The sequence below is a fragment of the Streptomyces shaanxiensis genome, from assembly GCF_039537145.1.
In the GTDB taxonomy this organism is placed as follows: Bacteria; Actinomycetota; Actinomycetes; order Streptomycetales; family Streptomycetaceae; genus Streptomyces; species Streptomyces shaanxiensis.
Genome location: NZ_BAAAZY010000007.1, coordinates 1 through 57,671, shown reverse-complemented (window position 1 = coordinate 57,671; position 57,671 = coordinate 1). Strand labels below are relative to the sequence as shown.

Annotated in this window: 45 protein-coding genes, 1 other RNA gene and 2 pseudogenes (1 of these 48 running past the window's edge); 24 read left to right on the top strand and 24 right to left on the bottom strand. The window is 70.4% G+C overall.

Annotated elements, in window-relative coordinates:
- Window positions 1-701, bottom strand: the 5' portion of a protein-coding gene (locus ABD932_RS09390) for a MerR family transcriptional regulator (RefSeq protein WP_345010595.1). It extends 58 nt beyond the left edge of the window; the window shows 701 of its 759 coding nt (coding positions 1-701); its start codon is at window positions 699-701; the stop codon falls past the left edge of the window.
- 174 nt (window positions 702-875) lie between these two features.
- Here ABD932_RS09390 and ABD932_RS09385 point away from each other — a divergent pair, with 174 nt between their 5' ends.
- From ABD932_RS09385 to ABD932_RS09355, 7 genes and pseudogenes are all read left to right on the top strand, one after another.
- Window positions 876-1,700 carry a helix-turn-helix domain-containing protein gene (locus ABD932_RS09385; protein ID WP_345010593.1) on the top strand — a complete coding sequence of 275 codons (825 nt, stop codon included), beginning with the start codon at window positions 876-878 and terminating at the stop codon, window positions 1,698-1,700.
- A 19-nt stretch (window positions 1,701-1,719) separates the two neighbouring features.
- Window positions 1,720-2,499 (top strand): annotated as a pseudogene (locus tag ABD932_RS43945) (DMT family transporter); the annotation flags it as partial.
- A 103-nt stretch (window positions 2,500-2,602) separates the two neighbouring features.
- An RNA gene (rnpB, locus tag ABD932_RS09375) (RNase P RNA component class A) lies at window positions 2,603-3,009 on the top strand.
- A 79-nt stretch (window positions 3,010-3,088) separates the two neighbouring features.
- A pseudogene (locus ABD932_RS09370) lies at window positions 3,089-3,259 on the top strand (transposase); the annotation flags it as partial.
- Between the two features lie 635 nt (window positions 3,260-3,894).
- Window positions 3,895-4,329, top strand: coding sequence for an effector-associated constant component EACC1 (locus ABD932_RS09365; RefSeq protein WP_345010589.1), 435 nt, complete (start codon window positions 3,895-3,897; stop codon window positions 4,327-4,329).
- Window positions 4,330-4,331: 2 nt separating this feature from the next.
- Entirely contained in the window at window positions 4,332-7,055 is a 2,724-nt protein-coding gene (locus tag ABD932_RS09360) for a caspase, EACC1-associated type (RefSeq protein WP_345010587.1), read from the top strand.
- Window positions 7,056-7,113: 58 nt separating this feature from the next.
- The gene (locus tag ABD932_RS09355) at window positions 7,114-7,704 is read left to right on the top strand and encodes an RNaseH domain-containing protein (protein ID WP_345011468.1); all 591 of its coding nucleotides are present in this window, start codon (window positions 7,114-7,116) and stop codon (window positions 7,702-7,704) included.
- A gap of 369 nt (window positions 7,705-8,073) precedes the next feature.
- Here ABD932_RS09355 and ABD932_RS09350 read toward each other — a convergent pair whose 3' ends face one another.
- Together ABD932_RS09350 and ABD932_RS09345 are read right to left on the bottom strand one after the other, a co-directional pair.
- Entirely contained in the window at window positions 8,074-9,246 is a 1,173-nt protein-coding gene (locus tag ABD932_RS09350; protein WP_345011466.1) for a serine hydrolase domain-containing protein, read from the bottom strand.
- Window positions 9,247-9,320: 74 nt separating this feature from the next.
- The gene (locus ABD932_RS09345) at window positions 9,321-10,664 is read right to left on the bottom strand and encodes an NsdA family TPR-like regulatory protein (protein ID WP_345010585.1); all 1,344 of its coding nucleotides are present in this window, start codon (window positions 10,662-10,664) and stop codon (window positions 9,321-9,323) included.
- A gap of 253 nt (window positions 10,665-10,917) precedes the next feature.
- Here ABD932_RS09345 and ABD932_RS09340 point away from each other — a divergent pair, with 253 nt between their 5' ends.
- From ABD932_RS09340 to ABD932_RS09325, 4 genes are all read left to right on the top strand, one after another.
- The gene (locus ABD932_RS09340; protein ID WP_345010583.1) at window positions 10,918-11,409 is read left to right on the top strand and encodes an ATP-binding protein; all 492 of its coding nucleotides are present in this window, start codon (window positions 10,918-10,920) and stop codon (window positions 11,407-11,409) included.
- 466 nt (window positions 11,410-11,875) lie between these two features.
- Window positions 11,876-12,043 carry a hypothetical protein gene (locus ABD932_RS09335; RefSeq protein WP_167307964.1) on the top strand — a complete coding sequence of 56 codons (168 nt, stop codon included), beginning with the start codon at window positions 11,876-11,878 and terminating at the stop codon, window positions 12,041-12,043.
- A gap of 87 nt (window positions 12,044-12,130) precedes the next feature.
- Window positions 12,131-13,327, top strand: coding sequence for a JmjC domain-containing protein (locus ABD932_RS09330; protein ID WP_345010580.1), 1,197 nt, complete (start codon window positions 12,131-12,133; stop codon window positions 13,325-13,327).
- Complete coding sequence (locus ABD932_RS09325; RefSeq protein ID WP_345010578.1) at window positions 13,261-14,118, top strand: aldo/keto reductase; 858 nt, start codon at window positions 13,261-13,263, stop codon at window positions 14,116-14,118. Before ABD932_RS09330 ends, ABD932_RS09325 begins: the two co-directional genes overlap by 67 nt.
- On the opposite strand, the gene ABD932_RS09320 is transcribed toward ABD932_RS09325, so the two are convergent.
- A complete protein-coding gene (locus ABD932_RS09320) occupies window positions 14,106-14,963 on the bottom strand; it encodes a hypothetical protein (RefSeq protein ID WP_345010576.1) in 858 nt (285 codons plus the stop codon). The genes ABD932_RS09325 and ABD932_RS09320 overlap by 13 nt on opposite strands.
- Window positions 14,964-15,600: 637 nt before the next feature.
- Window positions 15,601-16,497: a replication-relaxation family protein gene (locus ABD932_RS09310; RefSeq protein ID WP_345010574.1), complete on the bottom strand. Its 897-nt coding sequence runs from the start codon at window positions 16,495-16,497 to the stop codon at window positions 15,601-15,603.
- A gap of 572 nt (window positions 16,498-17,069) precedes the next feature.
- On the opposite strand from ABD932_RS09310, the gene ABD932_RS09305 reads away from it, so the two are divergent.
- From ABD932_RS09305 to ABD932_RS09290, 4 genes are read left to right on the top strand one after another with little or no spacing between them, the layout of a single operon-like run.
- Window positions 17,070-18,677: a TIGR02677 family protein gene (locus ABD932_RS09305; protein ID WP_345010572.1), complete on the top strand. Its 1,608-nt coding sequence runs from the start codon at window positions 17,070-17,072 to the stop codon at window positions 18,675-18,677.
- Complete coding sequence (locus ABD932_RS09300; protein WP_345010570.1) at window positions 18,677-20,020, top strand: TIGR02678 family protein; 1,344 nt, start codon at window positions 18,677-18,679, stop codon at window positions 20,018-20,020. The genes ABD932_RS09305 and ABD932_RS09300 overlap by 1 nt, the downstream gene beginning before the upstream one ends.
- Window positions 20,017-24,192: a TIGR02680 family protein gene (locus ABD932_RS09295; RefSeq protein WP_345010569.1), complete on the top strand. Its 4,176-nt coding sequence runs from the start codon at window positions 20,017-20,019 to the stop codon at window positions 24,190-24,192. The genes ABD932_RS09300 and ABD932_RS09295 overlap by 4 nt, the downstream gene beginning before the upstream one ends.
- Window positions 24,189-25,487 (top strand): TIGR02679 family protein, encoded by a 1,299-nt coding sequence (locus tag ABD932_RS09290; protein ID WP_345010568.1) that lies wholly within the window; start codon window positions 24,189-24,191, stop codon window positions 25,485-25,487. Before ABD932_RS09295 ends, ABD932_RS09290 begins: the two co-directional genes overlap by 4 nt.
- Window positions 25,488-25,865: 378 nt before the next feature.
- Here the strand turns inward: ABD932_RS09290 and ABD932_RS09285 are convergent, their stop codons facing one another.
- The 15 genes from ABD932_RS09285 to ABD932_RS09215 all read right to left on the bottom strand — a co-directional run bounded on the left by ABD932_RS09285 (window position 25,866) and on the right by ABD932_RS09215 (window position 42,629).
- Entirely contained in the window at window positions 25,866-27,758 is a 1,893-nt protein-coding gene (locus ABD932_RS09285; protein ID WP_345010567.1) for a DNA/RNA helicase domain-containing protein, read from the bottom strand.
- A gap of 258 nt (window positions 27,759-28,016) precedes the next feature.
- Window positions 28,017-28,769 carry a hypothetical protein gene (locus ABD932_RS09280; protein WP_345010565.1) on the bottom strand — a complete coding sequence of 251 codons (753 nt, stop codon included), beginning with the start codon at window positions 28,767-28,769 and terminating at the stop codon, window positions 28,017-28,019.
- Between the two features lie 46 nt (window positions 28,770-28,815).
- A complete protein-coding gene (locus ABD932_RS09275; protein WP_345010564.1) occupies window positions 28,816-29,280 on the bottom strand; it encodes a hypothetical protein in 465 nt (154 codons plus the stop codon).
- A 41-nt stretch (window positions 29,281-29,321) separates the two neighbouring features.
- A complete protein-coding gene (locus tag ABD932_RS09270; protein WP_345010562.1) occupies window positions 29,322-30,602 on the bottom strand; it encodes an MCE family protein in 1,281 nt (426 codons plus the stop codon).
- On the bottom strand, window positions 30,599-31,915 hold the full coding sequence (locus ABD932_RS09265; protein ID WP_345010560.1) for an MCE family protein: 1,317 nt from the start codon (window positions 31,913-31,915) through the stop codon (window positions 30,599-30,601). The genes ABD932_RS09270 and ABD932_RS09265 overlap by 4 nt, the downstream gene beginning before the upstream one ends.
- Entirely contained in the window at window positions 31,912-33,021 is a 1,110-nt protein-coding gene (locus ABD932_RS09260; protein ID WP_345011464.1) for an MCE family protein, read from the bottom strand. The genes ABD932_RS09265 and ABD932_RS09260 overlap by 4 nt, the downstream gene beginning before the upstream one ends.
- 26 nt (window positions 33,022-33,047) lie before the next feature.
- Window positions 33,048-34,244, bottom strand: a complete 1,197-nt coding sequence (locus ABD932_RS09255) for an MCE family protein (protein ID WP_345010558.1) — start codon at window positions 34,242-34,244, stop codon at window positions 33,048-33,050.
- Window positions 34,241-35,278 (bottom strand): MCE family protein, encoded by a 1,038-nt coding sequence (locus ABD932_RS09250; protein ID WP_345010556.1) that lies wholly within the window; start codon window positions 35,276-35,278, stop codon window positions 34,241-34,243. Before ABD932_RS09250 ends, ABD932_RS09255 begins: the two co-directional genes overlap by 4 nt.
- 26 nt (window positions 35,279-35,304) lie before the next feature.
- On the bottom strand, window positions 35,305-36,555 hold the full coding sequence (locus ABD932_RS09245) for an MCE family protein (RefSeq protein WP_345010554.1): 1,251 nt from the start codon (window positions 36,553-36,555) through the stop codon (window positions 35,305-35,307).
- A 20-nt stretch (window positions 36,556-36,575) separates the two neighbouring features.
- The gene (locus ABD932_RS09240; RefSeq protein WP_048584423.1) at window positions 36,576-37,391 is read right to left on the bottom strand and encodes an MlaE family ABC transporter permease; all 816 of its coding nucleotides are present in this window, start codon (window positions 37,389-37,391) and stop codon (window positions 36,576-36,578) included.
- Window positions 37,392-37,394: 3 nt separating this feature from the next.
- On the bottom strand, window positions 37,395-38,165 hold the full coding sequence (locus ABD932_RS09235; protein WP_345010547.1) for an MlaE family ABC transporter permease: 771 nt from the start codon (window positions 38,163-38,165) through the stop codon (window positions 37,395-37,397).
- On the bottom strand, window positions 38,162-39,109 hold the full coding sequence (locus tag ABD932_RS09230) for an ABC transporter ATP-binding protein (RefSeq protein ID WP_345010545.1): 948 nt from the start codon (window positions 39,107-39,109) through the stop codon (window positions 38,162-38,164). Before ABD932_RS09230 ends, ABD932_RS09235 begins: the two co-directional genes overlap by 4 nt.
- 161 nt (window positions 39,110-39,270) lie before the next feature.
- Window positions 39,271-40,365 (bottom strand): sigma-70 family RNA polymerase sigma factor, encoded by a 1,095-nt coding sequence (locus ABD932_RS09225; protein ID WP_425587430.1) that lies wholly within the window; start codon window positions 40,363-40,365, stop codon window positions 39,271-39,273.
- Window positions 40,366-40,419: 54 nt separating this feature from the next.
- Window positions 40,420-41,439: a lytic transglycosylase domain-containing protein gene (locus ABD932_RS09220; protein WP_345011462.1), complete on the bottom strand. Its 1,020-nt coding sequence runs from the start codon at window positions 41,437-41,439 to the stop codon at window positions 40,420-40,422.
- Between the two features lie 140 nt (window positions 41,440-41,579).
- Window positions 41,580-42,629, bottom strand: coding sequence for a hypothetical protein (locus tag ABD932_RS09215; protein ID WP_345010541.1), 1,050 nt, complete (start codon window positions 42,627-42,629; stop codon window positions 41,580-41,582).
- A gap of 200 nt (window positions 42,630-42,829) precedes the next feature.
- Between ABD932_RS09215 and ABD932_RS09210 the strand changes: the two genes are divergently transcribed.
- The 4 genes from ABD932_RS09210 to ABD932_RS09195 all read left to right on the top strand — a co-directional run bounded on the left by ABD932_RS09210 (window position 42,830) and on the right by ABD932_RS09195 (window position 48,685).
- The gene (locus ABD932_RS09210; protein WP_345010540.1) at window positions 42,830-44,329 is read left to right on the top strand and encodes an esterase/lipase family protein; all 1,500 of its coding nucleotides are present in this window, start codon (window positions 42,830-42,832) and stop codon (window positions 44,327-44,329) included.
- A gap of 62 nt (window positions 44,330-44,391) precedes the next feature.
- A complete protein-coding gene (locus ABD932_RS09205; RefSeq protein ID WP_345010538.1) occupies window positions 44,392-45,096 on the top strand; it encodes a response regulator transcription factor in 705 nt (234 codons plus the stop codon).
- 140 nt (window positions 45,097-45,236) lie between these two features.
- Window positions 45,237-47,039: a flavin-containing monooxygenase gene (locus ABD932_RS09200; protein WP_345010536.1), complete on the top strand. Its 1,803-nt coding sequence runs from the start codon at window positions 45,237-45,239 to the stop codon at window positions 47,037-47,039.
- Between the two features lie 5 nt (window positions 47,040-47,044).
- Window positions 47,045-48,685: an SMP-30/gluconolactonase/LRE family protein gene (locus ABD932_RS09195; RefSeq protein ID WP_345010534.1), complete on the top strand. Its 1,641-nt coding sequence runs from the start codon at window positions 47,045-47,047 to the stop codon at window positions 48,683-48,685.
- A 128-nt stretch (window positions 48,686-48,813) separates the two neighbouring features.
- Here the strand turns inward: ABD932_RS09195 and ABD932_RS09190 are convergent, their stop codons facing one another.
- Window positions 48,814-49,164 carry a MazG-like family protein gene (locus ABD932_RS09190; protein ID WP_345010532.1) on the bottom strand — a complete coding sequence of 117 codons (351 nt, stop codon included), beginning with the start codon at window positions 49,162-49,164 and terminating at the stop codon, window positions 48,814-48,816.
- Window positions 49,165-49,210: 46 nt separating this feature from the next.
- The gene (locus ABD932_RS09185) at window positions 49,211-49,777 is read right to left on the bottom strand and encodes a DoxX family protein (RefSeq protein WP_345010530.1); all 567 of its coding nucleotides are present in this window, start codon (window positions 49,775-49,777) and stop codon (window positions 49,211-49,213) included.
- Between the two features lie 150 nt (window positions 49,778-49,927).
- On the opposite strand from ABD932_RS09185, the gene ABD932_RS09180 reads away from it, so the two are divergent.
- Both ABD932_RS09180 and ABD932_RS09175 read left to right on the top strand, forming a co-directional pair.
- On the top strand, window positions 49,928-50,254 hold the full coding sequence (locus tag ABD932_RS09180) for a nuclear transport factor 2 family protein (protein WP_345010528.1): 327 nt from the start codon (window positions 49,928-49,930) through the stop codon (window positions 50,252-50,254).
- A gap of 77 nt (window positions 50,255-50,331) precedes the next feature.
- Window positions 50,332-51,318 carry an aldo/keto reductase gene (locus ABD932_RS09175; protein ID WP_345010526.1) on the top strand — a complete coding sequence of 329 codons (987 nt, stop codon included), beginning with the start codon at window positions 50,332-50,334 and terminating at the stop codon, window positions 51,316-51,318.
- A 281-nt stretch (window positions 51,319-51,599) separates the two neighbouring features.
- On the opposite strand, the gene ABD932_RS09170 is transcribed toward ABD932_RS09175, so the two are convergent.
- The gene (locus tag ABD932_RS09170; RefSeq protein WP_345010524.1) at window positions 51,600-52,364 is read right to left on the bottom strand and encodes an SDR family oxidoreductase; all 765 of its coding nucleotides are present in this window, start codon (window positions 52,362-52,364) and stop codon (window positions 51,600-51,602) included.
- Between the two features lie 134 nt (window positions 52,365-52,498).
- On the opposite strand from ABD932_RS09170, the gene ABD932_RS09165 reads away from it, so the two are divergent.
- Window positions 52,499-54,139 (top strand): alkaline phosphatase D family protein, encoded by a 1,641-nt coding sequence (locus tag ABD932_RS09165; RefSeq protein ID WP_345010523.1) that lies wholly within the window; start codon window positions 52,499-52,501, stop codon window positions 54,137-54,139.
- Here ABD932_RS09165 and ABD932_RS09160 read toward each other — a convergent pair.
- Window positions 54,126-55,160 carry a Gfo/Idh/MocA family protein gene (locus tag ABD932_RS09160; RefSeq protein ID WP_345010521.1) on the bottom strand — a complete coding sequence of 345 codons (1,035 nt, stop codon included), beginning with the start codon at window positions 55,158-55,160 and terminating at the stop codon, window positions 54,126-54,128. The two genes, ABD932_RS09165 and ABD932_RS09160, sit on opposite strands and share 14 nt — an antisense overlap.
- An 88-nt stretch (window positions 55,161-55,248) precedes the next feature.
- Between ABD932_RS09160 and ABD932_RS09155 the strand changes: the two genes are divergently transcribed.
- The gene (locus ABD932_RS09155; protein WP_345010520.1) at window positions 55,249-56,571 is read left to right on the top strand and encodes a multidrug effflux MFS transporter; all 1,323 of its coding nucleotides are present in this window, start codon (window positions 55,249-55,251) and stop codon (window positions 56,569-56,571) included.
- A gap of 11 nt (window positions 56,572-56,582) precedes the next feature.
- The coding region (locus ABD932_RS09150) for a serine hydrolase domain-containing protein (protein WP_425587443.1) at window positions 56,583-57,671 on the top strand (1,089 nt) is incomplete at its 3' end.

The following is a 57,671-nucleotide window of genomic DNA, read 5'->3' as shown; positions in this document are numbered from 1 at the left end:
GCCGGGGCGAAGTCGGCGTAGAAGGCGCGCAGGAAACTGTTGTCGGGGTCGACCTCCAACGTCTCCGGGAGCAGATCGCGGGGCAGACAGTCGGCGAGGGCACGGGCCGCCTCGTCCACGCGCGGGTCGGCGGGGTCGGCGTCGGCGAGCTCGTCGAGCAGGGCGTAGGCGGCCACGGCCCGCTCCTTGCCGCCCGGCCGGTCGAGCGCACTCCCCAGCGCGCCCATGAGCTGCTCCCGCCCCTCGGGATCGGCCGTGGTCTCGATCAGCGCGAGCATCTCGCGGTCCTTGGCGGCCATGGGGGAGTCGGACACGTGGGCCATGTCCCGGAAAAGAGCGGCTAGTTGGGGCGAGACCGGCCCCTCGGCGGGCAGCCCGCCCTCCGCCTCCAGCAGCGCCCGCAACCGCGTCCGCCGCTCCCGGATGGCGTGCTCCTGCCGGGCGAGATCCTCATCCAGCTCCGTGAGCACCTCGACAAGATCCTTCCCGGCATCCTCGGCGAGCACGTCCCGCACCTCCGCGAGCCCGAGCCCCAGCTCCGTGAGCCGCCGGATCCGCGCCAGCACGACGGCATGCCGCAGCGTGTACTCCCGGTACCCGTTCGGCCGCCGCTCCGGCTCGGGCAGCAGCCCCTGATGGTGGTAGTGCCGCACCGTGCGCGTGGTGACGCTGACGGTGGCGGCGAGTTCTCCGATCCGCATGGGATCAGTAGAAACGTTGACGTTGCGGCAGGGTCAAGCGGATGCCTCCGGCGGCATGGAATCCGGGCTCGCAGTGGTTGACCCTTTGATGAGTGAGGGTTGGGAAGTCATGAGCCAGGGGCTGTGAAGTCGTAGGCCATCGGGTTGCGAACCCACGGGCCAGGGGGGTGCGAAGTGGGCGAACAGGCGCGGTGGACCAGAGCGCGGCTGGGCCGAGGTGGGCCCCCGCTCGACCTTCTGACGGCCCGCTTCGACCGGCACGTGTACGCCCCCCACGCCCATGACGAGTTCACGATCGGCGTGTGCGTCGGCGGCAGCGAGATCATCGACTACCGGGGCGGTCGCATACGCCCCGGCCTGGGCTCCATCGTCGTACTGGCACCGGGAGAAATGCACACGGGCGGGCCGGCCGAGTCCGGCGGCTACGCCTACCGAGCCCTGTACGCCGAGACCTCGCTGTTGACGGACGGCGCCCTGGGCACCGCCGCCCCACACTTCCGCGATCCCCTCCTCGACGACCCCGACCTGTCCACCGCGCTGCGCATCACACACGCCGAACTCGCCGCCTGCCCCGACCCGCTGGAGGCGGAGTCCCGTATCCCCTGGCTCCTGACCGCCCTGGCCCGCCGCCACTCCACGGCCCGCGCGGCGGACGACTCCGTGCCAGGCGCCGACCACATAGCGAGGACGGTCCGCGACCGCCTGGCCGACGAGCTCACGTCCCCACCCTCACTCGCGGCCCTGGCCACCGACCTCGGCCTGTCCCGCTACCAGCTCCTGCGTGCCTTCCGTACGACGATGGGGATACCGCCGTACGCCTGGCTGGCCCAGTACCGGGTGGCCCGGGCACGCGGCCTCCTGGAGTCCGGCTTCCGGCCGGCCGAAGTCGCGGGAATCGTCGGCTTCGCAGACCAGGCGCACCTCACCCGCTGGTTCCGCCGTGTCCTCGGGGTGACCCCGGCGGCGTACCGCAACAGCGTTCAAGACGCGGGAACGTGAGGGGGCCGAAACTCGCCGCATGACTGCACGCGGCTGGTTTCTGTTCGCCCTGATGGGCGTGGTCTGGGGCGTCCCGTATCTGATGATCAAGGTGGCGGTGGGGGAGGTCTCCCCGTCGGTGGTGGTGTTCACGCGCTGCGCACTGGCCGCAGCCCTCCTGCTCCCCTTCGCGGTACGCCAGGGAGGCCTGACCCGGACGGTCCGGACGCACTGGCGCCCGATGCTGGCCTTCGCGTGCATAGAGATCATCGGCCCCTGGTGGACCCTGACCGACGCCGAGCGCCACCTCTCCAGCTCCACGGCCGGCCTGCTGATCGCGGGCGTGCCGATCGTCGGCGTCGCGCTGGCCCGCTTCTTCGGCACCACGGAACACCTGGGCGTCCGCCGCCTGACCGGCCTCACCCTGGGCCTGGCCGGCGTGGCGACCCTCACGGTCCCGCACCTGACCGGCGGCGACGCCCGCTCACTGGCGGAGGTGCTGCTGACGGTGCTGGGCTACGCGACGGCCCCGCTGATCGCGGCGCGCTGGCTGAGGGACGTGCCGTCCCTCCACCTGACGGCGGCCTGCCTGACTCTGGCGGCGCTGGTGTACGCCCCCGCGGCGGCGCTGACCTGGCCGTCTTCGATGCCCTCGACCGAGGCCCTGACGGCCCTGACCGCCCTCGGCGTGATCTGCACGGCGGTCGCCTTCGTGGCGTTCCTGGAACTGATCAAGGAGGTCGGCCCGACGCGGGCGACGGTCTTCACGTACGTCAACCCGGCGGTCGCGGTGGCGGCCGGGGCCCTGTTCCTGGACGAGCCCCTGACGGCAGGGGTGCTGGCCGCGTTCGCCCTGATCCTCGCCGGATCCGTCCTGGCGACGGCAGCCCCCCGCAGGCCGGTAACATGGTCCACACGGCAGACGAGCCGGGCGGACGGCCGCGTGGAGTCCCTTCAGGGGCTTCCCGAGGAACGTCCGGGCTCCACAGGGCAGGGTGATGGCTAACGGCCACCCGGGGTAACCCGCGGGACAGTGCCACAGAAAGCAAACCGCCCGGCGCTTCGGCGCCGGGTAAGGGTGAAACGGTGGTGTAAGAGACCACCAGTGCCCAGGGCGACCTGGGTAGCTAGGTAAACCCCACCCGGAGCAAGGTCAAGAGGAGCCGCCGTAAAAAGCGCGCTCTGCGCGGACGTTCGAGGGCTGCCCGCCCGAGTCCGCGGGTAGACCGCAGGAGGCCGGTGGTAACGCCGGTCCTAGATGGATGGCCGTCGCCCCGGGGGCCGCGAGGACCCTGGGGAACAGAACCCGGCGTATAGCCCGACTCGTCTGCCGCTCTTTATTTCCGCAGTTCAGAGGCCATGTCTTCTCGCTGAACAAACTGTCCGGTAATCCGGGGCGAATTAGGCTCCGGCCTGGGCACTTCCGCTACGTCGTCGAGCGCACGATCTCCTGGCTCCACGGCTTCCAACGCTTGCGCATCCGCTGGGAACGCCGCGACGACATCCACAAAGCATTCCTCCAACTCGCCGCCTGCCTGATCACCCACCGCCACGTCCAACGGCTTTGTTGGGTCCTTTAGTCACGCACACGAGTCAGGGGCCTGATCCGTTGGGCGGATCGGCCCCCTGACCTGGTACTCCACTGTCGGGGTGGCGGGATTTGAACCCACGACCTCTTCGTCCCGAATTAGGCCCTGGAAGATCGCCGACCTGGGAGCCGTGCCAAAGATGCAGGTCAGGCCGTCGGCCAGGGTCGGTCTCCGGTGGCGCTCCCGAGCCACCATCTCAAGATGGTCTCCAGGATTTCTCCAGGGCTGTTGAGGCGCGCGTTGCCGTGGGCTTCCTTGCATGTCCACCGGAGGGAGCGCTCGAGTACGGCGAAGTGACGGACCGAGTCGCCAGTCGCCTAAGGCGTCCGTCCGCGTACATCGGCTTGCCCCACGGTGACCCCCGCCCAGCGCCACAGGCATAGGGCTGGCGGACAAGGACCAGATCACTAACGCAGCTCACTACCGGCGCACGGCTGACGCCCACTGAATCCGGAGTTGCTAGTAGTAGAGCCACAGGGGGGTTGCGCCATTGCCCATGGCGATCACAGTCGACTCTGGCGTTCCACGAATGCGGTAGCCAGCATGCGGCCAACTCGCTGCCAGGGCCGATTGGCGGCATACTGGAATAAGGAATTTTGTGGGGGTTTGCCTTGGGGGATGGGCACATGTATGACGACGACGCTTCACAGAGAAGTCACCCAGCAGATCAGCGGGTGGACGATTTGATGGAAGTGCTGCTGGTCGTCGCGCCAGATCCTGATGTGGAGCCGGAGACGGGGGAACGGGTGTCCCGTCGGCTGAGATCGGAGATTGCCGATCTGGATGTCGAGTGGGTGCGTCCTGGCCCAAGCGTCCCCGCTCCAGACGGTGCGAAGGCCGCAGATCCTGTCACGCTCGGAGCCATCATGGTGGCGATGAGTGCGTCCGGCGGCGTGTTCGCGACGCTTATCGAGACCGTACGCGATTGGCTCGGCAGGTCCTCCGCACGGCATCGTGTGTCACTGACTATCAACGGTGACACGATCGAACTGGAGAGGGCTTCGAACGCCGAGCGGCGCGACTTGATCGATGCGTATATCCGTCGCCACGCAGGCGGCTAGCCATGGGCCGCCGGCTGGCGCTACTTGTCGCCACGTACGAGTACCAGGACAGCGCTCTGCGGCAGTTGACCACCCCGGTGCACGACGCGGAGGCATTCGCCGCCGTACTGCGCAACCCGGACGTCGCCGGGTTCGAGGTCACCACCTTGGTGAACCAACCTCATTACATCGTCGGCGAGGCCGTCAACGACCTCTACCATGACCGACGCCGCGACGACCTCACACTTCTGTACTTCACAGGCCACGGGATCAAGGACGATGACGGTCGGCTTTACCTGGCGATGGCCAACAGCCGCCACGATTGTCCGCTATTCACGGCGCTGTCCGCCGAGCAGATTGATCAGGCCATGGTGGGATCCGTGTCCCGGCAAAAGGTGCTGATTCTCGACTGCTGCTACAGCGGGGCGTTCCCGGAGGGCAGGATCGCCAAGGCCGACACTGCGGTGCACACGCTGGAACGCTTCCACGCTCGCGGCCGAACTGTGCTGACTGCATCGGACGCGACCCAGTTCTCGTTCGAGGGGAACCAGGTGCACGGGCAGGCGGTGCAGTCGGTGTTCACTCGCCACCTTGTGGAGGGGCTGCGCGAGGGCAGCGCGGACCTCGATGGCGACGGCGACATCACCCTGGACGAACTCTATGGCTATGTTCACGACCGAGTCGTCGAGGAGATGCCGCAGCAGCGGCCCAAGAAACAGGACAGTGTCGAGGGCCGCATCGTCATAGCCCGCAACATCAACTGGGCCCTGCCTGTCCACCTGCGCAATGCCCTCACCAGCCCGATAGCTGAGGACCGGCTTGCCGCACTCGATGGGCTCGCCCGCTTGCTCCGCGTCGGCAACGATGTGGTGCGCAGCATCGTCCTCGATGAGCTCCGCCACCTCACCGACGATGACAGCAAACGCGTGTCAACCGCCGCCACCGCGAGCCTGCGGTCTCTCGCCCCTCAAACATCGACGTCAGAAGCGCCGTCCGAAGTACCGTCCGCCCTTCCTTCTGTGCAGCCGCAGGCCGCAGCAGGTCCGGACATCGGCCCTGAGGATGCACCTGGTCGTCGCGGTGAAGTTCATCGCGAGGCGGGCCGCTTCGAGCAAGCCATCACGGACTTCAACGCCGCACTCGACCTCAACCCCGAGGACCTGTGGGCCCTCGCCCAACGTGGTGAAGCCCACCTCGATATGGGCCGCTTCGACGAAGCCGTCGCTGACTTCAATGCCCTACTTGACCTCAACCCCGAGTTGCCGTGGGCTCTCGCCTCTCGCGGTGAAGCCCACCGTCTGGCGGGGCGCTTCGACGAGGCCATCACGGACTTCAACGCCGCACTCGACCTCAACCCCGAATTCGCGTGGGCCCTCGCCTCTCGCGGTCAGATCCACCGTCTGGCGGGGCGCTTCGACGAAGCCATCACTGACCTCACCGCCGCACTCGGCCTAGACCCGACCCTGCCCTGGGCTCACGCCGAGCGAGGCTTCGCCTACCGCCAGGTCGACCGCTTCGACGAAGCCATCACCGACCTCACCGCCGCACTCGACCTCGGCCCCACCCGCGCCGGGGTGCTCGCTGAACGCGGTGAGGCCCACCGTGAGGCCGGCCGCTTCGAGCAAGCCATCACGGACTTCAACGCCGCACTCGACCTCAACCCCGAAGACCCGTTCGCCCTCGCCTCTCGCGGTGAGGCCCACCGTGAGGCGGGGCGCTTCGACGAAGCCGTCGCTGACTTCAACGCCGCACTCAACCTCAACCCCGAAGACCCGTTCGCCCTCGCCTCTCGCGGTCAGACCCACCGTCAGGCGGGCCGCTTCGACGAAGCCGTCGCTGACTTCAACGCCGCACTCAACCTCAACCCCGAGTACCCGTTTGCCCTCGCCTCTCGCGGTCAGATCCACCGTCTGGCAGGCCACTTCGACCAAGCCATCACTGACCTCACCGCCGCACTCGACCGAGACCCCGAATACCCGTTTGCCCTCGCTCAACGCGGAGAAGCGCATCGCGAGGCGGGCCGCTTCGACGAAGCCATCAGTGACTTCACCGCCCTACTCGCCCTCAACCCCGAATTCCTGTGGGCCCTCGTTCAACGCGGTGTAGTCCATCGCGAAGCGGGGCGCTTCGACGAAGCCATCAGTGACTTCACCGCCGCACTCGACCGAGACCCCGAATACCCGCAGGCTCTCGCCTCTCGCGGTGAAGCCCACCGTCTGGCGGGGCGCTTCGACGAAGCCATCAGTGACTTCACCGCCGCACTCGACCGACACCCCGAATACGCTTGGGCCCTCGCCTCTCGTGGTCAGACCCACCGTCAGGCGGGCCGCTTCGACGAAGCCATCACTGACCTCACCGCCGCCCTCGACCTAGACCCGACCCTGGCCTGGGCTCACGCCGAGCGAGGCTTCGCCCACCGCCTACAGGGCCGCTCCGACGAAGCCATCACCGACCTCACCGCCGCACTCGACCTCGACCCCAGCCTTGCCGGGGTGCTCGCTGAACGCGGTGAGGCCCACCGTGAGGCCGGCCGCTTCGACCAAGCCATCACCGACTTCAGCGCCGCACTCGACCTCAAACCCGAATACCCGTTCGCCCTCGCCTCTCGCGGTGCAGCCCATCGTGAGGCGGGCCACTTCGACCAAGCCATCACTGACCTCACCGCTGCACTCGACCTAGACCCGACCCTGGCCTGGGCCCACGCCGAGCGAGGCGCAGCCCACCGCCAGGCCAGCCGCCTCGACTAACCAGGGGGCTCACGGAGCCTCATCTGCGGCAACGACCACCATCGACGCGTTGCCGTGGATGCGGGGCGAACGGGCTGATCGACAGCCACTAAATACGGAGGACGAGGAGGTACCGCAGCCCGTCAGCGTCACCCACATGGGCAAGAAGGAGGGTGCCGAGCCGGTCGAGAAGGACACCTCGACGCTGCTCTTCGAAATCGCAACGGACTTCGGTGCGCCGGTATGGCTGCTGTGCAACGTGCCCCGTGCCTACGACGGCAGTGGTGCTGGCCGACTGGGCTCCAAGCGCACTCGGTGGGAGGCGGAGAGGTCGGTGCAGTCAGAAGACCGGTCGGAGCGCCGCAAGGGCGAGACGCCGCAGAACGTCCACGCCATGACCGCCACGGAGATCCTCCCCATCGGGGGACCGTCCGACGTGGCGCGTGAAGTGCTGGCGGCCATGACCGCCCGGCTGTGCCACCAGACCCTCTTCTGGTCCGACCGGGCCCGCTACCCGGTGCCGCTCCACGCCGCACGCCAAATGGACCTCGACCACCCGCAGTACCGACGTGCGGTAGTCGACGCGGAGCCGGGGAGTGGGGACGAAGTGGAAGCGGGAGAAGCATTAGAGTCGGAGGCGAAAGCGCCGTGTACGCGCATGGCCGGCTGACGGCCAACTCCCCCAGTTGCCAAGCGAAGTAAATGGCCGGGGCAGGGCGACTCCCGTCGCACAGGCGCGTTGGGGGCAGGCGTATGCGAAGTGACCGGCCTCGGGAGAGGGCGAGGCCGGATCACGTTCTCGGGCACCTTGACATCGGACGCCACTTCGTCACGTACGTAGAGCAGGGCTGCACCACCCTGCTCACTGTCATCCAGAAATCAGTGACCTACTAGATCATCACCGCGCGCGCTGAACAGACAGCGCAGGTCGTACGCTCACGGAGCACGGGATTCCGGACTCGTCATGTCTGGCGGCCGGGTCCCGGGGCCTGCCCGCCAAAGGCGCATGGATGGTTGCTGGTTGCCCAGATCACAACACCTACGCCAGTGACCTTCGCACTGCGCCAACCAGCGAAGCGGCACGCATGTCGTCGGGCCCACTGATGATGTTGTTCATCACGTAGCCGAAGGCAATTCCGTGCTGAGGGTCGACGAAGCCGAGTGAGCCGCCTCGTCCCGTGTGGCCGAAGGAGCTTGGGCCAGCCATGGGGTTGGTCTCGGTGGGCAGCATGTATCCAGAACTGAATCGACTCGGGATCAGCATCACTTGGTCCTTCCCGCTGGCTTGCTCCTTGGCCGCCGACTCCAGGGATTCTGGAGTAAGCAGGCGTGTACCGTCCACCTCGCCGATCAGCGCGGCGTACATGCGTGCCAGTGCATGTGCGGTGCCGATCCCGTTGGAGGCCGGGAGTTCTGCGGCCTGTACCTCGGGCGAGTCGAAATCGATCTCGGCGGGATCGGTGACCATGTACGCCCTGTTGCTGAATGACTCCGGATCCCTCCACGCGGCAACCTGCTCGCGGAGTTCCTCTGGAACCGACTCGACGGGCACGGTGGTGAGGTCGACGTCCGGCCGCTGGTACACCATGCGGCTGACCCGGTCGCGTTCACGCGCCGGCAGCCCGATGAAGAAGTCCAGCCCGAGGGGGGCGGCGATCTCGTCGGCGAAGAAGCGGCCCGGCGTCTGGCCGGACACCCGGCGAATCACCTCGCCGACGAGCCAGCCCCAGGTCCGACCGTGGTAGCCGTGCGCCGTGCCCGGAGTCCACTGGGGACGCTGAGCGGCCAGCGCTGCCGCCATCGGGTGCCAGGCCAACGCCTCGTCCAGTGGGACGGGTTGGTCCAGTGTGATCAAGCCGGCCTGGTGGGACAGCAGCCAGCGCACCGGGATGTCCGCCTTGCCGTTCGCGGCGAACTCCGGCCAGTACTTCGCCACCGGCGCGTCCAAGTCCAGCGCACCGCGCTCGGCCAGCATGTGTGCCGCGGTCGCGGTCGCCCCCTTGGTAGCCGAGTAGACGAGTTGCAGGGTGTCCCGTGTCCATGGACGACCGGTCTCTGGATCGGCGACGCCTCCCCACAGGTCCACCACCGGTCGGCCGTACTGGTACACGCATACCGCCGCGCCGATGTCCCCGTGCTGGGCGAAGTTCGCCGCGAACGCCTCACGCACTGGTTCGAACCCAGCCGCGACCTCACCGTCGATCGTCGTCATGCCGTCCATCCTGGCATTGCGACCGCCTGCTCTGCGGGGGCGGGCCCGCCCCTCGTAAGTCCGAGACGGTGCTGTCAGGCTGAGACGGGCAGCGCCTGGAGGCGCTCACGGAATTCACGGACAGCGGGGACGGACTTGCGGGGTTCGAGTCGTGCGGAGAACTCTTTCAAGCGGTCCACTGCCCGCACGGAGCTGACACTGCTCTCCAGCAGGTCGGCGCCGTAGTTCGCGGCGTCCAGCGCCCCGTCGAGGTCGCCGCCGGCGAGCCGGGCCTCGGCCAGGCGGCTGGAGCGTACGGCCTTGTCCCGAGGAGCCGCGCTCTTCACCGAGGTCTCCAGGGAGCCCGTCGCGCGCTCCACTTGTCCGGATCGCAGCAGGACCTTGCCCTCGGTCGACTTCAGCTGGGCCTCGCCGAACCAGTTGAGCCAGTCCGGGTTTTCCTCCGTCGTGTGGCGCTCCCAGTGGGACAAAGCGCGGTTGAGCGCTGTTCCTGCGTTCCGGTGGTCGCCGTCACGGGACAGCGCCTCGGCCTTGTGCAGGTAGAGGAAGGACTGGGTGTACGGCGACAGAGTTCGAGGGGCGTTGTCGATGGCGGTCGAGATGAGGGCGACGCGCTCGGCGGTCCGTCCGGCCTCGGAGACGTGGACTCCCATCTCCGCGAGGATGAAGGCGCCGAACGCGTCGTCTCCAGCGGTACGGGCGCTGCGCAGAGCTCCGACGTAGTAGCGCTGGCCGGCGGACCGCAGCCCCGCGTCGTAGGCCATCCAGCCGGTCAGGTGCGACACCCGGGCCGCCAGGGCGTAGAGGCGGATTCGGATGCTCTCCGTGTACCTGCCGGTGCTCAGGAGGCCGGTGACGAGGGCGAGATCGCCGCGTGCCTGCTCCAGGAGTGTGGCGCCGCCGAGTTGGTCGTCGAGGGTTCGGAGCGTGCTGATGCGCTGCTCGATCGTGGAGACCATCGTGTCCGTGACCTGATCCCCGCCCAGGGCAGAGGCGAAGGCGGACGGTGCGTCCACCCAGCTCGCCGCGAGGCCCGTCAGGGCGGCGCCGGTGATGGTGAGAAAGCCCCGGCGGTCCATGCGGCCACTCCCCACGAGTTCAGACAGCGCCTCAACGGTACCGGCCTCGGTCCACGGGGCGGTGAGTCCCGTGACCTCCCAGACCGGAAGCCATCGGGGCCAACCTTCCGTGCGCGCCTGCTCGTACGGGACGCGCAGAAGGTCGGCGAGTACGCGCTGGGCGTCGGCGTCCGGCTCCTGCCCCTGCTCCCACTTCCATACGGTGGTCCGGTTGGTCGCGAGCGGGATTCCGAGTGACCTCCCGTGCGCCTGCATGAGTCGGGCGAACTGGGCCTTCCCCCATCCGCGCGTCTGGCGGAGGAAGCTCAGCGGGTGGACTGCCAACGGCTCGCCAGGCATGCCATCACTCCCGTCATCCCCCTCGCGGCGTAGTGGGGAGGCTACTTCGCGTGGCCGCGCACGGGGAGGGCGTCCCCATGAGGAACCCCCTAGAAACGTTCCGCCTTGCTAGCTGCGGCCGTTGACTGAGTATCAGCCGTCCACGGAGCCCGCGCAGGGCGACCGCTCCCGGAACGGCTCCTCAGATCGGCGGCTCCGCCCTTGCTTCCCCCTCGGGACGGAGCCGCTCTCCAACCCTTCGGAGGCATCAGCCATGCCCACGCTCGTCCATCGGTTCGTCCTCGCGGGTGAGGAAAGGGAAGTCTCCCTCGCCCGGCGCACGGTCGTCGACAAGGTGCGTACGTGGGGGGTGCCGTTGGACGACGACATGGCGGACGCCATCCGTCTCGTCACCTCCGAGCTCATCAGCAACGCTGTGGTCCACGGGGAGGGGCCCGTCACCGTCACGCTGTACCACCAACCCGGCCGTCTGGTGATCGACGTCTTCGACGACAATCCCGCAGCTCCACAGACGAGTTGTGCCCAGGCCGACGACGAGAGCGGGCGCGGCCTGGCACTGGTCGAGCTTCTCGCTTCGCGGTGTGCCTGGGAACCCGCCGGCCAGGGGAAGCGCGTATGGGCGGAGATCGCGCTTCCCAGCGCGGCGCCCGCCATCCGAGCCGCCGTTCTGCGCAGATTACTCGCACTACGGCCGAAGCATGGGAGCGTCGGCGAGCCCGAGTCGCTCACCCTGGCGGTCGCGTGATGGGACGGCACACGCTGCGGACGACTCCACTTCCTGCCCCTGATGTCGTCTTCCGCCCTACCCGTCGCGACATCGACCCCATCACCAGAGAACCCACCGAGTACGCCCTTTGAGACCGCCACGAATGGCAGGCACGCGGCGAGTGCTGGCTGTGGTGCGGACGTGACGACGTCGAGGTGACGTGGATCGGGCCCGTCCGATCGAGCGGCATGCACGCGGCCCTCTACGCCTGCCGCGCGTGTCTGTATGAGCTGGACCAGCGTGTTCTGGAGACCAACATGCGCCAGGACGTGGGCGTGCTGCCGATGAATCGCGGACCTGCCCGGTCGCTGGTGTAGGACCGCGGCTCTTCGCGACCCCCAATGACCGCCGCTCCACGGCACCCCCCCTTCTCCCACTGCTGTGGAGCGGCCACCGACCTCCCGCCGGAGCCCTGGCGGGAGAAGCGAAGAGGAAGGAGTACGAGGTGGCAGAGCCCACGACACCGCCTCCGGCCCGAAGCGGCCTCCTGGTGGCGGTGCAAGAGCTGACAGCCGTCCACGACCGCTACGACAGCCTCCGGTCGGACAACCAGGGAAGTTCCGGCGACGCGCCGTGGCCTGGTGGCGACGGCAACCTGCACGACAGCGAGTAGGCACCAAGCGGTGAGGGCCGGCGCGCTTGGCCGTGTCGGCCCCCACCGCGTCCGAATCACGTGGTCGATCCCATGGAGGACGTAACGATGGAACATCAGTTGATCAGCGCCATCGAGACTGCGCTCGGATGGAACGGGGCGGAGGAGCTGGGCAAGGACTTCGTACGCGGGAGCATGGACGACCCCGAACTCGTCTCCCGCATCATGACCCCGAACCGTCTGCTCGACATCGCGATGCGCAGGAGCCTGAACCGCCCGCAGTTCCGGTGCTTCCAGAAGGGCGAAGAGGTCCATCCGGCCATCTACTACACCGACAGCGTCAGCCCCCGCGGCCAGAGCATCCCCATGGCCAACATGCGCAGCCTGGGCAGGCTCCTGGGCGAAGGCGCGACGGTGATCATGGACCAGGCCAACGTCTTCGATCCGACGATGGAGGTCGCCTGCCGGGCCCTCCAGTGGTGGTCCCGTGAGCGAGTCCAGGTCAACGCGTACCTGACGACGAACGACGCCTCCGGCTTCCCCCTGCACTGGGACGACCACGATGTCGTCATCGTCCAGCTCGCTGGTGAGAAGGAGTGGGAGGTCCGCGCGACCTCCCGCGCAGTCCCCATGTACCGGGACGCCGACCCCAACAACACCCCGAGCGACGAGATCATCTGGTCCGGTCTGATGCGAACCGGCGACGTCATGCACATCCCTCGGGGCCACTGGCACCAGGCGACACGAACCGGCATCGGTTCCGGCAAGAGCCTTCACGTCACGTTCGGCATCACCAAGCGCACAGGAGCGAGCTGGCTCGCGTGGCTGGCCGACTGGTGCCGCGAGCACGAGATCTTCCGCCACGACCTCGACCGCTGGCATGGAACCGGCGGCGAGGCTCTGAGCGCGGCTGCCGCCCGGCTCGTAGGTGAACGCTCCCCGGCCGACTTCCTGGCCGCGTACGAACACGAGACGACGCTGCCTCGGCACGTGCCCTTCCTCGACATATTCGGGCCGCTCGACGCCGTGGTGTGTACCACCCACTTCCCGCCCCGCATCGAGGAAAGCGGGGAGACCGTCCACGTCGTGGCCTCCGGGAAGAAGCTCACCCTCACGGCCAAGGCCCTGCCCGCACTGCGTCTGCTGCTCAGCGGCCAGCCGGTCGCGCTGGAGCGAGCCGCGGCCGTCGTCGGAGCCGAAGTGACCGAGGTCGCCGAGATCCTGGTGAAGGAGGAGCTGTGCGCGGTGCTGACCCCCGAGTTGTCCTCGGGCTACACCGGTCTCGTCACGAACGCCGTCTTCTGACCGGAGCGTTGGACCTCGGTGTCACCGCCCTCGACACCAGCAGCAACTACCTCGGCTTCGGCTCGCATGAAGCCCTGGCGCGGACAGCCGGTGACCTGCTGCCGAAGTTCACGGTCTCCACCAAGGTCGGCTATTTCCCGGGGCCGGACGGGGCGGGGCATTCCCTGGACCCCGTACGTCTGCACGCGGCCGTGGAACGGGCGGCCGAGGACCTCGGGCGGGAGCCGGACCTGGTGTTCTTGCACAACCCGGAACAATCCCTCCGTGGAGCCGCCCCTCACAACCAGGACGCGCTGGTACAGGCGTGCGCCACTCTCGACGCGGCCGTAGCGAAGGGACTCTGCGCCGCCTGGGGCGTCGCGTCCTGGGACCCGTCACCGCTGCTGAGCCTGATCGACGCGACCGTACCGAGGCCGGCGGTCCTCATGGTCCGCGCGGGTTTGCTGGTCGGAGCCAGGACTCTGGACGCTGCGGAAGCCCTCACCGAGGCGTGGGGCCTGGAGGGCGGCGAGGTGTGGGGGATGAGCCCTTTCGGGGGCAGTACCAGCACCCCGTTGTGGGACAGGATCGACCCACGCGTCTTCCTCCGGGACGGCAGCCGACTCTCCTGCGTACAGGCAGCGTTCAGAGCCGCCTATCACCTCCCGCGGGTCGGCTCCGTCGCCGTGGGCACCGATGAGCCCGCCCATCTCGGCGAACTCGTCGGCGCCCTGGCGGGCGGGGTCGACGAGCGGACCGTCCAGGAATACCGGAGTCTCCTCCGAGACCGCTCGCGCGCTCAGCCCGCTTGAAGCTCCTCGATGACCTGCTCAGCCATACGCCGGGCGAGTTCCAGCCGAGGGTCCTCCGGGTGCGCGTACGGCCCGAGGATCTTCGAACAGGCGAACAACGTCATCAACTTGCCGTCCCGGCTCTCGAAGTCCGACCGGCGCTCGCGTCTTACGCGATCGGCCAGAGCCGGGACCGCAAGGGAACTCGCCCACAGGGAGGACGCATCCAGCCCCAGCGGCGCGCTACCCCAGTCCTCCCAGTCGAAGAGGCTGAACGTCGGAGCGGTCATGTTCGCCCAGTTCAGGTCCGCGTGGGCCGGCACCCACCGCTCCACGGTCGTATCGAAGTCGGCCGAGAAGACACCGCGGATGGACTCGGTGACGAGAGCCTGGGTGATGGTGACGGTGTCCGGTGTGGCGATCCGCCCAGTGTCCTGTGCCGCCAGAGCGTCCAACGAGGCGTTTAACGCCTCCCACCAGTCGTCCGTCAGCTCCGGGGCCTCACTCAAGATGGCGCTTCCGACGGGAGCCCCAGGCAGGAGTCCGGTTTCGTCGGCCCGCCACATCGCCGACTCGTCTGGGTTCCGCCAGACCACACATCCGTGCCACTCAGGCTGGGCAATGCCTTCCAGACGCGCGGCACTTTCGGTGCCGTTCCATCCCTGATCGGGGATCTTGTCGAGCGAGCGCCGCTCGATCCGCACCCAGGTGTCACGGACCGTCCTGGCTCCCACGGATCGGCGTTTGCGCACCACCGTATCCGGGAGCAGGCGCACCTGCAGAGACCGCTCGACACGATCAAGAACCGAGTCAACCGACTGTACCCGTAGATCAACAGCTTGACCCGCGGAGACCGAGAGCGTCATGGACGTGACCGTAGCAGTGATGCGGCGTGAGGTGCCCGGCGCCGGGGCACGGGCGGTAGCCGTCAGCCGCATCCAGGTCCGACTGTAGGGAGGGCGAAGCCCTGACGCGAGGGGACCATCGCATCGGTTCGCCGACGGCAGACAGGAAACATCCCGCAATGACTGGTATGCCGCGGCACGGCATGTCAACGTACAACGCTCCGCCGGAAGATCTGCCCCGAGCCCATGGAGGCGCCCTACACCCGCACCACCCCACCGACCCTTACCTCCCCTCCCCGACGGACCCGGTGTACTGGGTCACTCCGCGTCACCTTGCCGGTGACGACGGCGCTCTCGCCGAGCGGGTCGGCGACACCCTGGCCGGCCTCGGCTGGCGTATGTGGCCCACCTCTCGCCACACCCTGCGGAGTGTTTCTTCCGAGACAGGCCCTCTTGCAATACAACTCGCACGCCGTCTGTGTACTGCGTAGGCTCCGCATCGAGGCCGCAGGCACTGCGCATCCGCTGCGCACTCGATGCGCAGTTCTCCTGCGCACCGCTGTGACGTGCTGTGGTCGGCCTTCCGGAGCTGTGGTCGGACCTCGTGGTCGGGCTCTGCGCAGCTGCCGTGCGAGGACGGGTGAGCTGCGCAGGGTGCCTAGAAGGGCGGCGACTGACTCCATGTGACTGCGGTGGCGGGGTCTTGGACGGGGCGCCAGACAGGCGCAGAAGGGCCGTTGTTGCGCAGGTCTGTCATGGACGCCGCGAAAATGGGGACGTCCCGTGGAAAGCCGGCCAGTGCCGGGTCCGCGGCGGCCGCGTGTAGGGCGGTGATGCGGGTGGTGACGCCGGCGGGGCCGGTGCCGTCCAGGACGAACAAGATGCGGGGGAAGAGCGGGTAGCTTCGTCGCCATTCCTCGAGCAACGGCTCCTGGCCGATGGTCGGCTGACGCTGCCGCGGGGGCACGGGCACGTAGCGGTGGAGGCGGGCGTAGCCAGTGAGTTTCGCAGCTAGGCGTTCGGGGCCCATCGTGGCCCGGTCGACCTCGACGAACGCCCGCAGCATTACCCCTCCGCCGTCACGTCCGCGCCGGTAGTACATGAGGGCGTCGGGGATGACAGCCTCGCCGCCCCCAACGGGGTGGTAGACCTCGGGCAGCCAGTCCAACGGTCGGCACAACTCGCCGCGGCGGCGCGCGTCCTCAAGGAAGATGAGGGCGGTCTCGGTCACCGTCAGCGTGTGGCCGACCCGCAGCCGCACGGCGGTCGGATCGGACACTGTCTTCGGCGCCCGCCGCCCGCGCAGCTCCGGCCACTCTGAAGCGATCTGCACACCGTACGCGGTGGGAAACCACACGCGCATCCGTCCGGCCCGCGGCAGGGTGATTCGGTCGATAAGCCCCTCGTGTCGCAGCTTGGCCAGCCGCCGCCGCGTCTGCTCGTTCCGCACCCCAGGAGCTATCACCCGGTGCATCTGCTCGGTGGTGGCCAACCGGTATTGCGTCAGCACCGCAAGCGCCAGCCGATCCCCACCGCCCGCATCCACGTCCGTCATCGTCGGCCCGCCTCTCCTGTATCGGGTGGCCCCGTCCTGCCCGGCGCCACGCGTACCGGCAACAGCAGCAGCCGACCCCCACCACGCCTGCGTCCACGAAGGCCCGACCACGGTCACGATGCGACAACACCCCTGACGGCCAGGCCGATATCTCCGCCGATATCCCCGTCTGCAACGGCCCGCACGCTGCCACGCCGTGGGCGGCATCTCCGCAGGTCTCCGCAGTCTCCGTGGCGTGGTCGCCAGCCCGACATCCCCCTCAGCACACCCCCGCGCTCGCCCCAAACCAGAAGAAGAGCAGGTAACAGGGGACGGCGGGCGAACGGGCGGGTGCGTGCCGCCGGGGCATCGGGGCGCCGTTCCCACTGTTGCGCGCCGACGGGCGCCGGCGCGCTCGCGCGTCGAACCCCGCGCCGGCCGGCAGCACCACCCACCAACCGGAGTCCGGGCGGCAGGCACGTTCGCCCCGGCCATCGGCGTGTGAACGTGCCCGAGCCCGTGAGCCCACACGGCCCAGCCGGATTCCCCGAACCTTCTTCGGAGTGTCAGTGCCGGTCCGTACGCTCGACAGCATGGTGGGGGACGAACTGTACGAAGAACCAAATGATGAGCGGTTAGACGAGGGGAGCGGTGCCGAGACCTGGCAGCGGCTGAGCGCCTACGCCTACCTCAGCGCGCCCGAGCGGCTGGAGTACGTCGCGGTGATGCGGGTGTTCTGCGGCACCCTGCTCGCGGACCTCGCCGTACCCGACGTGCGCGCCAAGCTGGCACAGGCGGGTCACCCGGCGGCAGCGCTCGACGCGGAGACACTCACCGCCCGGCTCGAACAGCTCGTGCGCTGGGGCAATCTGCTGCGCAGCACGCACACGGTCACAGCGACCAGCATCGCCGAGTACCAACGCTCCCGCTCCCGCTACCAACTGTCCAAGCTGGGCGAACGGGTGCAGCGCGACGCCGATGAGGTGCTGGCGGGAGCGGACGCCGCGCGTGAGGTCAGCAGTGAGTTGCTCACCCTCGTCGACCGGGGGCTCAAGGAGATCGCGGCCCTGGCCGCCGCGCCGGGCGGCGCGGACCCGCAGCAGGCGCTGGAAAAGATCAGCACCCTCTTCGCGCAGTTCGCCGAATTCGCCGAGTCAGTACGGGACTTCTACGCGTACCTCGGCCAGGTGCTCGCCCGCTACGACCTCGATGGAGCCGAGTACCAGGGGTTCAAGGAACTGCTGCTCGACTACGTAGAGGCGATCACCGAGGACGTGTCCTTCCGCGCCCCGCGCATCGCCGCCCATCTGCGCGCGATCTGGCCTCACCTACCCACGCTGCTGAGCTGCATCGACGCCCATGCGACAGGCCTCGGAGCACTTTCGGACGCGCTGCCCGAGACGCGGGTGCAGCGCAGTCGGGGACGGGAGTTGGCCGACTGGGAGGGGCTGCGCGACTGGTTCGCCGACAGTGACGGCCATGGCAGCCAGGTGGACCAGCTCCGGGACGCGACCCTGCGCGCCCTGCAGTCGCTGCTCGCCAACGCCAAGCGGATGCTGCGCTCCGCGTCGGGCGAGATGTCCCGCCGCAAGGACCTGCTCAGGCTCGCCGCCTGGTTCGACGCCGCGGAGCCGGAGGAGGCCCACGACATCGCGGTCGCCGCTTTCGGGCTGTACGGGGCACGGCATCTGGGCGTGGCGCCGGATCCTGACCGGTCCGTACCGGCGTATGTGAGCTGGTGGACCGGACCTGTCGTGGACGTGCCGGTGGCGTTGCGCGAGCGTGGCAGCCGGGCCCCGCGCGGGCGGGCCGCGGCGGTGGAGAACCACGGCGAGCAGAAGCGCCGCCTCATGGAAGAGGCGCGCGAGCAGGCCGCCGCCCGCCAGGCCGCGGCCGCCGAACTACGCAGCGCGTCCGGCCGGTTCGACCAGGTCAGGCTGGGTTCCGCGGCCATGCGGCTGCTGCTGGAACTCCTCACCGCCGCCCTCGGCAACGCCCAACTGCACAAGGAGGCCGGTGATTTCCAGCTCGACGGCGCCCAGGCAGGCGATGCGGATCTGGGCATCAGACTGACGGCGTGGCGCACCCCGGGCAGGCACACCCTCCTGCGTTCCGCGGACGGCGACCTGACCGCAGACGATCTCACCCTGACTGTTGAGAATGCCTCGTCACCCGCCGCAGCCGAGGAGGCGAGCGCCTGATGCCCCTGCCCTCCGCCTACGACGTGGCACTCGCCGCCGAACGACGGGCCGCCGCCCGCCTGCTGCTGGCCCACCCCCTGGTCACCAGCAACGGCCCGCACAGCGACACCTTCCCGCTGATCCGCCGCCACGCCGACTGGCTCGCCCAGCGCTTCCAGCAGGTGTTCGGCTACCGACTCCTCGTCGAGGCGTCGTACGCCCGCCTGTTCAAGGCCGGCCTCGGCCCCGGCTGCGGCCACCGCCTCGAGCGGCCGTCCACCGGCACGCCGTTCACACCACGGACGTACGCCTACCTCGCCCTCGCCCTCTCGGTCCTCGTCACCGCCCCGGAGCAGCTCCTGCTCTCCCAGCTCGTCGCCGACCTGAGGGCCACGGCCGTGGACGCCGGGATCGAAGTCAGTGACACCGGGCGTCAAGCAGAGCGGCGCACGCTCGCCGCCGCGCTGCGCCAACTCGTCGACTGGGGCGTGCTGGCGGAGACCGAGGGCCACGTGTCGGCCGTCGCCGAGGAACGGGGCGGCGAGGCGCTGCTGAGCGTGGACCGCGAGATCGCCCGCGCGGTCGTCGCCGGACCGCTGGCGCAGAGCCGCGACGGAGCGGATCTCGTACGCCGCGCCGCCGATCCCGGCTCCGGCGGCCCGCGTACGTACGTGCGCAGACGCCTCGTCGAGACACCTGCCGTCCACCTCGACGACCTCACCGGAGCCGAGCGGGAATGGCTGCGGACCCGGCAGCGGCGTGAGGCCCAGGCCTTCTCCGAACTGCTGGGCCTGGAAGCGGAGATCCGTGCCGAGGGCATCGCCCTCGTCGACCCGGACGGCGACCTCACCGACCTGCACCTGCCCGGCACCGGCACCGTCGCCCAGGCGGCGCTGCTGCTGGTGGGCCGGCTGGTCGACCGGCTGCGCCCCGAGGATCCCGGCCACCCCGCAGTCGGCGGGAGGCTGGTCATCGGCGTACCTGTCCCGGGCGGGCTGTTGCCGGAACTCCTCGATGAGCTCGTCGAGGAGTACGGGCGACGCAGCAACTGGCAGCGAGGCCTGCTGGAGGACCGGGGCGGGCTGCTCGCGGCCGTCCTCGACCTTCTTGTCCGTATGGGCCTGATGGCGCCCGCCGGCCCGGTGCGCGCCGACGGCCACGGCCTGCCCGAGGGATACGAGGACGCGGCGTTGGACGGCCGGTCCGTCACGGACGTCTCGGGCGCCCGAGGGCAGGACGGCGCGGGCGGCTGGGTGCTGCTCGCCGCGGCCGCCCGGTTCGCCACCACCGTGGCCGTCGCGTCCCGCACGGAACAGTCCCCAGCAGACGACGTCTCCCAGGAACCCGAGGAGCCGACCCGGTGAACCACCCCCTGTCCCCGCACCGCTACCGCCTGCACCGCGCCGGCATCAGGAACGTCTGGCAGTACGACGAGCAGGAGTTCTCCTTCGGCGACGGCCGCCTGCTGCTGCGCGGCAAGAACGGCGCGGGCAAGTCCAAGGCCCTGGAGATGCTGCTGCCGTACCTCCTCGACGGGGACGCACGCGCTCTGGATGCCACCGGGACCGGCCGCACCACGCTCCTGTGGCTGATGCTCGACGGATTCGAGCAGACCAACCGGCTGGGCTACCTGTGGGTGGAGTTCACGCGGACGGACGAGGAGGGAAACGACCACCACCTCACCCTCGGTGCGGCGATCCGCGCCTCCCAGTCGACCAGGACGGCCAAACCGTTCTTCTTCGTCACCCCGCTGCGGGTGGGCAAGGACCTGCACCTGGCCCCGGCCGGCCAGCCGCTGCCGGTCGACCAGCTCAAGTCGCTCGTCGGGCCGCAGAATGTCACCGACCGCGCCGTGGAGCACCGGGCCCGCGTCGCCCGCCACCTGTTCGGCCTCACCGATCCGGCCCGCTACCGCAACCTGCTCCACCTGCTGCACCGCCTACGGCGCCCCACCATCGGCGACCGCATCGACTCCGGCGGTCTGGTCTCCGTCCTCGCGGAGACGCTGCCCGCGCTCGACGACGAGGTCGTGGAGAAGGTGGCCCGCAACCTCGACGACCTGGACGCGGTACGCACCGACCTCGGGCGCCTGGAGCGGACCGACGAGGCGCTGCGCACCTTCCTGACCGGCTACCGCGGCTACCTGCACGGGGCGCTGCGCCGCCGGGCAGACGAGGTGAACGGCGAATTGGAACGGCTGGCGGAGCATCGACGCTTGGCGGGCGAGGCGGCGAAGAAGGCGGAGAAGCTCCGTACGAGCGAGGACGAACGCACCGCCCGCCTCGATGTCCTCAGGGCGGAGGCGGATGCGGCGGAGACGGATCTCGCCGCCCTGCACGCCAGTGCCGCCTACCGCAGTCTGCAGGAACTCGGGGAGAAACGTGCCACGGTGACCGCCCTGCACAGCGCGGCGGCGACCGCCTTCAAGGCCCTGCGCCAGGCCCACAGCACTCAGGAAGAGACAGGACGGCGGCTCACCGAAGAAGCCGGAAGGCTCGGCGGAGAACTGGTCGAGCTCGGCACGGCACACAGCGAGTTGCTGCGCGAGGCGGAGCGCTCCGGGCTCGACCCCGTGCACCTGGGCGAGCCCGCGGTGGCCGCCGTCACCTCGGTTGCGGCTGCGGCGGCGGCCGAACTGACGTCCCCGGACGGCGACTTCCACCTCGTGCGGCAGAGCGAGGTGCTGGCCGTCGATACGGAGGCCTGCGCGAGAGCCCTGCACGCCTGGGACACCCAACTGGACGCTGCTGGGCCGGTGATCAGGCATCGCGTACGAGCCGTGACCGAACTGACCGCGCTCATCGACAAGACGCGCCGGGCCCAGGCAGAGGCGCACGAGGCCGATGCCGCTCGGGAACGTCTGGAGGAGCAGGCGGACGAGGCACGTGAGCGGGCCGGACGCCGACGGGAGGAGACGGCACGCGAAGGGGAGGCGTACGCGGGCGCCGTGCGGACCTGGACCGAGCGGCTGCAAAGCCTCACCGGCGTGTCACTCGACGCCGTACACGTCCTGATCGCCCACGACCCGTCGCAGGGTCCGCTGCCCGCCCACGCCCCCGACGAGGTGGCCGACACCGCCCGGTCGGCCGTCGACCCGTGGCTCGCGGAACTGGGCGAACAGCGCGACGCGCGTGCGGTGACGATCCACGAGCTGGCCACCGAACAGGACCGCCTGCGGCGTGAGCGCAACGACTGGGAAGCCCGCACCGACCCCGAGCCCGCGCCCCCGCCCCACCGTTCGGCACCCCGCACACCCGGCACCGGCGCACCCCTGTACCGGCTCGTGGACTTCGCCGAGGGCCTGGAGCCGGTGGCCCGGGCGGGCCTGGAAGCCGCACTCGAAGCGAGCGGCCTGCTCGACGCCTGGGTGTGCGCCGACGGCACCGTCCTGGACCCGGCCACGCGAGACACCCTCCTCACGCCCGGCACACCGCCCGCCGGACCAACGCTCGCCGAGGTACTGCGCCCGGTCATGGCACCGGACAGCGGGGTGACGACCGAGCAGGTCGAGCGCGTGCTCCACGCGGTGGCCCTGGTCACGGACGGGACTACGGGCACAACGGCGGAATCCGCGATCGGCATCGACGGCTCCTGGAAGCTGGGCGTCGCCCGAGGCCGTCACACCAAGCAGACCGCCGAGTACGTCGGAGCGGAGGTACGCGCCGAGACCCGCCGCCGAGCCCTGGCCGAACTCGACCGGCAACTCGCAGCCGTACAGGAGGAGCTGACAGAGCAGGAGAGAGGCCTACGGATCCTGACGGAGCACCGCTCGCAAGTGGCCGACACCCTGAGCCACCCGCCCACGGCACGCCCACTGACCGACGCATGGGCCCGTACCACCGAGGCCCAGCGCGCCGCACAGGTACTGGCCGGCAAGGCGTCCGCAGCCGCCCGCGAGGCGGAGCAGACGCGCGCCCGCGCAGTCGCCGCCCGGCGTGAGGCCGAGGCGACCGCGAGCGCGAACGACCTCCCCGTCGACCCGGCCGCGCTCGACTCCGTACGCCTGTGTCTGGACCGCCTCGGCACGGGCACGGAACGACTGCGCAGGCGGCTGCGTGCGGTGGCTTCCTCCGCCGACGCCCATCGCCAGAGCCGCGAAGGCTACGAGCGCGCCCTGACGTCCACTCGGGAAGCGGAGTCCGACTACGCCGAGCCGCTCGCCCGCCTGGACGCCGCCCGCCGCACGGTCCGGGGCCTGGAGGAAGCGCTGGACGCGCCGGAACAGGAGATCCTCGCCCGCGAGGACGGGGCGAAGCGACGACTGGAGGCGGTGGGGCGTCAACTCCCCGGTGCGGAGCGTGACTTGAGGGACGTACATGACGAACGCGTGCGCGCGCAGGAGGACCAGAGAGTACGGCGGGAGGCGCTGGCCGCGCAGGAGGGCGAGGCGGTCGCGACTGGCGGGCGACTGCGTACGGCACTGTCCCTGCCGGGTGTGACCAGGGGCGCGGGCCTCGACATCACGGCGCAGGACGAGGGAGGCGAGGCGCACTTCTCCGAGGACCACGCACCCGACCGCACCAAGGCGCTGCGCCGGCTCGTGGAAGCCGTACGGAGCCGCCTGGACGCCGAGCGGCGCGACATCTCCGACACCGCCCTCCTCAACCGCCACACCGACCTGCGCGACCAGCTCTCCGGAGGCTACGACGCCACACTGGAGGAACACGACGGCATCAAGGTCTGCCGTCTCGTCGACGACCACGGCCCGCATGACATCGCCGCGGTCGGCGAGCGCATCGCCGCCCAGGCGGCCGAGGCCCGCGAACGGCTGACGGAGCGCGAGCGCGAGGTGTTCCAGCGGTTCCTGACCGGAGAGCTGGGCGACCACCTCTCCGGTCAGGTCCTGGCCGCGGGCGCCCTGGTGGCCGCCCTGAACGGCACCCTGTCCACGGTCCGGACGTCACACGGGCTGGGCGTCACGCTCGACTGGAAGCTGGCGGACGGCGTGGAGGCCGACGTCCAGGCGGCGGTCGACCTCCTGCGCAGCCCGTCCGGCCTACGCACCCGCGACCAGTCCGAGCAGCTTCGCGACGTGCTCCAGCGCCGTATCGAAGACGCCCGCCGCGCCGACCCCGGCGCAGGCTACGCGGCCCATCTGCGCACCGCCCTCGACTACCGCGACTGGTTCACCTTCACCCCCTGGGTGGTCAACGACGCCGCCCCAGGCAGCCGCCGCAAACTCTCCGGCCGCACCGGCCTCAGCCAGGGCGAGCAACGCGTCCTGTCCTACCTGGTCCTCTTCGCCGCCGCGGCCGCCCACTTCACGAGCCTGGCCGAAACCGCCCCGCACGCGCCTCGGCTGATCCTGCTGGACGACGCGTTCGCCAAGGTCGACGAGCCCACCCACGCACGCCTCGGCCGCATCCTGGTCGACCTGGACCTGGACTTCGTCCTCACCAGCGAACGCCTGATCGGCAACTGGCCCGACGTGCCCTCCCTGCACATCTACGAGTGCCTGCGCGATCCGCACGTGAGGGGCGTGGCGACCCTCCACTACACCTGGAACGGGCGGCAGAGGCGGCTGGTGTCGGTATGACGAGCCACCGGGCACTGGACGCGGCGCCCCTGGACGCCGAGACGCTGGCCTTCCTGACCCGGCCCGGCCTCACCCGCCTCTGGGCGGCCGCACGCACCCGTCTCGAACGCAACGGCCTGCAACCGACCGGCACGATCAAGCTCCAGCACGTGGACCCACCCGAACGCGAAGCCCTCTCCCTCCTCCTCGCGAAACCGCTCACCACCTCCACCGCCACGATCCACCTGCCAGACCTGGACACCCGCCTGCGCGCCAGCGCGGTCGGCCGCGGCCTGGCCGAGACACTGGCGGAACTGGGCCCTGCCCTCACCGACCGCCGAGCGGCCAGGGACGCGGCGGCGGCGCAACGGACCGGGCTGTGGTCCGCGGCGGAGGCGACCCTCGCCGCCACACCACTGGCCGCCCAGCCCTGGGCGGCCCGATGGCTGGAGGAGACACGGCGTGCGGGTACGGTCGCTCGCCAGGACGGGAGCACCGCGGCCACGGTCCTCACACAGGCGATCCAGACCCTGGCCATGCTGTTCCCCGGCCCAGCCGCAGAGCCCACCCCCGCCGTCTGGGGCCGCGGCGAGTTGGCCACCCGCACCACCGGCTCGGCCCACGGCCTGGACGACGGCACCCTGCTCTCCCGCCTGGTCCTGCGCGGCATCGCCCTGGCGTCCGGCACCGACTTCCCCGTCGACGCACCGGGCCGCCGGGCCCTGTGGCGCCTGGCCTCGGTCACCCCGGACGAGGTGTCCAGCACAGTGCTCACCTACGGCCTGCGGCCGACGGGCGCGACCTGGGGCGAGAGAACCTTGCGCGAACGCGCGGACCACAACCTGGAAACCCATCTCACCCTGCGCGAACTGCGTGCCCTGCACCTGGAGATGCCCTCCCGCACCCGGATCCACGTCTGCGAAAACCCACGCGTGGTCGAAGCCGCCGCCGACGCCGGCTGCACCGAGCCCCTGGTCTGCACCTCGGGCAGCGCGACAACAGTCGTCCTCACCCTGTTGGACGCGCTGGCCGCCACCGGATGCGCCTTCGCGTACCACGGCGACTTCGACTGGCCGGGGATCGCGCTGGCCAATCGTGTCCTGGAGCGGTACGGCGCGCAGGCATGGCGCATGGGGACGGGGGACTACGAGTACCTCGCCACCCGCACCCAGGTTCACGGCACCCCGCAGCTCCTCCTCACCGGGCCGCGCGTAGAGGCCGTGTGGGATGCGGAATTGGCCCCGGCCATGGAGGCCCTGGGCATCGCCCTCCACGAGGAGGCGGCACTCGATTTGCTCCTGGAGGACCTCAGCTAACCCTTGCGGGAGCGGCGTGCCCAGACGACTTTGCTGGACTGCGGCCGGGGTTCGCTGCCCCATTCCGTCGCCAGTGTGGTGACCAGGAGGAGATCACGGTCGGATTCGGCTGCGGGGAACCGGTGGGGGGACAGGTAAGGGCGGGCGCTCGCCTCGTGGCTCGGCCACTTCGATACTCCCGACGCCGACGCCGACGCCGACGCCGACGCCGCTGCAACGCCCAACCGGTGAACGTCCTCCGGAGTCGGGTGCGGAGGTTCAAAGCCTGCCGAGGCCCCTTCTAGGGTGACCGATCGACGGCCTCGAGGTGGGCTGGATTGCGCTGCGCCGAGCGCGCCCACGCACCCCGCAAACTGCGTCGTGCAGTCTGGGGAACTGCTACACGAGCTCGGTTTCCTTGACTGCCGATGCCGGTTGGATGAGGGACCGCAGCTTCGCGCGGGTCTCCGGGTCCGTCGAGTAGACGATCGTGCCGACCATGCCACGGGTCAGCAGCACCTTGTAAGTGTTGCGGATGAGTCGGTCGATGTCCTCGTCGGAGGTTGCCTTGGTGAAGGACGGGTCCTTCGATGCCGAGCGGTCCACGATCCAGCGGTCTGTTCGCCACAGCAGGTCGGGGCCGATGATGACGCCCGACCAGTCGTACTCGAAGCCCTGGGCGGTGTAGACGCAGCCGACCTGGCCGAAGCCGGCTGGGTCGGTGGCCCAGAGAGGGGCGGGTGGTGCGCCAAGTACGGATCTGTCGCCGTACACGTTCCAGGGGCGAGCCCACTCACCGATGGTGACGTCGGTGGGGAGTGCCGCCATGCCGGGGGTGATCTTTGTCGTCCACTTCCAGCAGTAGCCGGCCGACATCCGTGCGCCGTAGTCCTCTTCGCGGCGCGCGATGAGGAAGTCCTCCAGTTCCTGGGGGCTCTCAGCGGTCAGCAGCTTGAACTTGCCGTCCGGCTCCCAGTGGTGGGGCGTGCCGCCGTCCAGGCCGAAAAGGTCAATGACCCACTTCTCGTACGCCTCGCTGCCGCCGCACCGGAACTGGCCGTCCAGCTCCACCACCGTGCAGTCCACACCTTGCGCAGCGGCGGCCCGCTGGATCGCCTCCTTGGTGCCCATCTCGCCGGGGCGCACCACCTGGTGCTGGTCGAGGAGGAACACCGGTACCCGGGCAGCGTCGATCAGTTCCGCGACCTGGGGGCGGCCGGTGCGCAGCTCCGCCTTCGTGTAGCGGTTGGCGGAGGTTTTACGCAGGCGGTGGGCCTCGTCGCAGATCAGTACGTCGAGGTCGTTCGGCTCGGCGTCCATGAAGCTGTTGAAGTACTTGAAGAGCTGCTGGACCTCCCGCTTCCGTTCTCCCGCGACCTTCCGCATGGTCTTGGTGAACGACTGCGAACCGGTCGCGTGGAGAGTGGGTACCCCGCGCCGGTACAGCTCGCCCAGCAGCGACATCGCGACCACGCTCTTGCCGGAGCCCGGGCCGCCGGTCACCACGATCACCTGCTTTTGGTTGGACCGCCGTGCCTTGCGTACGGCGGACATCACCTTCTCGTAGGCGACACGCTGCTCGGCGATGAGCACGAACTGCTCGCGGTCGCGGATCTCGGCCGCCGCGACAGACATCAACTGCTTCGACGGCCGTACCTTGGCGTCGAGCAGTACGTCCGCCGCTAGGGCGCCGGGCTTGGCGGCGAGGCGCGAGCGTAGGAAGTCGAGGAAGGCGCCCCGCTGTTCGCCGGTGTACATACGACCGTGCTGGTCCTCCTCGACGCCCCGCAGCCCCGCGACGCCGAACTCGGTCGCGTTGTGGAGGAAAGCCACACCGGCCAGCGACTGGGGCATCCGCTCCAACGCCCCGTTGAACGACAGTAGGTACTCGCAGTAGCCCCGCACCTGCTCGATCGGGTTCAGCACGGGCTCCGCGTAGGAGTCGATCCGACACAGTAGGGGCTCGTCCTCCTCCGGGTAGGCCGTGCTCCACTGCTTCAGTTCCACGACTACGTAGGACGGTTCGCCAGTGGCCGGGTGGACGCCGGCGAGTATGGCGTCAGCACGCTTGCTGGTGAGCGGCAGGCTGTATTCGACGAGGACCTCGACGTTGTCGAGCTCGGCCTCGATGAGTGCGTTGACGAGCGCGGGCAGGCTGCGTTCCCAGGAGCGTATCTCTGCCAGAGCGGGTCTCCGGCCATGCTGGTGACGGAAGTTCTCGGTCAGATGCAGCGCCAGCGACCCTTCGAGGATGCGGGCGGCCACGGACGCCGCGGACTCACGGAACAGCAAGAAAACGCCCCCAGGCAGCACGAAGAAGACTCGTGCGGGTGGGGGCATGTCCTCCGGTGTCCGCCGCAGGCGGATCAGGAAGCCCGTCGGGCCGCTGAGATGGTGCTCGCCATCCTAAGTGAGCGTCTCGATCAAGAGGAGAGGACCGGGGGGTGGTTTGGTGGCGCGATGGCGCGCGAAGGCTGGGCGGCGGGGGCAGCTCTGCTTCTCGCCGAGAGCTGCTGGCTGTCCAACATCACGGGAGACGGTCGCGCAGGGTCACAGCGCGTCCACGGCGCTCACCTTCCAGCCCTCGTCCGTACGTGACATCGTCAGCCGCACCCGATTCAGATCCACCCGAGCCCCCGAAACCTGCGTGCTCTCAGTGACCTGATTGACGAACAACAGCACCACGACCTTGTCCGGGGATGCCGAGACGACGGAGGCTGCCGGGGCTTCGCCGGAGGCAGGGGCGGCGATCGTTGCCTTCACCACGCCCCGGTACTTCTGGGCCGTCGGGCCGACCACCGTCTTCGTGGTCTTGCCGTACTCGTCGCGGAAGTCGCCGGTCAGGTGGGTGCGGGCCGCCGCGAAGTCCTTGTCCAGGCGGCGGTAGTCGTACGACAGGACGATCGGGGCCGCCTTTTGCGCCGCCGCCAGTGCCTCCGTGCGGGCGGTCTCCGTCCGCCGGGCGTCCCGGTACTGCCACCCCAGTACGGCGGCCGCCACCAGGCCCGCCACGAGCAGGACGCCGAGCAGGGCCGTGAGGAGCCTTCGGCGGCGGGGCGTGTCCGGGGCCTTCGGTGCGTCGTCCTCCTCGAAGGCCTCCGGTGACGGCTCCGGTGGGTCCTGCCAGCCGTTCTTCGGGGCGTCGATCAGCACGGTGCGGCCCGCGAGTGGACGGTCGGCGCTGCTCTCGGACCGCTCGTCGCGGTGGCCCCGTTCCGCGCGCTTGGCTGCCGCGCGGGCTGCCGCCGTCAGGGTGCGCCGGGATGTGGAGTTGGGGGTGCGGTCGGTGGTGGTCTTCGGCATCGTCGTGCTCCGTACTCCTGATTGATGTTCCTTGCCGATGGCGGCGTCAGCCGACGAACTCGACATCCGACGTCAGCCAGCGGCCGTCCCGCTGCACCAGGTCCAGCTGCAGGCGATACGTGCGCGCCTCCCCCTGCGGCACCGCCGTGTTCGTCACCTTGCTGTCGGCCACCACCAGCACGCGGGCCGAGTTGTCGTCGGAGCGGACGATGCCCGCCTCCAGGACCTGGCCCTCCGACACGGATTTGTTCTGGCCGACCAGTTCCGTCAACTGCTCCGTCTGGGCCGCGAACTGTTTCTTGAAGTCGCCGGTCGCGCCCGACAGGACGTTGGCGCTGTCACGGTCGTAGTGGCGGTAGTCGAGCGACGTGAAGTTCAGCGCCGACTGGCGGGCCGCGGCCAGGATGTCCTGGCGGCGTTGGTCCGCCTCGCGCTGTGCGGAGAGGGTCAGGGCCAGCCAGAGCGTGAGTGCCGTGGTGAGGAGTGTCGCGGTGACGAGTCCGGCCGTCATCGCCCTTGAGGTCCTCGCTCGCTTCACGTTCCTCAACCTCTTCATGCCATCGGGCCAACGAGCAGCCATTGCCACGACTCCTTTCCGAACACGGCCTGCTGGCCGCCCGTCGAGCCGATCTCGACGTTCCTGCCGTCCGGGCCGGTGGTGGTGCCGGTCTCCGGGTCGTACGGCGTGACGTACGCCGTCTGCCGAGCGCCGCTGTAGGCGGCCGATCCGCCCGGGGCGTTCTGCGCTCCCCGCACCGAGGACTCGCTTCCGCGCGGCAGCGTGCAGCGGGCCCCGGCGTTCGCCTCGCGCGTGCTCGTGTCCGCCGGGTCGCGGCGTGCCGTGCCGTAGCCCTGGGTGCAGGCCGGCGGGTCGTCGGCGTTCAGCACCATGCCGAAGTGCGTTGTGCCGTCACCCGGCACGACCGTGTAGCTGCCCGCCACCATCACCGGGAAGGTGACCAGCGCCTGCTCCACACCGGGCAGGCGAGCCAGTGTCACCTGGCCCCCGCTGATCAGGTTCGCCAGCAGGACCGACAGCTCGGGCCCCGCCGACTTCAGCAGCGCGTTCACCTCCTGGGCCGCCGGTCTCGCGTTGCCGATCAGCCTGCGCAGGTCCCCGTCGCTCGCCTTCAACTGGGCCGTGAGGGCCGCCAGATCGCGCGAGAACGATTTGATCGACGAGCCCTGGTCCGCCTGGGTCTTGAGGACCTTCCTCGAGTCCTCTATCAGCGCGATCGTCTCCGGGAGTGCCTCCGACGCCGACTCGATCAGCTCGTTGCCCGAGTTCACCAGGCGGCTCAGGCTCGGGCCCGTTCCCGCGAACGCCTTGTCCAGCTCGTCCACGGTGATCCGCAGGTCCTTCTTGCCGACCGAGTTCACCAGGCGGTCCAGGCTGAGGACCAGGTCCGTCGTCGGCAGCGGCACGCGTGTGCTCTCGCGCGGAATCGTGCTGCCGTCCAGCAGATAAGGGCCATCGTGGGACGTGCGGGGTTGGAGGTCTACGTACTGTTCGCCCACCGCCGAGCGGTTCGCCACCACCGCCAGCGTGTTCGCGGGGATGCTCGGTGCGCCGTCCTCGATGTCCAGGGCCACGGATACGCCGTCGCGGCCCGTCAGGTGCAGGGCTCCGACCCTGCCCACCGGCACTCCGCGGTATGTCACCTCGGCGCCGGGGAAGATGCCTCCGGAGTCCGCGAAGTCCGCCCGTACCGTGTAGCCGCGGTCCAGGGCTTCGTCCACCAAGCCCGTGTACTCGGCGCCGACGTACGACACCCCTACGGCGGTGATGGTCGCGAACGCGAGCAGCTGGGCCTTGACCGTGCGTGTGATCACGGCTGGACTCCCTTCAGCATCAGCTCGGCCAATTCCAAATTGACTCCGGCAGGCCAACTGGCTCCGGCCCCGGTGCCGGAGCCGCTCGTCCCGTAGTCGGCCGTGCACACCGGCGGGCACAGCAGGTCACCGCCGTCCCCGGACGGGGCCGAAGGCGACGAGGAGGCGCTCGGGCCGTTCGGGAGCGCCGTGGGCGTCGGCACACCCGGCAGCTCCGGCACCCCCGGGAGATCCGGTACGTCCGGCAGGTCGGGAGTCTCGGGGAGCGTGGGGTCCTGGGAGTCGCCCTTGCCGTCCCCGTCGCCCGGCTTCTCCGTCAGGTTGCCGTAGATCCCGGCCAGGTCCAGGTCCGCCGTGATGTGCAGGTTGACGTAGTCGCCCTTGATGGCGTCCACCGCGTTGCGCGGGAACGGGTAAGTCGTCAGCAGTTCGAGGGAGTTGGGCAGGTCGTCGCCCGCCTTGTTCAGCTGCCGCAGAATCGGCCGCAGTGCCCTGAGGTTGGCGATCGTGTCCTCGTGCGAGGCGTTGATCACCCTGGTGCCCGTCCTGCCGAGCTGCGACAGGGCCGTCAGCATTCTCGTCAGGTCGCGGCGCTGGTCGGCCAGCACCTTCAGGGCCGGTGGCATCGTGTCCACCGCCTCGGCGATGGTCTTCTTCTCCTTGCCGAGGCGCTTGGACAGCCGGTCCACGGCCTCCAGGGCCCGGACTATGTCCTTCTTCTGCTCGTCCAGGCCGCCCAGGAAGGCATTCAACTCCTTGAGCAGGGACTTCACCCGGTTCTCCCGGCCGTCCAGGGCCTTGTGCAGCTCCACGGTGATCGTCTTGAGCTGCGCCACCCCGCCGCCGTTGAGCAGGGCCGACAGCGCGGACAGCACCTCCTCGATCTCCGGGTTGCGGCCGCTGCGGGACAGCGGGATCACATCGCCGTCGGCGAGACGGCCGACCGGTTCCGTCCCCATCGGCTTCGACAGCGACACGTACTTCTCGCCCAGCATGCTGGTCTGGCGTAGCTCCGCTATCGCGTTGGCCGGCAGCTTCACCGAGTCGGCCACCCGGAGGTGCACGCGTGCGTGCCAGCCGTCCAGTTCCACCTTCTCGACCGCGCCGACCGTGACGTGGTTGACCTTCACCGCCGACTGCGGCACCAGGTCGAGGACGTCCCGGAACTCGACGGTGACGTGGTACGCGTTGCCGTCCGAGGCGGCGCCGCCGGGCAGCCGGACGTCGTACCAGCCGTTGAAGTCGCAGGCGGAGAGGAGCAGTGTTCCTGCCGCCGCCCAGGCGACCGCACCGCCCTTGCGCAGTGCCCTCATGTGCTCGCCCCCAGGATTCCGCCGAGCGTGCGATCGACCGTGCCCGTGACCGCCGCGCCGCCGTGCGGCACCTCCGGCAGGGAGTCGAACAACTCCTTCAGTTCCGCGCAGTCCGGGTTCTCGCCGCCCTCGTCCCCCGTCGTCCTGAGCACCGAGCACAGCAGTGACGCCGGATCCTGCGCCTGGTCGGCGTTGTTGCGGGTGTCGAGGGTGCCGGCCGACGGGTTGTACGCGTTGTTGAGGTTCGACATGCCGGTCGGGGCCACCTCCAACAGCTCCTCCAGCGCCGCCCGTTGGGTGACGAGCACCTTGGTCACCTTGCTGAGCCCCTCCACGTTCGCGGTCAGCGACTTCCTGTTCCTCTTCACGAACTCGGACACGTCGCCGAGCGCCGTCCCGAGGTTCTTCAGTGCCGCCGCCAAGTCCTCGCGTTCGGCGGCGAGTTGGCTGGCGACCTTCGCGAGGCTGCTGTTGAAGGACCGCACGCTCTTGTCGTCGGCCGCCAGCGCCGCCGTGAAGACCTGGAGGTTGCGGATCGTGCCGAACAGGTCCGTGCGGCCGTCGGAGAGGGTCGCGACCGCCTGCGACAGGTCCTCGACCGTCTGGTGGAGGTTCCCGCCCTGGCCGTCGAGGTTGTCGGCGCTCACCCCCAGCAGCCGGGACAGGGCGCCGTCCTTGTTGGCGCCCTCGGGGCCCAGCGCCTCGGCCGTGGTGTGGAGGCTGTCGAAGACGCGGTCCAGTTCGACGGGTACGGCCGTGCGCGACTCGGGGATCTCGTCCCCGTCCCGCAGCACCGGACCGTCGCCCCGGTACACCGGCAGCAGCTGCACGTAACGGTCGCTGACCACCGAGGAGTTGATGATGGCCGCCTGTGCGTCCGCCGGGACCTTGCGGCCGGCGTCGTACTCCAGCTCCACCCGCACCCGGCCGCCCTCCGGCGTGATCGTCCTGACCTCGCCGATGCGGACGCCGAGGACGCGGACGTCCGAGCCCGGGTAGATGCCGACCGTGCGCGGGAAGTACGCCGTGACGCGGACCGGCTCGGGGCGCGGCCACAGGACGTAGCCGAGCGCGGCGACCAGGGCCAGTGCCGTGAGCAGGGCCAGCGGCTTTCTCAGCCTGACAGGGATCCTCACTGCGCCCCTCCCGTCCGCGGCGCCACCGGAGCGGCGACCAGGTTCTGCACGTAGGAGTCGAACCAGCGGCCGTTGCCGAGGGTGTTGGTGAAGAGCCGGACGTAGGGCGCCATGAGCTTGATGCTCCGGTCCAGGCTCGACTGGTTCCGTTCCAGCATGTCCACCACGCGGTTCAGGCCCTCCAGCGCGGGCCCGATCTCCTTGTCGTTGTCCTGGACCAGGCCGGAGAGCTGGATGCCGAGCGCGGCGGAGCTCTTCAGCAGGTTGTGGATCGCCTCCCGCCGCCTGCTGATCTCCCGGAACAGCTTGTCGCCGTCCTTGACCAGGGCGGTGAAGTCCCCCGAGCGGTCGGCCAGGACGGCCGTCACACCGTTCGCGTGGTCGAGCAGCTCGCGCAGCGCCTTGTCGCGGGAGGCCACCGTGCGGGAGATCTGCGACAGGCCCTTGATGGACGCCCGTACCTCCGAGGGGGAGTCCTCGAAGGTGGTGGAGATGGTGTCCAGGGCCTTCGCCACGCGGTCCGTGTCGACCTTCTCCGTCGTGGTGGTGAGGTCGCTGAACGCCTGTACGACGTCGTACGCGGGGACCGTGCGCTTCAGCGGTATCTCGCTGCCGGGCGCCAACTGGCCCCGGCCCCTGGGGTGCAGCGCGAGGTACTTCGCGCCGAGGATCGTCTTGACCCGGATCGACGCCCCGGTCTCGGTGCCGAAGCCCGGCTCGCCCTTGATCTTGAAGGTGACCTTGACGTGGTCGCCGTCCAGGTCGACCTCCTTGACCTTGCCGACCTTGACCCCGGCGATCCGCACCTCGTCGCCCGGCTTGAGACCGCCCGCCTCCGCGAAGGCCGCGCTGTACGTCTCGCCGCCGCCGATGACCGGCAGCCGGTCGGCGTTGAACGCGGCCACGGCCAGCAGGGCGAGGACCGTGAGGCCGATCGCGCCGATGACGACGGGGTTGCGGTCGCGGAAGGGGCCGAGGTGCGGGCGGCGCAGCCGTATCCTCGGCAGCTTCGGCAGCTTCGGCGGCTCGACGCGCACCTTGATCAGCGGCTGCGGGCGGCTCGGGCGCGGCTTGCGGTGCGGCAGGAGCCGTACCTTCGGCAGACGTGGCCTCGGCAGTTTCGGCGGTTCCACGCGCACCTTGAACAGCGGCTCCGGACGGTTCTTACGGCTCATGCCCTGGTTACGGCTCATGCCCCGCACCTCGCCCTCGCCACATGCATCTCGGGCGTGAGCACCTGCCGCGTCTTCGGCAGCACGATCCGGCCGTCGAAGTCGCAGAGGTAGAAGTTGAACCACGAGCCGTAGGACGCCGTCCCCGTCAGCTCGTTCAGCTTGTTCGGCAGCCGCTTCAGCACGCCCTCCACCGTCTTCTCGTTGTCGTTCAGCGTTCCGGTGAGCTCGGTCAGCTCGGCGATGTCGTCCTGCAGCGGTGGACGCGCGTCCTTCAGCAGCCCCGAGGTGGCCTCCGTCAGGTCGCCGATGTTCACCAGCGACCGGCCGATGGGCCCACGGTCGGCGGACAGACCCGAGATCACCCGGCGCAGTTGCTCGATCAGTCCGGAGAAGCGGGTGCCGCGGTCGTCCAGCGTCTCCAGCACGGTGTTGAGGTTGTCGATCACCGAGCCGATCAGCTGGTCGCGGCCGGCCAGCGTCGAGGTGAGCGACGCCGTGTGCGCGAGCAGGCTGTTGACGGTGCCGCCCTCGCCCTGGAGCGTCTTGATGATCTCGGTGGCGAGCTGGTTGACGTCCTTGGGGCTGAGCGCGGCGAACAGCGGCTTGAAGCCGTTCAGCAGGGCGTTGAGGTCCAACGCGGGCTGTGTGCGCGCCAGCGGGATCGTCGCGCCGGGCCGCAGCCGCGTGCTGTCGCCCGCGCCCTCGGTCAGCGCGACGTACCGCTGCCCGACCAGATTGCGGTACCGGATGACCGCGCCGGTGCCGGTGAGCAGCGGCCGGTCCTCGCTGACCGTGAAGGTGACCTCGGCCAGCGTCCGGTCCTTGATCCGGATGCCCTCGACCTCGCCGACCCGCACCCCGGCGACCCGGATGTCGTCGCCCTCCTCCAGGCCGGTGACGTCGCTGAACACCGCGCGATAGCGATCCTCCGGGGTGAAGGAGATGTTCACGATGGTGGCGGCGAGCAGAGCCGTCGCCAGCACGGTCACCACCGCGAAGAGGCTGAACTTGATGAGCGGGGCCGCGGTCTGCCGGGCGCCCTTGGCCCTCATACGACCGCTCCTCGTACGACCGGTCCTCATGCCACACTCACCGCCGTCCCGCGTGCCATCGGCCCGAACAGCAGCGTCGCCACCGGCGGTACCTCGTCCGCCGGCACGCCCATGACCGGTGCCACGAGCGAACCGACCGCCCGCTGCTCGGCCCGGGTCGCGGAGACGCCGAGCGGACCCCCGGCGGACGAACCCCCGGACTTCGAACCGTCGTCGAGGTGAGCCCCGGGCGCCGGCACCGGAGGACCCGGCAGATCACGGCAGTCGGGCCCCGACCGCTCGCCGTAGCGCGGCTCCTCGCCCGGCTCGTACGCCCCTTGCGGCCGTACGACCTCCAGCGTGATGTGCATCTTCCCGCCCCGGAACGCCTCCTCCGAGGCCTTCTCCTGCCGGACCAGTCCGGCCAGCAGGCAGGGGTACTCGGGGGAGTAGCGGGAGAACAGCTCCAGCGTCGGACGGGAGACCCGGCCGAGGGTGATCAGCCGGCCGCCGTTCGCGTCGAGGAAGTCCTGCGCCGTGCCCGCGACGGTCGCCGTGGTCTTCAGCGCCGCCGCCAGCCGGTCCTTCTGCTCGACGATGGTGTGGCTGGTCGTGACGGTGTTGCGCAGGATCGCCATCAGGTCGGGTGCCGCGTCGCCGTACGTCTCGGCCACCTCGGCGAAGCGGGCGATGTTCTCGGTGAGGGTCGGCAGATGGGGGTTGAGGCGGTGCAGGTAGGCCTCCAGGCGTGTGAGGTTGTCGCCGATGCGGTCGCCGCGGCCCTCGAGGGCGGTGGCGATGGCGGAGAGCGTGGCGTTGAGCTTGCCGGGCTGGACGGTGCGCAGCAGGGGCAGCAGGTCGTTCAGCAGCTGCTGCACCTCGATGCCGACGCGGGTGCGGTCCTGGGTGATGACGTCACCGGCGCGGATCGGGCGAGCCGACGAGGAGCCGGCGCCGGCGGGCGGCACCAGGTCGACGTACTTCTCGCCGAACAGCGTCTTGGGCAGCAGCCGCGCGTGCACGTCGGACGGGATGTACGCGACGTGCTCGGGCTTGAGCGCGATGTCGAGCCGCGCCTTCGTCCCGTCGGCGTGCACCTCGCGCACCTCGCCGACCAGCAGCCCGCGCAGCTTCACGTCGGCGCGGGGATCGAGCTGGTTGCCGAGGCTGTCGGCCTCCAGGGTGATCCGTACGACCGGCGTGAACGCCTGCCGGTAGACGGCGACCGACAGGGACAGCAGCAGGGCGAGTGCGGCGAGGAAGACGATGCCGTACAGCCGTAGTCTCAGCACTTTCATACGCGCCCTCATCCGGCGGCTCACCCCGCGATCCGTACGGTCGTGTTGGCGCCCCAGATCGCGAGCGACAGGAAGAAGTCCAGGACGTTGATCGCCACGATCGACGTCCGCACCGCACGGCCCACGGCCACGCCGACCCCCGCCGGGCCGCCGCTCGCGTAGTAGCCGTAGAAGCAGTGCACCAGGATGATCAGGACGGCGAAGACGAGCACCTTGCCGAAGGACCACAGCACGTCGACCGGGGGCAGGTACTGCTGGAAGTAGTGGTCGTAGGTGCCGGCCGACTGCCCGTAGTAGCCGGTGGTGATGGTGCGGGCGGCGAGGTACGAGGACAGCAGGCCGATCACGTACAGCGGGATCACCGCGACGAACCCGGCGATCATCCTCGTCGTCACCAGGAACGGCAGCGAGGGCACGCCCATCACCTCGAGCGCGTCGGTCTCCTCGCTGATCCGCATCGCGCCCAGCTGGGCCGTGAACCCGGCGCCGACGGTCGCGGAGAGCGCGAGCCCGGCCACCAGCGGGGCGATCTCCCGGGTGTTGAAGTACGCCGAGAGGAACGCGACGAAGTTGGAGGTGCCGAGCTGGTTGAGGGCCGCGTAGCCCTGGAGGCCGACCTCGGTGCCGGTGAAGAAGGACAGGAACGCGATCACACCGACCGTGCCGCCGACGACGGCCAGGGCTCCGCGCCCGAAGCTCACCTCGGCGAGCAGCCGCAGGATCTCCTTCTTGTAGCGGCGCAGGGTGCGGCCGGTCCACGCCAACGAGCGGCCGTAGAAGGAGAGTTGAGTGCCCAGCGCTTCGAGGGAGCGCAGCGGGCGGTCGAGCAGTCTCATCGGCTAACCCCTCTGCGGGACGACCTGGAAGTACACCGCGGTCATCACGAAGTTGGTCACGAACAGCAACATGAAGGTGATCACCACCGACTGGTTCACCGCGTCGCCCACACCCTTCGGGCCGCCCTTCGCGGTCAGCCCCTTGTACGAGGCGACGATCCCCGCGATGGCCCCGAACACCAGCGCCTTGATCTCGGCCGCCCACAGGTCGGAGAGCTGGGCGAGGGTGGTGAAGGAGGCGAGGTAGGCGCCGGGAGTGCCGTTCTGCAGGACGACGTTGAAGAAATAGCCGCCCGCCACGCCGACCACCGACACCAGGCCGTTGAGCAGCACCGCCACCAGCATCGACGCCAGCACGCGCGGCACGACGAGGCGGTGGATGGGGTCGATGCCGAGCACCTGCATCGCGTCGATCTCGTCGCGGATCTTCCGCGCCCCGAGGTCGGCGCAGATCGCCGTGCCGCCGGCGCCCGCGATCAGCAGCGCGGTGACGATCGGCGAGGCCTCGCGGAGCACGGCCAGCACGGAGGCGGCGCCCGAGAAGGACTGGGCGCCGAGCTGCCGGGTGAGGCTGCCGATCTGCAGGGCGATGACGGCGCCGAAGGGGATGGAGACCAGGGCCGTCGGCAGGATGGTGACACTCGCGACGAACCACGCCTGCTGGATGAACTCCCTTGCCTGGAAGGGACGTCGGGGGATCGTCCGGACGACGTCCAGCGCCATCGCGAACAGGCTCCCCGAGTGCCGCAGCGCTCCGACCGGTGACGGACTCATATGCTCGCCCCCGCCTTCTGGTGCAGCGCGGCCTCGCGCCGGGCGATCGCCTCCCAGCGCGGTGACCGGGGGATGCCCGGCCCCGGCAGCAGGCGGGGAGGAAGAGCCTGGCTGCCGGGAGACTGTGTGCCCTTGCCGGCGTCACCGAGGGCGGCCAGCTCCTGCTCGACCTGGGCCGCGTCCTTCTCCTCCGCCATGCCGATCGGGCCCTGCATCCGGCCGTTCAAGAACTGCCTTACCACCGGCTCGTCGCTGGTCAGCAGCTCCTCGCGGGGCCCGAACAGCACCAGTTCGCGGCGGAACAGCAGCCCGATGTTGTCCGGGACCTGGCGGGCCGAGGCGATGTCGTGCGTGACGATCAGGAAGGTCGCGTCGATCTGGGCGTTGAGGTCGACGATGAGCTGGTTGAGATAGGCGACGCGCACCGGGTCGAGGCCCGAGTCGGGCTCGTCGAAGAGGATGATCTCCGGATCGAGCACCAGGGCCCGGGCCAGACCGGCCCGCTTGCGCATGCCGCCCGAGATCTCGCCGGGCAGCTTCCCCTCAGCGCCGATCAGCCCGACCATGTCCATCTTCTCCAGCACGATGCGCCGGATCTCGCTCTCGGACTTACGGGTGTGCTCGCGCAGCGGGAAGGCGATGTTGTCGTACAGGTTCATCGAGCCGAACAGCGCGCCGTCCTGGAACAGCACGCCGAAGAGCTTCCGCACCTCGTAGAGATCGTGCTCACGGAGCTTGGTGATGTCCCGGCCGGCGACCTTCACCGACCCCCGCTCCGGCTTCAGCAGTCCGACGAGCGTCTTGAGGAACACCGACTTGCCCGTGCCCGAGGGGCCGAGCATGACCGAGACCTCCCCGGCGGGCAGCGTCAGCGAGACGTCCTGCCAGATGACCTGGTGACCGAAGGACTTGGTCAGCCCTTCCACACAGATCTCGACACCCATCCGGTCCACCCTTCAGCCCGCGGAGCAGCTCTGACATCTGCTCTACGGGGAGGGGAGGGGCGTCCGTCGCTCGGGTTGCGGATTTTTTTCGGGCGGGTTTCCGGTCGAGGGTTTCGTGATGATTTACGACCGTATGTCCGGCGGCTGTATGTCCGGAGCTGCTACGGCAGCGGGGTCGCCATGGGCGCGGGGAGCGAGGCGGACGGTACGGCGGTGGAGGCGTCCGGGATCGCCGGGGGTGCCGTGTCCGTCGGAACGGCGGAGGACGTGACCGGCAGGCCGGGGAGCTCGGGCAGCTCCGGGACGTCGGGCACCTCGGGGACCTCCGGCGCGGACAACACCGGCAGCGGGGACACGGAGACCTCCGGGACGTCCGGCAGCGACGGCACGGTGAGCGGCAGGGACGATTCGCCCGCCGGGGACTCGGCTGCTCTCCGTTCGGCCGACGTGACTGTGGGCTTGTTCCCCTGAGGTGTACGCCCCTCGCCACCACCGTCCGGCCGCACCGCCTCCGGACCCGGCGAGGCGACGGCGGGCCGAGGCGCCGTACCGCCCCCGCCGCCACTGCCGTCGAGGGCGTACGGCAGCACGAACCCCGCAACCGCCAGGGTCGCCGCAGTCGAGGCCACCGCCAAGGCCGGGCCCTTGCCGGCCGGCCTCGGCCGCCCCCACCCGATCAGGAACAGCACGCACCCGAGCGTCGCGGCCAGCGACTGCCGCAGCGTCCGCCGGGCCCGGGCCAGCAGTGACTCGACGGTCCGGTAGCTCAGCCCCATCTGTACGGCGACCTGGCCGACGTCGAGGTCCTCCGACTTCAGCCGCAGCGCCTCGGCCTGCCGCGCGGGCAGCTCACCACTGCGCACCGCCAGCCACTTCGCCTCGGCCCGGTCGCAGACAGCCTCCTCGACGGGCACGGGACCGGGGGCGATGAGGGTCGGGCTGGTGCGGACCTCGGCCTCGCGGTTGACCTGGCGGTAGCGGTCGACGCAGATCCGCATCGTGACCGTCGTCAGCCAGGCCGCGAGCCGCTCGTCGTCCAGGTCGGGGCGCTCGGCGGCGCGCAGCATCGCCTCGTGCACCGCGTCCTCGGCGTCCTCCGCACTCATCGACCTGCGCCGGGCCACCTTGAGCAGTTGCTCGCGGTGGCTCCACATGCGCTGCCAACGGTCGTCGGAGGCGTCCCACTCCGCAGGTATCTCTGCGGACAATTCCGCAGGTATCCCTGCAGGCTGCTCCGCAGGCATGTCCGTCGCCATGAGGGCCCCTTCGCTCTCACCCACCGGTCTCGTGCCGTCCGGCGGGTGGCGACATTACCGCCGAGTATCGGCGGTTGTGGAGGGGGTGGCCGTCATCGAGTCCGCGCTGTTACTGGTCAGTGAACCTCCGCTGGGCAGCACGTCGTCGCCGGGAAGCTCGATGTCCGGGGAGGGGAGGGGGAGTTGCGGATTCCCGGTCTCCTCGGGTCCGGTGGCCGGACGGGATGCGGTGGGGGCCGGTGAGGCGTCGGGGGTCGACGGGGTGCGGGACGGAGTTGCGCTCGGACGGTCGGAGGGTGTCGGCGAGGCCTTCTTCGGCTTCGAGGGTGACCGCGACGGCTCGGGGCGTACCGCGGAACCGGCGGAGCTGTCCGGCACCACCCGGTGCCCGTCCAGGAAGTACGCGTACCAGGCCCGGACCGTGCGCAGATAGGCGGCCGAGTGGTTGTAGCCGAGGATCGCCCGGTCCAGCTCGGCCGGGACGGACAGGTCCCGCCCGCCCGCGCACAGGTAGCGTCCGGCCGCGAGAGCCGCGTCGAAGACGTTGTTCGGATCCGTACGCCCGTCGCCGTTGCCGTCCGCGCCCCAGCGGGCCCAGGTCGACGGGATGAACTGCATCGGCCCCACCGCGCGGTCGTACGTCGTGTCCCCGTCGTGGGCGCCGCCGTCGGTGTCCCGGATCAGTGCGTACGCCACGCCGTCCAGCCGTGGCCCGAGGATCGGCGTCACGGTCGTACCGTCCGACGCCACCCGGCCGCCGCGCGCCTGCCCGGACTCCACCTGCCCGATCGCCGCGAGCAACTGCCACCGCAGCCGACAGCCGGGCGCCTCGCGCGAGAGCCGCTCCTGCGCTCGCCGGTACGCGGCGAACACGCTTGCCGGCAGCGCGGCGCCGACCTCCGCCGGTGCCTTGTCGCGGTCGGGCCGTCCGGTGCGCAGCGGTGGCAGATCGGTGCGGTACGGGGTGTCGCCGGACACGCTCGGTCCGTGCTCGGTGGGTGTCTGCCGCGGTGCCGGTACCGCGGCCCGTGCCGGGGCCGCCCCCGGCGCCTGTGACGCGGTCAGCGCGACCATGGCCGCTATCGCGGCCGCCGTGCCTTTGGCGGTTCTGAATCCGTGCCCTGCCACGGTCTGTTCCCCTCCCTGCAGACGTCTGTCCGTCGTCTGCTCTACGGCGCAGGGCGGCCGGTCCGTCGCACGGTTTGCGCGCGCCGCTACGGCGGCGGCTTGCGCACCCCGCTCAGTGCCTCCTCCGCCCGCTGGTCGACGATGTGGGTGACCAGGTGCTGGGCCGCGCCGAAGACGATCGACCAGCCGATGATCTGTGCCGAGCTGTCGAGGTTGCTCAGGCCCGGCACGAAGGCCCCTTTGATGAGCAGGATTCCGGCGACGGCGGACAGCGCGCCGACGGGGAACTTCAGGACGGCCACGGCGAGCGGCAGGCGGAACTGGTAGATCGTGGAGTGGTTCGCGTGGATCCGGTGCACCGCTGTGACCACGGTCAGGGCCGCCCCGATGAGCCCCGCGCACTCCACGGTCAGCACATCCATCCGGTCGGCGTAGCTGCTCGTGATGATCTCCGTGACAGCAGGCATCTCTATGGACGGGGGCGTGCCCTCGACTTCGTATTCGCCCGAGGGGCAGACCACCCGGTTACCGGGTGGCTGAGGGCTGAAGCACATGTCCAGGGAGTGCTTGTCGAGGGATCCCCACAACGCCAGCACGACGAGCCCCACTGTCGCCGCCCCCGTGACGATCCAGACCAGGTCGGCCATGACGCGCACCCGCCGGTAACTGCCGTCCAGCGTCGCGTAGGCGAGGGTGAGGGACCTGACCAGCGTGCCCCGGTCCTGATCAGTGAGGGGCTCTGCGCCGGTTTCGACCTCCTCGGCGATCTCCTCCACGGCCTGCCGCTGGGGGTTGTCCTCGGGCAGATTCCGGCGCACGACGGCCAGAACCTCGGGGGTTTTCGCGCGGACGTCGTCATCGGAAGCGAGCGAGAGCAGATCTGTCTCGGCGGCGCGGATGTTCGACCAGGTGCGTTCCAGGGTGCCGGATCTGGGGCGGAACCTCGATATCTTCAGACACGCTTCTTCCGCTTCCTTGAGATGCCCTTCCACTCCGTCGAGCACAGCCTGTCGCCGGCCGTCGTCATCACTGACGGCACGGCGCTTCTCCTTGGCGATCTGGGTTCGCAGCCGGGCGATCACGGTCAGCGGCAGCTCGCGCCAGGACGCGAGATTGTTCCTCTGCCGCGCGGACATCCGGGCCTCCGTGGCTTCCCTCGTGAACCTCCAGTACGACACGGCCCCGGCCCGCACGACCAGGCGACCTGCTCCTCACGGGTGACAGCGCCGCCCCGCGTCCCCGCCCGCCCGTCACCTTTACGGGCTATTCCTGGAGGCCGAAGTTCCGGGGTTCATCTACTCAGGAGTGGTGGACCCAGTGCTCTCGGAGGCAAGGCGTGGATGACAACCGCAGACTGCCCATCGTCTACGTCCGTGGCTTCGCCGGCGGAACCCGGGGAATCGACAAGGCCGTGGACGACCCCTTCTACGGCTTCAACGAGGGCTCCACGCACGTCCGCGTCGGCGCGCACAACCAGCCGCTCTTCCACCAGTTCGAGAGCCCGCTGCTGCGTCTGCTGCGCGAGGAGGGCTACGAGCTGCTCGTGAAGGGCAACCAGGAGGCCTATCTCGCCGACCACGCGGAGATTCCCGCCAACACCGTCTGGATCCACCGCTTCTACGACCGCTCCGCGACCACCTGGGGCGGCCGCCCCCAGGAGTACCGGCTGGAGAGGGCGGCCGAAGACCTGCTCGACCTCATCGACCGGCTGTGCGCGAAGACCCACGCGCCCGCCGTGATCCTCGTGGCCCACTCGATGGGCGGCCTGGTCTGCCGGTCCCTGCTGCAGAAGGTCCTGCCCGACCGAGGCCGTGACGCCGGATGCGTCGCGAAGTTCTTCACCTACGGCACCCCGCACGGCGGCATCTCCTTCGACATCGGGGGCGGGCTGCTGGAGAAGATGCGGGACACGTTCGGGATCCAGGGCGCGGACATCTTCGGGTCCCGGCGGATGTACGAGTACCTCACCCCGCAGGCCGAGCTGGATCCCGGCGGCCCGCCCAGGGGCTGGGACGCCCGTGAGATGCCGCAGGGGCCGGGGACGCTGCCCGCCGAGCGGGTGTTCTGTCTGGTGGGGACCAACCCGACCGACTACGACGTCGCCTTCGGGCTGTCCGCGGCCGCCGTCGGGCCGCACAGCGACGGGCTGGTGCAGATCGAGAACGCGTATGTGCCGGGCGCGCACCGGGCCTTCGTGCACCGCAGCCACAGCGGGCGCTACGGCATGGTCAACTCCGAGGAGGGCTACCAGAACCTACGTCGGTTCCTGTTCGGCGACACCCGGATCGAGGCCTCGCTGGTCGACTACCGGCTGCCCGATGACGACGACGTCGTATGGCAGGCCGAGTCCCGGCTGTCGGTGCGCGGGCTGCCCGTCGTGATGCACGAGCGGCTCGCGGCGCACTGGTGCCCCATCCAGCTCGACGGGCGCCGGGCCGGGCAGGAGGCGTCGGTCTCGCTGGCCACGACCTTCCTCAACAGCGGCCTGCGGGCCCTCACGGACGAACCCATGCGGTTCGTCCTCGACCTGCGGCTCATCTCCCTGCGCGAGCGGGGCGGCATCCTCGGTCTCGGCGACCACCTGGAGCAGTCCGCCGACTTCTCCGACACCCTCGTCATCGACGTCGGCACACCCGAGGCCGGCCCCGGCATCTGGGCCACCTGGAACTCGGAGATCGAAGGCGCCATCCGCGACCACCGCGTCGCCGGATCGCCCCGCTCCGACGAGGACCCCGCCCCCGGCCGCTGGGTCGCCCACATCCCGCTGCCCGGCACCACCGCCCGCCTCGTCGGCGGCGACGCCAGGATCCGGCTCGTCGCCACACCCTGGACGTGAGGCGCCGAACGCGACCTGATCGGCGCTCACCGCCTCCGGCAACCCGCAGGTAAAGTGGCCGCATGCCGAAACCGCCGTCGACCGACGCGGTACCGGACGTCCTGCTCGTCCTCGGCGACCCCCGCACCTGCGAGCCGCTCTCCGCGCTGCTGGAGCTCGCCGGTTACCGGACCGTCGCCGTGGACCGCGGCACCGAGGCCACGGCCCTGCTCACCGAGCGGCGGTTCGATCTGGTCATCCTCGATGTGACGCTGCCGGACACCGAGGCCCTCAGGCACAGCCGCCGCCTTCTCGCCCCCGACCGCCCGGCCGTCCTGCTGCTCACCGGGACCGGCGAGTTCCTGGGCAGCCTCCCCGGGGGCGCCCCAGGAGCGGACGGGCAGCCCGGCGGAGCTCCGGGCAGAGTGGCCGAAGTCCTCGCCCGCGCACGCCAGTTGGTGCGCGCCGGAGAGCCTGCCGGAGGGGACGGCGCGCTGCGCTACGGCGACCTCGTCCTGGACGACGCCACCCGCCGGGCCCGCCGCGGCGAGCGCACCATCGAGCTCACGCCCGCGGAGTACCGCCTGCTGCGCTGCCTGCTGGTCAACGCCGAACGCGTGCTGTCCAAGGAGCAGATCGGGCGGCACGTGTGGGACGACCCGCCGACCGACGGCGCGATCGACCGGCTCGTCTCGCGCTTGCGTCGCAAGGTGAACGCCGAGCAGGCCGCCCTCATCCACACCCGGCGGGGCTTCGGCTACTGGCTGGGCCGGGCAGCACAGCCGTAAGTCACTTGTGTCCTGGCTCACATTGATCACGTGTCCGGGATATGTCCGGTAGCTGTCAGCCCGTTTCGTTTCACTGGTCCTCGACTTCCCCTGTCCCGGCCCTCCCCACGGCCGGCCCCACGACCGAGGAGAACACGCCCATGCCGGAGCCGCAGGACCTGGACTTCGACCCCGAAGCCCTCCGCGCCAAGTACCGCGCCGAGCGCGACCGCCGGATCCGCCCCGACGGCAGTGGGCAGTACCGGCACCTCGCCGGTGAGTTCGGCGCGTACGACGAAGACCCCCACGCCGACCGGGAGTTCACCCGCGAGCCCCTGCTCGACCGTGTCGAGGCCGTGGTCGTCGGCGGCGGGTTCGGCGGGCTGCTCGCCGGGGCGCGGCTGCGGCAGGCCGGTGTGCAGGAGATCCGGGTCATCGAGAAGGGCGGGGACTTCGGCGGCACCTGGTACTGGAACCGCTACCCGGGCATCCACTGCGACATCGAGTCGTACATCTACCTCCCGCTGCTCGAAGAGCTCGGCTACGTCCCCAAGTGGAAGTACGCGCCCGGCGAGGAGATCCGCGAGCACGCCCGGGCCGTCGCCCGCCACTTCGGCCTCTACGACCAGGCCTGCTTCCAGACCCAGGTCACCGAACTGCGCTGGGACGACGAGCAGTCGGAGTGGGAAGTCGCCACCGACCGCGGTGACCGCGTCCGCGCCCGCTACGTCGTCGTCTCCAGCGGCACCCTCAGCCAGGCCAAGCTGCCCGGCATCCCCGGCATCCAGACCTTCCGCGGGCACACCTTCCACACCAGCCGCTGGGACTACGCCTACACAGGCGGCGACGCGACCGGCGGCCTGACCGGCCTCGCCGACAAGCGCGTCGCCCTGATCGGCACCGGCGCCACCGCCATCCAGGTCGTACCGCACCTCGGGGCCGACGCGGCGCAGGTGTACGTCTTCCAGCGCACCCCGTCCTCCGTCGACGTACGCGACAACCGGCCCACCGACCCGCAGTGGGCGAGGACGCTGCGGCCCGGGTGGCAGCGCCGCCGTATGGAGAACTTCCTCAAGGTCGTCACCGGCGTACGGCAGGACGAGGACCTGGTCAACGACGCCTGGACGTCCAGCGCCCGGCTCCAGGAGAAGCTCATCCCGACCAACGCCTACGCGGACGTCCCGGCCGAGGAGCGCGAACTCGCCTACGAGATCGCCGACTTCCAGAAGATGAACGAGCTGCGCACCCGCGTCGAGACGGTCGTCGAGGACCCGGAGACCGCCGAGAAGCTCAAGCCCTGGTACCGCTACATGTGCAAGCGGCCCACGTTCAGCGACACCTACCTCCAGACCTTCAACCGGCCCAACGTCACCCTCGTCGACACCGCCGACACCCACGGCGTCGAGCGGATCACCGAGAACGCCGTCGTGGTGGGCGGGACGGAGTACGAGGTCGACTGCATCGTCTTCGCCACCGGGTTCGACGTCGGCCGGTCGGGCGTGCTGTCCGGGACGCTCCCGGTGTACGGGCGGGGTGGCGCCGGGCTGCTGGAGACCTGGATGACCAAGGGACTCAAGACCCTGCACGGCTTCACCACCCGCGGCTTCCCCAACCTCTTCCTGCTCGGCTCGATGCAGAACGCCGCCTCCGTCAACTACGTCCACATCCTCGACGAACAGGCCACGCACGTCGCCGAGGTCGTCGCGGAGGCCCGCAAGCGCGAGGCCCGGTACATCGAGCCGACCGCCGCGGCACAGGACGCCTGGGTGGCGACGATCCGTCAGAAGGCGGCCGACCTCTACGAGTTCCAGGCCGAGTGCACCCCCGGGTACTACAACAACGAGGGCAGCCCGAGGGAGCGCAGCGAGTCCTACGGCGACGGACCGGTCGCCTTCCACGAGCTGCTGCGGCGCTGGCGCTCCGAGGGCGGCATGCGCGAGGTGCTGGCGGAGAGCGAGGGGTGAGGGGCGTGACGGGCAGGGAACCGAGCAGGTACGACAGCACCGGCAAGCGGCATGCCACCAGCGCCCGTTGGGCGATCGAGCGGCTCAATCCGCCCAGCCGGCTGTGGGGGTCCAACGGCGTCGCGTTCGGACCGGACGGGCGGCTGTACGTCGCCCAGTTCCTCGCCGGGCAGATCAGCGCCGTCGACCCGGCCACCGGCGACGTCGAGATCGTCGTACCGATGGACAGCCCCGTGCAGTCGCCGGACGACCTCGCCTTCGGCGCGGACGGCTCGATGTACATCGCCGACCTGGTGCCGGGGCGGGTGTGGCGGCGCACCCCGCAGGGGAAGTACACGCTCGTCTCCGGCGATGTGGACAACCCCAACGGCATCACCTGCGTCGGCGACCGGCTGTTCGTGAACGAGATGAAGCCGGACGGCCGGCTGATGGAGCTCTTCCCCGACGGCGGCGACCCCGTGGTCCTCACCCAGGGGCTCGCCCTCGGCAACGCGATGCAGCTCGGGCCGGACGGCCACCTGTACTACCCGCACATGATGAGCGGGGCGAACCCCCTGCTCACCGGCCAGGTCTGGCGGATCCCGCCGGACGGGGGCGCGCCCGAGGTGGTCGCGGACGACGTCCACCAGCCGGTCGCCGTGCGGTTCGACCAGGGCGGCGTGCTGCATGTGCTCTCCCGCGGCCCCGAGGGCATCGTCACCCGCATCGACCTGCACGGCAGCGGTTCGCGGACCCTGGTCACCAGCGGGGTCGTCGGGCTCGACAACGCGGCCTTCGACACCGAGAACCGCATGTTCGTCTCCAGCTACTCCAGCGGCGGCGTCACCGAGATGCACCCCGACGGACGCACCCGCGAGATCGTGCCGCGCGGACTCGACGGACCGTACGGCGTGACCATCGACCTCGGCGGCACGGTGTACGCCGCCGACCACTACCGGCTCGCCCGCCCCGAACCCTCACCGGAGGGCGGCGTCACCACCCACGCCCTGCTGCACTTCTCGCACGGCATCGTGGCCGACGGCGAACTCCTGCACATCACCTCGCAGTTCGGGCAGGTCCAGACGTACGACCCCGAGACCGGGACCACGCGGGAACGGGCCGGCGGGCTGCGCCGACCGCTCGGCATCACCGTCGCACCGGACGGCTCGCTCGTCGTCGCCGAGTCGGACGCGGGGCGGGTCGTGGCCGTCGACGAGAACGACACCGTCAGCGTGCTCGCCGACAACGGGCTCGACCGGCCCGTGGACGTCGCCTTCGACGCCGACGGGCGCTGTTACGTCAGCGACGAGGGGCTCGGCGCGGTGCTGCGGATCGAGGCGGACGGGTCGGCGACGGTCGTCGTGGACGGGCTCGACGCGCCGCAGGGGCTCACGGTCCTCGGCGACGAGCTGTTCACGGTGGAGACCGGGCCGCGCAGGCTGCGGGCCGTGTCCCTGACGACGGGGGAGAGCCGCACCGACGCGGAGGACCTGCCGGTCGGGGCGCCGCCCGGGGTTGTGCCGCGCACGGAACCTGACCTGTTCGCCAACGGGATGCCGGGGATGGCTCGCCGGTTCGCGGGGTTGGCGGTGGGGTCGGACGGTTCGCTGTTGTTGTCGGCGAATGGGGAGGGGACGGTGTTGCGGTTGACGGGTACTCCGCTGTGAGTGCCGCGTAGTGTTCTCGGTTGTCTGCTGCGCCGTCGTGGCTGGTCGCGCCCACGCGGCGGAGCCGCATATCGATACAGCCCCGCGCCTCTTAGGGGCGCCACCGCACCGTTCCTCGCAAGATCCGCCTAGGAAGGCGAGCCCAAGGACCGCTCCGTCACCCGGGTCAGATGCCGGTCGAAGACCTCCCGGGCGTCGGGCGTCAGCGTTCGCAGGGCGACCAGTGCGGTGATGACGACGTCGCACAGTTCGCCCTGCACGTCCTCCCACGTGTGGGTGACCCCCTTGCGCGGGTTCTGACCCGTCGCCCCGATCACCGCCTCGGCGACCTCGCCGACCTCTTCCGACAGCTTCAGCATGCGTAGCAGCACGCCCTCCTGGCCGCCGATCGGCTGGTCCCTGTCGAGCCAGGTCCACAGGTCGTCGATGGCGGCCCAGAGGTCGGCGGAGGTCTCGGGAGGGGTGGCCTGATCAGTCATGCGGGCAGCTTGGCACAGCGCCGTCCGCCCCTGCGGCAGAGGCCGTCTACTCCCCGAACAAGGCCTCCTGCCCTTCGAACCCGGCCGCTCCCTCCTCCTTCTCCGGCCGGTCCAGCCTCCTGTTCCGTGCCCCCACCACCAGCGCCGTCACCGCCGCCGTCGCCGCGAGTGCCGTGGGCACCATCCAGCCGCGGTCGACGACATGGCGGAGGGCGTGGTCGAGGGAGAGCCGGCCCGGGCCCGCGATCGCGAGGCCGGTCGCGGCGAGGCCGAGGGTGGCCGCGTACTCGTAGCCGCCGCCCTGGTTGAAGAAGCCGTTCGGGGCGTGCACCGCGGACGCCCCCGCCATCGCCCCGGCCGCCGCCGCACCCGCCGCGGGCGTCGCCAGCCCCAGCACCAGCAGCGTGCCGCCACCGGTCTCCGCGAGGCCCGCCGCCGCGGCGCTCGCCCTGCCCGGCCGGTAGCCGACCGACTCCATGAACTGGCCGGTCCCTTGGAGGCCGTGCCCGCCGAACCAGCCGAACAGCTTCTGCGTGCCGTGCGCGGCCAGCACCCCGCCGGCACCCAACCGGAGCAACAGCAGACCCAGATCACGTCGGTCGAAAGCACTCACAGCACTCACAGCACTCACAGCGACTCCCGGAGCAGACAGCAGGAACAGATCCCCTCCCGTGTGTCCACCGTCGCACTCCCGACACCCGCCCGGCCTCCACTCGCCGCCGTTCGGGTGGCGGGCCGGCGGGGGCGGTGTGAGGCTGCCCCTATGACGATTCAGACGTCCAAACTCAGCGACCCGGCCGTCCGCGCCTTCGTCACCGCCGTCAACGCCCATGACCGCGAGGCCTTCCTGAGCATCCTCGCCCCCGGCGCGACCATGGCGGACGACGGCACCGACCGCGACCTCGCCGACTGGATCGACCGGGAGATCTTCACCTCCCACGGTCACCTGGAGGTCGACAACGAGTCGAACCGCGGCCGCGACCTCATCGCCTCCTACCGCAACGACACCTGGGGCGAGATGCGCACCCGGTGGCACTTCGAGGTCGAGGACGACGGCAGGATCTCCCGCTTCGAGACCGGCCAGGCGTAGTCGGGGGCGCGAGAACGCCGCAGGAAGTCGCCCAGGGGCTTGCCTTCGTGTGCGCTCCAACTCCTAGCGTCCCCCTCATGGAGACCATGAGGACTTTGGGACGCACCGGCATCGGGGTAAGCGCTCTCGGCTTCGGCTGCTGGGCCATCGGCGGTGAATGGCAGTCGGCCGACGGGCAGCCCCTGGGCTGGGGCAAGGTCGACGACGAGGAGTCGGTACGGGCGATCCGGCGCGCCCTCGACCTGGGCGTCACGTTCTTCGACACCGCGGACACCTACGGCGCCGGCCACAGCGAGCGGGTCCTCGGCCGTGCCCTCGGCAAGCGCCGCGCCGAGGTCGTCGTGGCCACCAAGTGGGGCAACGTCTTCGACGAGGACACCCGCACCCTCACCGGCGCCGACGACTCCCCGGAGTACGCCCGCCGCGCGCTGACCGCCTCGTTGCGGCGGCTGGACACCGACCACATCGACCTCTACCAGCTGCACCTCTCCGACGCGGACCCGCAGCGCGCGGCCGAACTGCGCGACGCCTGCGAGGAGTTCGTGCGCGAGGGGCTGGTCCGCGCCTACGCGTGGAGCACCGACGACCCGGCCCGCGCCGCCGTCTTCGCGCGCGGGGAGCACTGTGCGGCCGTACAGCACATGGCCAACGTGCTCCAGGACGCGCCGGAGATGTTCGCGCTGTGCGAGGAACTGGAACTGGCGAGCATCAACCGCAGCCCGCTGGCGATGGGGCTGCTGACCGGCAGGCGCAGGAGTGGTGAGGCCCTGGAGGCCGGGGACATCCGCAGCCGGCCGCCGCAGTGGCTGCAGGGCTTCGCGGACGGTTCCGGCGCCGACCCGCAGTGGGTGGCCCGCGTCGACGCGCTGAAGGACGTCCTCACCGGCGACGGCCGTACGCTCGGCCAGGGCGCCCTCGCCTGGCTGTGGGCCCGCAGCCCGCGCGCCGTGCCGATCCCGGGGTTCCGTTCCGTCGCCCAGGCCGAGCAGAACGCGGGCGCGCTGGCGAAGGGGCCGCTCACCGCCGGGCAGGTGAGCGAGGTCGACCGGATCCTCGGTCGCTGAGCATCGCCGTACGCCGCCCTACGGTCTGTGCGGCAGCCGTTCCACGCACCGGTGCGTCCCTCGCGGTCCCACGCGAGGTCCACCCCCACCCGGTGATCGTGGAACGGCTGCCGCCTCCCCCTCGGTATGGCTTACGGAAGCCTCGTGCTCCAAATGTGAAGCTCTGGTGCAGGAGGCCTTGAGCATATGCCGCCCACCGGGGGCGATGCAGCGGAACTTCACATTCCGCTTGTGCACGTTGTGGAGGTGACGGGAGGAGGGCACGGGAGGCCGCCGGGGCCTCAGCCGCGCCCCACGTACGGCATGGCCGTCGCCAGCACCGTCGCGAACTGCACGTTCGCCTCCAACGGCAGCTCCGCCATGTGCCGCACGGTCCGCGCCACGTCGGCCACGTCCATCACGGGCTCGGGCACCACCGACCCGTTGGCCTGCAGGGCGCCCGTCTGCATCCGTGCGGTCATGTCGGTCGCCGCGTTGCCGATGTCGATCTGTCCGACGGCGATGTTGTAGGGCCGCCCGTCCAGCGACAGCGACTTGGTCAGACCGGTCAGCGCGTGCTTGGTCGCCGTGTAGGCCGCCGAGTGCGGTCGTGGGGTGTGCGCGGAGATCGAGCCGTTGTTGATGATCCGGCCGCCCTGCGGGTCCTGCTCCTTCATCTGCCGGTACGCCGCCTGCGCGCACAGGAACGCCCCGTTGAGGTTGGTGTCCACCACATGCCGCCAGGCGTCGTACGACAGCTCCTCCACCGGCACCCCGCCCGGGCCGAACGTCCCCGCGTTGTTGAACAGCAGATCCACCCGCCCGAACCGTTCCACAGCGGCGGCGAACAGCGCGGCCACGTCCTCCTGCCGTGACACGTCCGTGCGTACGGCAACGGCGGCGGCGTCGGGCTCCAGCCCCGCCGTCTCCTCCAGCGTCTCCACGCGCCGCCCGGCCAGCGCCACCGACCAGCCCGCGCGCAGCAGTTCCACCGCGACCGCGCGTCCGATGCCGGAGCCCGCGCCGGTCACCACGGCGATCCTCGTGTCCGTTTGCCTGTCGTTCATGGGGCCGCAGCGTACGGGAGGGTCCGCCATTCGGAACTCATCTGTCTGCCATATGGGTGTTGTGTACGCGCCAATCGAGTGTCGTCCCCGGCCACTCCAATGCGTCATGCATCCATCAGTCAGGGGAGGACCGGATGACCATCACGACACACTCGCCCCAGCACGCCCCCGAACTGCGCGCCGCCGCCCGGCACATCGGCCGTCGGCGCTTCCTGACCCTCACCGGCGCGGCCGCCGCGCTCGCCTTCGCCGTGAACCTGCCGGCGGCGGGCGCGGCCAGCGCCGCACGGCTCGACGCCCGCAAGATCACCGACAACCCCTTCACCCTCGGCGTCGCCTCCGGCGACCCGCTGCCCGGCTCCGTCGTCCTGTGGACCCGGCTGGCCCCCGCCCCGTACCAGCCGGACGGCGGACTGCCCGCCGAACGCGTCACCGTGCACTGGGAACTAGCCCACGACGAGCAGTTCAGCCGCGTCGCCAGACGCGGCACCGCCACCGCGCACCCCGAGTTCCACCACACGGTCCACGTCGAGGTCGACCAGCTCGACGCGGACCGCGTCTACTACTACCGCTTCAGCGCCGGCACCTGGATCAGCGAGACGGGCCGCACCCGCACCGCCCCGCTCGCCACCAGCGAGGTGGGCTCCCTCACCCTCGCCGCCGTCTCCTGCCAGGCCTACACCGACGGCTACTACACGCCGTACCGCCATCTCGCCCAGGACGACGTGGACGTCGTCCTCCACCTCGGCGACTACCTCTACGAGTACGCGGTCAACTCCGTCGGCGGCTACCGCAACTACACCGACCGCACGCTCCCCTCGCTCTTCAACCGCGAGACGGTGACCCTGGAGGACTACCGCCTGCGCTACGCCCTCTTCAAGACCGACCCCGACCTCAGGGCCGCGCACGCCGCGCACCCCTTCGTCGTCACCTGGGACGACCACGAGACCGAGAACAACTACGCCGACGACACCCCGGAGAACAGCGTCCCGCCGGAGGAGTTCCTGCTGCGCCGCGCCTCCGCCTACCGCGCCTACTGGGAGAACCAGCCCCTGCGCAGCCCCCAGCAGCCCACCGGCCCCGACATGCAGCTCTACCGGCGCCTGCACTGGGGTCGGCTCGCCCAGTTCGACGTCCTGGACACCCGGCAGTACCGCTCCAACCAGGCCTACGGCGACGGCTCCCAGATCCCCGGCCCGGACGTCGACGACCCGGCGCGCACGATGACCGGCGCGACACAGGAGCGGTGGCTGCTGGACGGGTGGCGTGACTCGACGGCGCTGTGGAACGTCGTACCGCAGCAGGTCACCTTCTCCCAGCGCAAGTTCGACCTCACCGCGCCGTCCCGGGTGTCCATGGACGCCTGGGACGGCTACCGCGCCTCCCGGCGCCGAGTGCTGGACGGGGCGAAGGCCGCCGGGATCGAGAACCTGATGGTGCTCACCGGCGACGTCCACGTCGGCTACGGCTTCGACATCAAGGACGACTTCGACGACCCCGACTCCGCCACGCTCGGCACCGAGATCGTGGCCACGTCGATCGCGAGCGGCCGGGACGGCGTCGACAGGCCCGCCAACTGGGACACGTACATGCGGGCCAACCCGCACATGAAGTTCTACAACGGGCGGCGCGGATACGTGACCGTCGCGCTGGGGGAGGACCAGGCACGGGCCGACTTCAAGACGGTGCCGTACGTGACCAGGCCCGGCGCGCCGGTCACGACGGCCGAGTCCTTCGTCACCCGGGCCGGTGAACCGGGGCTCACGCCGGTGTGAGTTCGGGCGCGCGGTCCTCTTCGGGGGCCTCGCCCGGGTAGCGGACGCCGACGCGGTCCCGGATCGCGTCGAGCGTCCGCATCACGGCGAGCGTGCCGTCGAGCGGCACCAGCGGGGACTCGGTCTCCCCGGCGCGCAGGGCGCGCATCACCTCGGCGGCCTCGTGCCGCAGGCTGTTACGGGGCCCGTCCGCCGGGTCGGCCGTGAACTCCTCGGGGTCACGGCCGTCGCGGTGCAGGACGAAGCGGTCCGGGAAGAAGAAGCCGTTCGGCACGTCGATACGGCCGCCCGAGCCGGTGACGGACGCCGAGGTCGCCGTACCGCCGACGATGGAGCAGTGCACCGAGGCCAGCGCGCCGCTGTCCCAGGAGAGCAGGGCTCCCGTCTGGAGGTCGACGCCCTCGGCGGACAGCGTCGCGCGGGCCGTGACGTCCGACGGCTCCCCGAGCAGCAACTGCGCGAAGGAGACCGGGTACACGCCGAGGTCCAGCAGCGCGCCGCCGCCCTGCGCCGGGTCACGCAGGCGGTGCGCGGGCGGGAAGGGGCCGGCCAGCCCGAAGTCGGCCTGGACATGGCGCACTTCGCCGATCGCACCGTCGTCCACGAGGGCCTTGAGCCGACGGATGAGCGGGTTGCAGTACATCCACATGGCTTCCATCAGGAAGCTGCCGCGCGCCTCGGCCAGCGCGACGAGCTCCTCGGCCTCCCGCGCGTTCAGCGTGAACGCCTTCTCGCACAGCACGTTGTGCCCGGCCTCCAGGCAGAGCCCGGCGGCGGCGCGGTGGGCCGAGTGCGGGGTGGCGACGTACACGACATCGATGTCGCCGTCCTGGGCGAGCGCGTTCCAGTCGCCGTACGCCCGCGCTATCCCGAACCGCTCGGCGAACGCGTCCGCCGAGGCCTGGCTCCGCGAGGCCACCGCGACCACCTCGGCATCGGGCAGGTCGACCAGATCGGCCGTGAACGCGGCCGCGATCCCCCCGGTCGCCAGGATCCCCCACCGCACGCTCTGCTCGGCCATCACGGCCCCACCCCTCGCTCATGTGACCCTCGCCACCCTGTACGAGCTGAGAGCATAGAGGGCGGATCACGAGGAGAGGGAGGGGCGCATGGGCGACCGTGGGGGGCCGATACCGGACGTATCGCAGTCGACGGCATCGACGGCATCGACGAAGGCGGAACAACCGCCCACCCGCTCCCTCCGCCGCACCGGCTTCCTCGTCACCTTCGTCCTCGGCGGCCTGACGGCCACGCCCCCGCTGGCGATGGACATGTACCTCCCGGCGCTCCCCGAGGTCACCGGATCCCTGCACGCCCCCGCCGCGACCGTCCAGCTCACGCTCACCGCCTGCCTGGCCGGCATGGCCCTCGGGCAGCTGGTGGTCGGCCCGATGAGCGACCGGTGGGGACGCAGACGGCCGCTGCTGGCGGGCCTGGCGGTGTATGTGCTGGCCACGGCACTCTGCGCACTCGCGCCCACCGTCCAGCTCCTGATCGCCTTCCGGCTGGCGCAGGGCCTCGCGGGTGCGGCGGCGATCGTGATCGCGCGGGCGGTCGTACGCGATCTGTACGACGGCCTGGCGATGGCCCGCTTCTTCTCCACCCTCATGCTGATCTCCGGGGCCGCCCCCATCGTGGCCCCGCTCATCGGCGGGCAGGTCCTGCGGGTGACGGACTGGCGGGGCGTGTTCGTCGTACTCACGGTGGTCGGGCTGCTGTTGGCGGCTCTCGTCTGGTGGCGGCTCCCCGAGACCCTCCCGGCGGACGAACGGCACAGCGGCGGGGTCGGCGCGGCCCTGCGCGCCATGCGGGGCCTGCTCGCCGACGGCGCCTTCGCCGGGTACATGCTGGCCGGCGGCTTCGCCTTCGCCGCGCTGTTCGCGTACATATCGGCGTCGCCGTTCGTGATCCAGGAGATCTACGGGGCCTCGCCGCAGACCTTCAGCCTGCTGTTCGGACTCAACTCGGTCGGGCTGGTGGTCGTCGGCCAGATCAACGGCAAGGTGCTGGTGGGGCGGGTCAGCCTGGACCGGGTGCTGGGCGCGGGCCTGCTGATCGTCATCCTGGCGGCCGCGTCGCTGCTGCTGATGTCCCTGGGAGTGTTCGGCGAGGTCGGACTGGTCCCCGTGGCCGCCGCGCTCTTCGTCCTGATGTCCGCGATGGGCATCACCCTCCCCAACACCCAGGCCCTCGCCCTGCTGCGTACCAAGCACGCCGCCGGCTCCGCGTCCGCGCTCCTCGGTACGTCCTCCTTCCTCGTCGGCGCGATCGCCTCACCCCTGGTGGGCGTCGCCGGCGAGGACACCGCCGTTCCGATGGCCGTCGTCCAACTGGCCGCAGCACTGGTGGCGCTGGCCTGCTTCATGGGAATGTGCCGTCCTTGGAACAGACGTGCGGATGAAGATGCGGGTGCGGAGGGAGCAGACAGCTGAGCGCGCCGAGACTGCGCGGGGACACGCCGCAAAGGGCCGGACTCGACCCCGAGGAGATCCGTCATCTCGTCCGCGAGGTCCACGACCTCACCACCGGCTCCCGCCCCTGGGCGGCCGGCGCGGTGCTGGCCGTCGGGCGGGGGCCGTACCTCGCGGTGGAGGAGGCGGCGGGCTGGGCGGTGCGGTACGCCTCCTACGACGAGGAGAAGGACGCCGGGGTGGAACTGCCGCCCGACTCCCGCGTACCGATGACCACGGACACCCCCTTCGACCTGGCCTCCCTCACAAAACTTTTCACCTCGGTGGCCGCCGTGCAGCAGATCGAGCGGGGCACGCTCGGCATCGACGCGCGGGTCGGGGCGTACCTGCCGGACTTCCGGGCGGCGGCCCGGCACGACGTCACGGTGCGTCAGCTGCTCACGCACACCTCGGGGCTGCGGCCCGAACTGCCGCTGTACGACTGCGCGGACGACGCGGAGCGGCTGGAGATGCTGCGCGCGGAGCCGCCGATCGGCGTGCCCGGCACGTACTGCTACTCGGACCTCAACTTCCTCCTTCTCCAGCACGTCCTGGAGCGCATCACGGGCCGCACGCTCGACGTCCTCGTCCACGACGGCATCACCCGCCCCCTCGGCATGACCGCGACCCGCTTCGGCCCGTGCCCCGAGGCGGCGGCGACCGAGGACCAGCGGCGGCCGTGGGCCAAGGCGGACCGGGGGATGCTGCGGGGGGTCGTCCACGACGAGAACGCGTGGGCGCTGGGTGGGGTGGCGGGCCACGCGGGCCTCTTCTCGACGGCGCGTGACCTGGCCGTCTTCTGCCGCGCACTGCTGTCGGGCGGCGCGTACGGGCCCGCCCGCATCCTCGGCCCGGACTTCGTGGAGCTGCTCCTGACCCCGCCCGGGCTGGGGTTCGCGGTCGACAAGGCGTGGTTCATGGGGGAGCTGGCGGGGCGGGGGGCGGCGGGGCACACCGGGTTCACGGGGACGTCGTTGGTGCTGGATCCGGTGACGGACACGTTCGTGGTGCTGCTGGCGAACACGGTGCATCCGCGGAGGCGGGGGGCGGAGAGTGGGCCGCGGGCGGGGGTGGGGACGCGG

Coding starts and splice junctions, on each gene's coding strand:
- ABD932_RS09365 (WP_345010589.1), top strand. CDS start 3,895: ATGTATGACGACGACGCTTCACAGAGAAGTCACCCAGCAGATCAGCGG.
- ABD932_RS09360 (WP_345010587.1), top strand. CDS start 4,332: ATGGGCCGCCGGCTGGCGCTACTTGTCGCCACGTACGAGTACCAGGAC.
- ABD932_RS09355 (WP_345011468.1), top strand. CDS start 7,114: ATGCGGGGCGAACGGGCTGATCGACAGCCACTAAATACGGAGGACGAG.
- ABD932_RS09350 (WP_345011466.1), bottom strand. CDS start 9,246: ATGACGACGATCGACGGTGAGGTCGCGGCTGGGTTCGAACCAGTGCGT.
- ABD932_RS09345 (WP_345010585.1), bottom strand. CDS start 10,664: ATGCCTGGCGAGCCGTTGGCAGTCCACCCGCTGAGCTTCCTCCGCCAG.
- ABD932_RS09340 (WP_345010583.1), top strand. CDS start 10,918: ATGCCCACGCTCGTCCATCGGTTCGTCCTCGCGGGTGAGGAAAGGGAA.
- ABD932_RS09330 (WP_345010580.1), top strand. CDS start 12,131: ATGGAACATCAGTTGATCAGCGCCATCGAGACTGCGCTCGGATGGAAC.
- ABD932_RS09320 (WP_345010576.1), bottom strand. CDS start 14,963: ATGACGCTCTCGGTCTCCGCGGGTCAAGCTGTTGATCTACGGGTACAG.
- ABD932_RS09310 (WP_345010574.1), bottom strand. CDS start 16,497: ATGACGGACGTGGATGCGGGCGGTGGGGATCGGCTGGCGCTTGCGGTG.
- ABD932_RS09305 (WP_345010572.1), top strand. CDS start 17,070: ATGGTGGGGGACGAACTGTACGAAGAACCAAATGATGAGCGGTTAGAC.
- ABD932_RS09300 (WP_345010570.1), top strand. CDS start 18,677: ATGCCCCTGCCCTCCGCCTACGACGTGGCACTCGCCGCCGAACGACGG.
- ABD932_RS09290 (WP_345010568.1), top strand. CDS start 24,189: ATGACGAGCCACCGGGCACTGGACGCGGCGCCCCTGGACGCCGAGACG.
- ABD932_RS09280 (WP_345010565.1), bottom strand. CDS start 28,769: ATGCCGAAGACCACCACCGACCGCACCCCCAACTCCACATCCCGGCGC.
- ABD932_RS09275 (WP_345010564.1), bottom strand. CDS start 29,280: ATGACGGCCGGACTCGTCACCGCGACACTCCTCACCACGGCACTCACG.
- ABD932_RS09265 (WP_345010560.1), bottom strand. CDS start 31,915: ATGAGGGCACTGCGCAAGGGCGGTGCGGTCGCCTGGGCGGCGGCAGGA.
- ABD932_RS09255 (WP_345010558.1), bottom strand. CDS start 34,244: ATGAGCCGTAACCAGGGCATGAGCCGTAAGAACCGTCCGGAGCCGCTG.
- ABD932_RS09250 (WP_345010556.1), bottom strand. CDS start 35,278: ATGAGGGCCAAGGGCGCCCGGCAGACCGCGGCCCCGCTCATCAAGTTC.
- ABD932_RS09245 (WP_345010554.1), bottom strand. CDS start 36,555: ATGAAAGTGCTGAGACTACGGCTGTACGGCATCGTCTTCCTCGCCGCA.
- ABD932_RS09240 (WP_048584423.1), bottom strand. CDS start 37,391: ATGAGACTGCTCGACCGCCCGCTGCGCTCCCTCGAAGCGCTGGGCACT.
- ABD932_RS09235 (WP_345010547.1), bottom strand. CDS start 38,165: ATGAGTCCGTCACCGGTCGGAGCGCTGCGGCACTCGGGGAGCCTGTTC.
- ABD932_RS09230 (WP_345010545.1), bottom strand. CDS start 39,109: ATGGGTGTCGAGATCTGTGTGGAAGGGCTGACCAAGTCCTTCGGTCAC.
- ABD932_RS09225 (WP_425587430.1), bottom strand. CDS start 40,365: ATGGCGACGGACATGCCTGCGGAGCAGCCTGCAGGGATACCTGCGGAA.
- ABD932_RS09220 (WP_345011462.1), bottom strand. CDS start 41,439: ATGGTCGCGCTGACCGCGTCACAGGCGCCGGGGGCGGCCCCGGCACGG.
- ABD932_RS09215 (WP_345010541.1), bottom strand. CDS start 42,629: ATGTCCGCGCGGCAGAGGAACAATCTCGCGTCCTGGCGCGAGCTGCCG.
- ABD932_RS09205 (WP_345010538.1), top strand. CDS start 44,392: ATGCCGAAACCGCCGTCGACCGACGCGGTACCGGACGTCCTGCTCGTC.
- ABD932_RS09200 (WP_345010536.1), top strand. CDS start 45,237: ATGCCGGAGCCGCAGGACCTGGACTTCGACCCCGAAGCCCTCCGCGCC.
- ABD932_RS09190 (WP_345010532.1), bottom strand. CDS start 49,164: ATGACTGATCAGGCCACCCCTCCCGAGACCTCCGCCGACCTCTGGGCC.
- ABD932_RS09180 (WP_345010528.1), top strand. CDS start 49,928: ATGACGATTCAGACGTCCAAACTCAGCGACCCGGCCGTCCGCGCCTTC.
- ABD932_RS09175 (WP_345010526.1), top strand. CDS start 50,332: ATGGAGACCATGAGGACTTTGGGACGCACCGGCATCGGGGTAAGCGCT.
- ABD932_RS09170 (WP_345010524.1), bottom strand. CDS start 52,364: ATGAACGACAGGCAAACGGACACGAGGATCGCCGTGGTGACCGGCGCG.
- ABD932_RS09165 (WP_345010523.1), top strand. CDS start 52,499: ATGACCATCACGACACACTCGCCCCAGCACGCCCCCGAACTGCGCGCC.
- ABD932_RS09160 (WP_345010521.1), bottom strand. CDS start 55,160: ATGGCCGAGCAGAGCGTGCGGTGGGGGATCCTGGCGACCGGGGGGATC.
- ABD932_RS09155 (WP_345010520.1), top strand. CDS start 55,249: ATGGGCGACCGTGGGGGGCCGATACCGGACGTATCGCAGTCGACGGCA.